Raw genomic sequence first — 55849 nt, forward strand, 5'->3', positions numbered from 1 at the left:
CAACCCGCCTGGCTCGAGACGCAGACCGTGTTGCGCCGGCCGTGGTGCTGCATCAGGACCGTCTCGATCGAGAGGTCGTCGTGCAGCTTCAGGAGGGCCTTGATGGTCTGGCCGTCCTCTGCCTCCTGGAGGGTGATCGCCTCGAGCGGCGAAAAGGGGTCCGGGGCGGCGTCGCGGGTCAGGGCGCGGTACAGCTCGCGTCCCTGGTGCGGGCGCATGCCGTGCACCTCGAGGAGCGCCTCGGCCCGGTTGAGCCCGGCGCGGCGCGCCTTGTCGTGGAGGTAGCGGAGCCATGGTGCTTCAGCGCTCATCATTCGCCCATTCTAGCAACATTCCGGCAAAAGGGACGCCCCCCGACACAGGTCGGGGGGCGTCTCTACCAGGGAGATGCGAACTACTACTTGATCGCGATCTTCGCGCCGGCGGCCTCGAGCTTGGCCTTGAGGGCGTCGGCCTCTTCCTTCTTGACCTTCTCCTTGACGGCCTTGGGGGCGCCGTCGACGAGATCCTTGGCTTCCTTGAGGCCGAGGCCGGTGGCCTCGCGGACGACCTTGAGGACTTCGATCTTCTTGTCGCCAGCCGACTCGAGGATGACGTCGAACTCGGTCTTCTCCTCGGCAGCGGCGGCAGCGCCGGCGCCGGGGGCCATCATCATCATGCCGCCCATCGCGGGGGCAGCCGACACGCCGAAGGTGTCCTCGATCATCTTGACGAGGTCGGCAACTTCGAGGAGCGACTTCTCCTTGATGGCGTCGACGATCTGTTCGTTGGTAAGAGTGGACATTTACGTGTTCTCCTTTAAATGCAGGCCGGACGTGCCGGCGCTAACAACTGAATCGTAGGATCGAGGCTTAGAGCACCTTACAAAACCAGGCATGTTACGGCCTCTGGCCGCCGTGGGCGGCTTGAAGGAACAGTTTTGTAATGCGCTCTTACGCGCTTTCCTTCTCGCGACGGACCGCATCGAGGGCGTACACGAGGTTGCGGGCACCGCCCGACAGCGCGGAGGCGAGCTTCTGAGCGGGGCTCTGGAGGCTGCCGAGCATGCGGCCGAGGAGGACTTCCTTGCTGGGCATGCTGGCGAGATCCTTGACCTCGGCGACCGAGAGGGCCTTGCCCTCCATGACGCCGCCGCGGACCTTGATCTCGACCTTGCGCTTCTCCTTGGCGAAGTCGCTGACGACCTTGGCCGCAGCCACGGCGTCGTCGAAACCGATCGCAAGCGCGGTGGGACCGGCGAGGAAAGGCTCCATGGCCTTCCAGCTGTCCATGTCGCGGGTGACCAGGTCGATGAGGGTGTTCTTCGAAACCGTCAGGTCGCCGCCGACCTTCTGGAGACGACGACGCAGGTCGGTGATCTCCTTGACGGTCAGGCCGCGGTAATCGGTGACGATGGCCACCTGGGCGCGGTCGAAGATGTCGCGCAGCTCGGAAACGGTCTGCTGCTTCTTCTCTTTCGTAGGCATTGTAGTATTCACCTCCTTCGGTGAGAGCTTCAATAATCGAGCCGGACTCCCGCCGCAAGGTGGCAGGAGTCCGGCGATCGGGGTCCCTTTCGGGAAACTTTCGCTCGAAGCTCTTCCGCTACCTCGGCAGGGGTAATTTAAATCGGCGGGGCCGATCCCTGCTGTCTCTGGCGTGGGGAACACGTCTCGATTCAATTGTTCAACCAGTATAGCGCAAGTTCCTGGTTAAGACAAGATGAAGGGGGCGAGAAATTTTCTCGCCCCCTTCATCTCGTGATGGCTGACTTACGCCTTGGGGGCGAGGTCGTTCATCTTGGCGGTGTCGACCTTGAGGCCGGGGCCCATCGACGAGGTCAGGTAGATGCTCTTGACGTAGGTGCCCTTCGCCGCGGCGGGCTTGACCTTGTTGATCGCATCGACCAGGGCGGCGTAGTTCTTGCCGAGGTCCTCGGCGCTGAACGAGGCCTTGCCCACGGGGACGTGGACGATACCCTGCTTGTCGGCACGGAACTCGACCTTACCGGCCTTGAACTCCTTGACCGCCTTGCCGATCTCGAAGGTGACCGTGCCGGCCTTGGGCGAGGGCATCAGGCCGCGGGGGCCGAGCACCTTACCGACGCGACCGAGCGCACCCATGATGTCCGGGGTGGCGATCAGGAGGTCGAACTCCATCCAGCCGTCCTGGATCTTGGGGATCAGCTCTTCGCCGCCGACCACGTCGGCGCCGGCCGCTTCGGCTTCCTTGACCTTGTCGCCCTTGGCGATGACCGCCACGCGGACGGTCTTGCCGGTGCCGGCGGGAAGGACGACCGTCGAGCGGACCTGCTGGTCGGCGTGCTTGACGTTGATGCCGAGGCGCAGGTGCGCTTCGACCGTCTCGTCGAACTTCGCGGTCGCGAACTTCTTGGTCAGCTCGATCGCTTCAAGGGGCCCGTAGGTCTTGGCGAGGTCGAGTCCTTCGTAGATCGCCTTCTGGCGCTTGCTAAGCTTGGCCATTTTTTCCTCCTGTGGTCAGACGGGGGGCGCGGGGCCCCCCTCCCACATGACTAGTAGGGGGTTACTCCTGGACGGTGACGCCCATCGACACCGCAGTGCCGGCGACCATCTTCATGGCCGACTCGATGCTGGTGCAGTTGAGGTCGGGCATCTTGATCGTCGCGATCTCGCGGATCTGGTCCATCGTGATCGAGCCGACCTTCTCCTTGTTGGGGGTTCCGGAGCCCTTCGCGGCGCCGGCAGCCTTCATGACCAGCTGCGAGGTCGGAGGGGTCTTGAGGACGAACGTGTAGGAACGATCCTCGTAAACCGTGATCTCGACCGGGATGATCTGCCCGGCCTTGTCCGCGGTCTGCGCGTTGTAGTTCTTACAGAAGTCCATGATGTTGACGCCGTGCTGACCCAGCGCCGGACCCACGGGGGGAGCCGGATTGGCCTTGCCCGCGGGCAGCGCCAACTTGATCAGGGCGGTAACCTTCTTCGCCATTGTGTTTTCACCTCCTTGTAGGTGACCGGGGGAAGCCCCCGGCTACCGAACTAGACTTTTTGAACCTGAGCGAACTCGAGCTCGACCGGCGTGGGACGGCCGAAGATCGAGACCGACACCTTGATCTTGCCCTTCTCGGGGTTGACCTCGATGATGTCTCCCGAGAAGTCGGCGAAGGGACCGGCGATGACCTTGACGTGCTCGCCGATGTGAAGGTCGATCTGGATCTTGGCCTTGGTCGCGGCGCGCTTGAAGATCTTGCGCACCTCGCGGTCGGAAAGGGGGGTGGGCTTGGTGGTCGACCCCACGAACGAGGTGACGCCCGGGGTGTTGCGGACGACGTGCCAGGAGGCCTCGTCCATGTCCATCTCGACCAGCACGTAGCCGGGGAAGACCTTGCGGGGCTTCTCGACCCGCTTGCCTTCCTTGATCTCGACCACCGTCTCCTCGGGGACCTCGACGTGGAAGATTCGGTCGGTCATGCCCATCGATTCCGAGCGGCGCAGGATGTTCTCCCGGACCTTGTCCTCGTAACCCGAATAGGTGTTAACGACATACCACTTTCTACTCATGCGTCCTCGTCTATGTTGAGTGGTCCGGTCAGTCGGGATGCTCTTAGACCAGGAACCTGTTTGAAATGAGCGCGAAGATCCAATCGAACAAGGTGATGAGCGTGGTCAGGACCGCGACGAAGACCAGAACGATGATCGTCTCGTTGGTGACCATCCGGCGCGAGGGCCAGGAGATCTTCTTGAACTCGCCGCGGACCTCGCCGAGGTAGCTCTGGGCGCCCTTGGCCCAGCCGAAGGCCGGGACTCCCATTCCACCCTTGAGTGAAAGGGAGGCGTCACGCTCTTCGGCTTCGCTGGCTGCGTTCTCTTCTTGACCCCCCTCGAGGGAGGTCTTGTTCGTATCGGACAACGGATTACTCTCTTCCTTCGAAAAGCCCTGCGGGCTTCCGAAACCAGACGGTCCACCCCCGAGGTGCCCAGATCCCTGGGTGCCTGCCAGGCGTGGACCGTGCGGTCTTTGGTATCAGAAGCGAGGCGCGACCTGTAGGACTCGAACCCACGACATGCGGTTTTGGAGACCGCCGTTCTACCAACTGAACTAAGGTCGCACGGACCGCGCGCTACTTGGTCTCGCGGTGCGGGTGCACCGTGCGGCAGCGCTTGCAGTACTTCTTGAGCTCGACCCGATCCGGATCGTTCTTCTTGTTCTTCATCGTGGTGTAGTTGCGCTCCTTGCACTCGGTGCAAGCCAGCGTGATGATGACGCGCATTGTTCCAGGTCTCTCCTGTGAATGACGGCCGGTGGGTCGTCATTAAGGTTTCTTAAACTTGTCTTTAACGGTCCGAAACGGATTGCAGTTTGAAACTTACCACAACGAAGGGTTGGTGTCAAACGCCACGTGTTTCGCGATGTGAGGTGGATGAACCCCAGTGTAGCAGCAAATGCCCGAACTAGACAAGCATTCCCCTCTCGCTTGTGCCCAAATCCGCTCGCACGGTAGACTGGGACGGATTCCGGAGGGTTCATTCGATGTCGCATCCCTTGCTCAGCGTGGTGGTCACCACCTACAACCGCGTCGCGATCCTAGAGAAGGCGCTGCGCGCTCTTCTGGACCAGCGCACCGAACTCGCGTACGAGGTCCTGGTGGTGGATGACGGCTCCACCGACTCCACCCCGCAGCTCATCGAGGCCCTCGGGGTCGACCATCCGCGCCTGCGTGGCGTGGCCCAGCCCAACCAGGGCCGCGCCCACGCCCGCAACACCGGCATCCGCGAGGCCAGAGGCGAGCTGCTTTGCTACGTCGACTCGGACGTGGTGGTGGTCCCGACCTTCGTCCAGGCTCACGTGGACGCGCACCGCGCCGCGCGCGAGAAGCGTCCCGATCGCGAGGTCTTCGTCCAGGGCCACTCGGTCAACGTGGACGACTTCGAACGCCTCACTGAGGCCAGGGTGCCCCCCTTCGACCCCTCGCGGGCCTTCTTCGACACCAAGAACGTCTCCATCCGGCGCCGGGTCCTTGAGGAGGTCGGGGGCTTCGACACCGGCTTCGTCGAGTACGGCTGGGAGGACCTGGAGCTCGGGGTGCGCCTCAAGGCCAAGGGAGTCGGGATCATCCGCTCGAACCAGGCCCTCGGCTTCCACTACCATCCGGCCTTCACGGTGGGCGACTTGCCGAAGCTGCGCCGGATCGAGGAGGAGCGCGGGCGCATGGCGGCGCGCTTCCTGGCGATGCACCCCACCCTGGACGTGCGCCTGATGACCCAGGACACCTGGTTTCACGCGGGCCTCGACGCCGTTTTGACCTGGGGGGGGCTCCTGAACGAGCGCTCCCTTCGTCCGGTGTTCGAGCGGCTCGAGCGCTCGGGCCACGCGGCCTTCGCGGCGCAGCTGGCCCAGATCGTCCTGAACCAGTACAACATCCGGGCGCTGCGCCAGGCCCTGCGCAACAATCCTTAAAGGCAGGGCGACGCAAGTTGCCCCGCACGCGGGCGATAGAGAGGAGCGGGTGAACTTTCGCCCTCCGCACCTTGTCAACCGAGTGACACCTCGAGGCCCGCGGGTCGGTGCGCTGCGACACTGATTTTTGCGGGTACACATTTCTTTAGTTCATCTTCGGGTGCCACTTTCGACCGAGGCGCTTGCCTCAAGTCAAACTGTGGTAGTATTTTCGCCTTGCGCGGTCCCCTGCCGACACCGGTCCTGCCGGGATTGACAGAGGGCCTTTAAACTTGTTTTAATAAACGCTCTCGCTGGCGCCCTGCGCCCGGCGAGATCCCGGCGACGACGTCGTCACGGGCTGTCGGGTCTCCTTCGAGCCTGGTGCCCGGCCCGCGTCGCCTTACCGCTGCGACGGACCTTGCCTCAAGGGTGGGGCCGCCGTTTTCTTGGCCGCAGGTCGATTCGGACGTGGCGGTAGTCCGGATGACCACCCGATTTAGGAGGGCTGCTTGAATTGGAACGTACTGCTCGCGGAGTCTATGGCCCGCACCTGACGCTCGACGCCTACGGATGCGACCCGGAAAAGCTCGCCAACTTTAGCCTCGTGTACGCCTGGCTGAAGGAGCTCCCCGCTAAGCTCGGTATGGAAGTGTTGTTTCCCCCTTACTGCCACGACTACGTCAACGAGAATCCGCTCGAGAGCGGCGTGACGGGTCTGGTCGGTCTCACGACCAGCCACTGCAGTATCCACACCTATCCTTACATGCACTGCCAGGACGACCCGAGCTTGGTCGGTATCGCATTCGTGGACGTGTTCAGTTGCTTGCCCTTCGACACGGATCTCGTGGTCGAGGACTTCAAGGCGACCTTCGGCGGAACCGACTTCCGCGTGAACATCGTCGAGCGCGGGGATCGCTTCCCGATCAACCGCGAGCACAAGGCCACCATCGTTCGCCAGCCGGCTTTGGTGTAACCAGGTCCGATTCAAGCAGGGTCCCGCTTCGGCGGGGCCCTGTTTGCTTGTTTTCACGAGGGACGCTCGCCACCTCCGTCGCCGGAAGCTCGTTCAATCGAGCCGTGGGATCCCCTGACTGCCGCAGGTATTCTGGGCACGACCCTCGGCCGTTCATGAGACACGTTCGGCCTCACGGAGGACCCCCATGCTGCGCACGGAACGCCTGGGCTTCCGGCTCGCAGTCCTGCTGGCGTGCACGATGCTGGCCGGCTGCGATGCCCTCGGCAACATCATCCCTGGCATGAGCTCCTACAAGTCGGCGCCCTCGGGTGGCAAGACCACTCTCTTGACCTTCGAGACTCCCTCGATGCCCTTCGAGAACGCGGCCAAGGGCGAGGCCACGGGCTTCGCCGCGGGGGCCTGGGCCGTGGTGGACGGAAAGCTCCAGCAGACCCAGGGGGCCACCGACAACCTCGCCAATCACCTCAAGTACACGGGCGACGCCTTCGGGGACCAGGGCGGGCGCGCCGGGCGCGCCTACCGCGTCTCGGTGGATTGCTCGGTGGCCAAGGAGGCCGACTCGCCTGCGGTTCACGGCTACCCGGTGGGCGTGCTGGCCCTGATGCCCTACTACAAGGACCCCACCCACTACGTGATGCTGGTGGCGGACAAGCAGAACCTCTCGTGCTGGGTGGTCAACGGCCAGCGCCCCGCGGGCGCCGAGTGGCCGGCTGATGCCATGATCTGGGACGAGTGGCTTGCCGAGCCCATGGACGCGAGCGCGTCGGTGCGCTGGGGCGCCGAGGTGGACGTGGACTCGCACGCCCTGACGATCTACGTCAACGACCAGAAGAAGGCCACCCGCACCGTGCCCATGATCAGCCGCGATCCCCACTGGGTCGCCCTGGGGGCCAACGGCAACTACGCCCAGTTCGACAATTTCAAGATTGTCTGGACCAAGTAGGAGGATCTTCATGAAGGCGCGAGTCCTCTGGCCGTCGCTGGTCGTCACCGCGGCGATCGCCGTCGCGTGCTCCAAGGGGGGCGACGGCGCAAACGGCCCCATCAGCCCCAACCGCACCGCTCCGGATGGCCCCCCCAAGGAGTTCGTTGGCGAGCCCCAGGAGTTCCCCGCTGGCCCCGCGCTCGACGGGGCGACGCTGGTCGAGAAGGTGGACTTCCAGACGCCTGCCGTGCCGTTTCGCGACGCGGTGTCCCAGGCGGCCCTGGCCTCGGGCAGCTTCGCCCCGGGCAAGTGGTCGAGCGGAAACGGCGTCTACGTCCAGCAGGAGCCCGGCGCCAACACCCGGCTGTCGATCCGGAGCTACACGGGCAACGTGGGCACCCGCTACCGGGCCGAGGTGACGGGCTGGGTCTACCGGGCCTTCGTCGCCGATCCGGCCAAGGATCAGGGCGTGGTGATCCTGATGCCCTTCTACAGGGACGAGACCCACTACGTCATCTGCTCGGCGAGCCCCAACGTCGCCGAGGCCTGGGTCTGCAACGGGCAGCTGCCCGGGGGATCCTGGCCAACCAGCAACAAGCTGTGGGGCCAGATGATCGCGCCCGCCCGGACGGTGGGCAGTGCCTTCACCTGGACCTGCGACGTGGACACCGTGGCCAACTCCATGACCCTCTACCTCAACGGCGACAAGAAGGCCACCGTCACCTCGCCCTTGATCGACGGGGCGGGCACCGTCGCCCTGGCATCCAACGGGGCCCAGGTCAAGTACGCGGGCTTCAAGCTCTACAGCCTGACGGGCGGCACGGCGACGGGCCCTTCGCCGGATCCCAGCGTCCGGACCGTCCCCTCGCCGCCTCCCAGCGTCCGGACTCCGGCGAGCCCGCGTCCGGTGGCACCCGTCCCCCGCGCCACGCAGGCCCCCGCCGAGGAGCCGTAGCTCCGCTCGCGGGGCCGGTCACTGCCCCCTGTCGGGTGTGGTATCATGGCCAGAGGATGGCCCGGAAGTCGCGTGAGGCGGCGGCCGGGCCATCGCTGGCAGTCGCGGCCTTCCGATGAAGAGAGGCCTGGAGAGGATCGATGGAGCAGCAATTCGAGAGCCTGGTCTCGCGGTACCGCTCGGGCGAGTGGACCTCGCGGAGCAACAGCCTGAGAGCGATCGTCGAGCCGCCCTCGCCGGGGGACATCCAGCGCCTGCCCGAGCGGGGCGACGCCGAGTACCGGGCCCTCGAGGCGCTCGGCCGCGAGGCCATCGAGGCCGGAGCGGTCGGCGCGCTGATCCTCGCGGGCGGCATGGCGACCCGCTTCAACTGGGACCACCCCAAGGGGATCTACCCGATCCTCGACGGGGCGAGCTTCCTGGAGCTCAAGATCCGCTGGATCCGCGAGCACTCGGCCACCATGCCGATCTTCATCATGACGAGCTTCCACACCCACGAGGCGATCAAGGCTCACCTGGAGGAGCACGGCCACTTCGGGGCGGACCCGTCCGGGATCCATCTCTTCCAGCAGTACCGCTTCCGCCGGCTGTCGCCGGACGGCGCTTATTTCTCTTCGCCGGACGGCAGCGAGGACCACGCCGCCCCCGGCCACGGGGATTTCGTCGCGGTCCTCAACCAGACGGGCCTCCTCCAGCGCTTCATGGCCGAGGGCGGGCGCTACCTGCTTTTCTCCAACGTGGACAACCTGGGGGCCTCCATCGAGCCCGCGATCATCGGGTGCCACATCAAGTCGGGCCGCCAGATGACTGTCGAGGTCGCCGCCAAGCTTCCCGGCGACAAGGGCGGGGCGCCGGCCAGGGTGGACGGCCGCATGCAGCTGGTCGAGGGCTTCGCCTTCCCGGCGGACTTCGACCAGGACCGGATCCCGGTCTTCAACACGGCCACCTACGTCTTCACCGCCGAGGCTCTCCGGGGGCCGATCGAGCTGCCCTGGTACGTGGTCGAGAAGAGGGTCAACGGCCAGCCGGTGATCCAGTTCGAGCACCTGGCAGGGGATCTGACCTGCCAGCTCAAGACGGGCTTCGTCGAGATCGATCGTGACGAGCGTTTCATCCCGGTCAAGAGCCAGGGCGAGGTGCCGGCGGCCCAGGAGCTGATCCGCCGCAAACGGAGCGTACCCGCGTAGTCTCGCAGCCGAGCTCTTCGCTAGAATTCACCGATTCTCACTGATGGCATTGCCCCCCGATTCGCCTGGTCGGGGGGCAATGCTGCGTGATCGATGCGATCAAGGTCCGAGGCTTTCAATGAAATTGTGCGAGGGAGGGGTTGAGGGTACGCTTTTGGATCGCCTCAGAACGAGAATGTACGTTTAGTTTTTTAAAGATACGCTTGATGTGAGTACGAAGTGTTTCATCGCCGATGCTGAGCCTCGTCATTATCTCAGGTGTCGGTAGGTGTAGCGAATTAAGCACGCGTTGTTCAGCAGGGGTCAGAAAATTTTGAGGGGGAGCCTCGAAGAGGGCATCGAGCTTGGCAGATAGGCTTGCCAAAACGAGTTCAAGAAAGGCGGCATCGGAGAAAGACCACTCGGAAGGCGAGCGCGAACCGACAAGTTCGAGTTGGCCGCTTGGATATTTTGATAGAGGAATAACGCAAGTCTGGCGGAACCTGCCGTTCAATGAACCACCTGAACATGAGAGTCGAACAGGGCTTGAGTGACATTGCTGAGGAAGCTCGATTTGAACGCTGTCAAGACGGAGCAAATGAAACAACAGCTCTGCTACAAATGTGAGAAGTTGATTTGCTGATGATTTTTCGTTAATTGGCAGAACGATCTGATTTGCAAGCTTTAGCGAACCTGCAATGGAAAGTGATTCAGGGGTTCTCGGTCCAATCATTCCATGTCACCCAAACATCACCATTGAAGAGTTAGATGGTATTTTTCTATTATAGTATAATCAATCGATTATGTTCAAGATTGATAATTTGTTTACTTCATTGTTATTTTGACCGGAGGATTCACTTGAAGAGAAGCAAGATCTTGACAGTTGTCTGTCTCTCGAGCCTCGCTTCGTATTCGCTTGCGACAAAAGCGAATGCCCAGGTGCTTATGGCATTGAAGACGGATGGAACCTCAACGTACCAAATGCGTGGGACTTTTGCCAAAGTGAGGACCACGGTCCCCGTTGGAAATGAACAAAGGACCCTTAATTGGCAAATGGGTCGGAACTATTACTTTATTCAGGTTGGTGGTGGCTCTGTTGGCTTTCAGATGGGCCTGACCGAAGGAATAAACTGGGGATAGTATTTCCGAGAGTACTATTATTCCCAGGTCAATGCTAACCCTGGATATGGCGAATACAAGGTGATTACGGGGACGCCCGGTTCCGGAACCCCTATTGGGTTGCAGATTACCCATGTGGGTGGCGGAAACTGGGTTGGTACGAGCCCCGGTTTTTGTCAATCGCCTGCGATTAATGTCGCGGTTACAGAATTCGATAGAGCGGGCGTATATACCAAGACCGCCGGATCTAAGACAACGGTTGACGATACCTCATACAAAATTTTCGAAGGCTTCTCTTACAACGACTTAATCAAGAGAAATGATCTACCTGCGCCTAATCAGAATCCTGAAAGTAATAACTATGGAAAGGCGAAATACTTTGGAAGCTTGACTGGGAAAGGTCGTTTCGGTCTATTTGTGAATGAGTTTTAGTTGAGGAAGAATTCAATGCACATGAGAAATATCGCTGCTTTAGCTTGTGTTGTTGCGCTTAGTGCTTGCCAGGTGCAAATTGGGACAAATACGACCTAAACTATCAAGCCAGATACGGTTTCTGCGGTAGACCACGTCAGAAAAGTGACCGATTTGTTCGGTGATTCAAGAGTTGAGAATATCAATGTGGTTGATATACTTAATTCTACTGCTGTAGCAAGAACGATTCAGAGCATTGATGCTGAAGATGGAGACAAGGATATTCTCGTCTCACTAAGCGGAGATCTTGAGTGGCCATTCCCCCCTGACGAAGCAAGCGGGAAGGTGACGGGTCGACATGCGGTCGTATTGATCGACAAGGACACTGGATCTATTAAATACGTTAATATGTCGCGAGAGCAACTATAGAGTTGGAAGAGGCCTGGATTCTGGGCCTCTTTGTTGTAAAGAGATGAAGATGAATAGATTATTACTGCTGTTCGTGTTACTCATTTCCGCGTGTGCTTCAGGCAATTCAGACTTGTTTGAAACCTATTTCTACGCGTATGAACTCTCTCCAGAGAATAGAAAAATAGGAACTGATTGCGAGATTAAGTTAAATAACCTGAAAATGGGCAAGTATGAGGCCTATGTCCTGGTCTCTAAGAACGACGCTCAGCAGTTGCATGGAGATAGAAAATTGAACTCCATAAAACTGGATGAATTTTCAATCACTCAGAGTGGCGAAGGAAAGACGATAACGATAAAACTTGGAGGGGAATTTAAGAACGTTGAAGGTTCACCCGTCAAGATCGAGGAAGGTGATGGGGTCGCTCTCCGTCTCTTGTTCCTGGATCAAAAAAAGAAGGGTCTTGATATCATCCTGCTTGGTGATTAAGTAAGTAGGGTCCCAAAAGAGCGCAGGCATTAATAAAATAATACTTCCTACGCTCTGCGTTTTATTATTATCTTGCTGATTAAAAAGTTTACGCCATCTGCAGCGGGACGATCGACTTGACGATCTCGCCGCGCAGGGTGAAGGGCCGCGCCTCGGTCACCTGGACCTTGACGATCTGGCCTTCGAGCGAGGCATCACCCGGGAAGTAGCAGATCTTGTTGCCGCGGGTGCGGCCCTGGAAGACCTCGGGGTTCTTGGAGCTGGGGCCCTCGACCAGGACCTCCTGGACGGTGCCCACCATCCGGCGGTTGCGGCGGTAGGCGACCTCGGCGACCTTCTCGTTGAGGCGCTGCAGGCGATCGGCCTTCACCTCCTCGCCGAGCTGGTCGTCGCGCTTGCCGGCGGGGGTCCACTGGCGGACCGAGTAGCTCGCGGTGTTGTTGGAGTCGAACTCGACCCTGTCCACCACCTCGAGGGTCCCCTGGAAGTCCTCCTCGGTCTCGCCGGGGAAGCCCACGATGAGGTCGCCCGAGATGACGGCGTCGGGGATGTGCTTGCGGATGAGCGCAACTTTTTCAAGGTACTCGGCGACGGTGTAGCCGCGCTTCATCTCGGCGAGCACCCGGTCCGAGCCCGCCTGGATCGGGAAGTGGAAGTACTCCATCACGTTGGGAAGCGCGGCGACGGTCTCGACCAGCTCCTCGGTCATGTCGAGGGGGTGGGAGGTCAGGAAGCGGATGCGCTCGACCCCGGGCACTGCCGAGAGGCGGCGCAAAAGGCCGCCGAGGGTCGTCTTCTCGTCGCCTTGAAGCTCCATGCCGTAGCGATCGACCGTCTGCCCGAGGAGGGTGAACTCCTTGAAGCCCTCGTCAACCAGCTCGCGGACCTCTTTCTCGATGGCCTCGGGCTTGCGGCTCTGGTAGGGGCCGCGGGTGTAGGGCACGATGCAGTAGGTGCAGAAGTAGCTGCAGCCGTGGATGATGGGCACCCAGGCGTGGAACTTGCCCTCGCGCACGGTGGGCAGGTCGTCCGGGATGGGGGCCTTGAGGTTGCCGATCCGGGTGATGGGGCCCTTGATCCGGGCCTCCTCGAGCAGCTCGGGCAGCTCGTGGTAGTTGTGGGTGCCGACCACCACGTCCACCAGGGGCACGCGCTCGCGGATCCGGTCCTTCTCCTGCTGGGCGACGCAGCCCATGACGGCGATCTGGACGTCGGGGTTGGCCTTCTTGCGGTCCTTCCAGACGCCGAGGAGGCTGAAGAGCTTGTCCTCGGCCTTCTCGCGGATCGAGCAGGTGTTGACGACGAGCAGGTCCGCCTCGGTCTCCTCGTCGGTCAGCCGGTAGCCCTCGGCGGCGAGCATGCCGATCACCTTCTCGGAGTCGGACATGTTCATCTGGCAGCCGTGGGTCTTGATGTAGACGCGCTTGGTCGCGGTCGTTTCCTGGGCGTCGGCGGGGGTCATGGCGGCGCTATCCTCTCGAAGCTTGGGTCTGCGCTTCTGATTGTAGCATGGTCGCCACCGACCCCCATTTCAGCATCAGGCCTCGGCTTCGACACCCATGAGGCGCGCGATGGCACCCTGGTAGGGGGGCCTCAGGATGCCGCGCTCGGTGATGATCCCGCGGATCAAGGAGCCCGGGGTGACGTCGAAGCTGGGGTTTTCGACCTTCACCCCCTCGGGGGCGATGCGGTGGCCGTCGATCTCGGTGACCTCGCGCGGGTCGCGGTCCTCGATGGGGATCTGCTCGCCGGTGGCGGTCGAGGGGTCGATGGTCGAGGTGGGGGCCGCGATGTAGAAGGGGATGCCGTGGGCATGGGCGAGCACCGCGAGGCCGTAGGTGCCGATCTTGTTGGCGGTGTCGCCGTTGGCGGCGATGCGGTCGGCGCCGGTGATGACGAGATCCACTCTCCCGCGCTGCATGAAGTGGGCCGCCATGTTGTCGGTGATGAGGGTGAAGGGGATCCCGAGCCGCGAAAGCTCCCAGGCGTTGAGCCGGGCGCCCTGGAGGCGCGGCCGCGTCTCGTCGACCCAGACGTGCAGTTGCTTGCCCGCTTCGTGGGCGGTGCGGATCACCCCGAGCGCCGTCCCGTAGTCGACCGTGGCCAGGGCACCGGTCGAGCAGTGGGTCAGCACGTTCATGCCGTCGTGGATGAGCTCGGCGCCGTGCTGGCCGATGGCCTGGTTGATCGCCTCGTCCTCCCGGGCCATCACCTGGGCCTCGAGCACCAGGTAGTTGACGAGGTCGTTGACCCCGATGTGGAGCTTCTCCTCGGCGGCAAGGAGCATCCGATCGAGCGCCCAGCCGAGATTGACCGCGGTGGGGCGGGTGGCGCGCAGCTCGCGTGCTGCTCCCTGGATCGCGGCGAGGAGGGCCGTGGTGTCCGGGGCCTTGGCGGCCTGGGCCGCCAGCGCGATCCCCATGGCGGCGGCCACCCCGATGGCGGGGGCTCCGCGGACCTGCATGGAGGTGATCGCGTGCGCCACGTCCTGGTAGGTCTTGCAGGTGACGATCGCGGTCTGGGCGGGCAGGCGGGTCTGGTCGATCAGCTCGACGGCACCACGGTTCCACTGGACGGTCTTCACGGGGGGCTCCTCTCGAAGGGGACAACCATCCTATCTTACACGCCAAAAGGCCCCCCGGACGGATCCGGGGGGCCAAGGGATATTGCTCTTTAGGGGTAGAGGCCCCGCAGGTCGAGGGCGGCGGCGACGCGGCCGACGCCGATCGAGTAGGCGCCCATGCGGAAGGTGAGGTCGCGGGTCTGGACCAGGTTCGCGACCTGGCCGAAGGCGCGGACCATGATCTCCTTGAGCTTGGCGTTGACCTCGTCCTCGGTCCAGAAGAGCATGCTCATGCCCTGGACCCACTCGAAGTAGCTCACGACCACGCCGCCGGCGTTGGCCAGGATGTCGGGGACGACCGTGATGCCCTTCTTCTCGAGGATGGCATCCGCCGCGGGGGTGATGGGGCCGTTGGCGGCCTCGACGATGAACTCGGCCTTGACCTTCTCGGCGTTCTTCTCGGTGATGACCGCCTCGAGCGCCGCCGGGATCAGCACGTTCACGTCGAGCAGGAGCAGTTCGTCGTTGCTGATGGGCTGGGCATCGGGGTAGCCGCCGAGGTTGCCGTTGACCTTGACGTACTTCATCATCGCGGGGATGTCGAGGCCGGCGGGGTTGTAGTAGCCGCCGGTGACGTCCGAGACCGCGAGGACCTTGGCGCCCTGCTGGTCGGCGAGCATGGCCGCGATCGAGCCGACGTTGCCGAAGCCCTGGACGGCGATGGTGGTGCCCTTGAGGGTGCGGCCCTTGAGGCGCAGCAGCTCGTTGGTGATGGTGATGACGCCGCGGCCGGTGGCCTCGAAGCGGCCAAGGCTACCGCCGATGGCGATGGGCTTGCCCGTCACGACCCCGGGGGCCGCATAGCCCTTGTTGACGCTCCAGGTGTCCATGATCCAGGCCATCTCGCGGGGGCTGGTGTTGACGTCGGGAGCGGGGATGTCCTTCTGGGGATCGAAGACCAGCACCATGTCGGCCGCGAAGCGGCGGGTCAGGCGCTCGAGCTCGCCCAGCGAGAGCGACTTGGGGTCCACCGTCACGCCGCCCTTGGCGCCGCCGTAGGGCAGGCCGACCAGCGAGCACTTCCAGCTCATGAGCATCGCCAGCGCGGTGACCTCGTCGATGTCGACCGAGGGATGGAAGCGCAGGCCGCCCTTGTAGGGCCCGAGCGCGTTGTTGTGCTGGACGCGGTAGCCGGCGAACATCTTGGTGGAGCCGTCGTCCATGCGCACGGGGCTGTTGACCTGGACGACCCGGTCCGGGTAGGCCAGCCGTTCGTGCAGGCCCGCATCGAGCCCGAGGATGTCGATGCACTTGGTGAGCTGCATCCGCGCCGAGGTGAGCGGCGACGTGTGGGTGGGTTCAGTCACGATCATCGTTGAACGTCCTATGAAAGCGCGGGCGAGCCCAGCGCGGGGGAACGGTCTAGGGGAAGAGGGTGGCGCGGGGCGTGACGCGGTCTCCGGGCCAAAGTTGCCGCCATTCTAAACAATGCCTTCTTGACTGTCAATTGAGGTGGTAGCGGGCTTCTCAGCCGCGTACGAGGGGCCGGTCGAGAGGAAGCGCCCGGAGCGCACGTCCTCGGCATAAGCGGCGATCGCCCGGGTGAGCGACTCGTGCAGGTTGGCGTAGCGGCGAGCGTGCTTGGGCAGGTGATCCACGTGGAGGCCGACCAGGTCGTGCAGCACCTGGATCTGGCCATCGCACCCCTCGCCCGCGCCGATCCCGATGGTCGGGATGGAGAGGGCTTCGGTGACCCGGCGCGCCACCTCGTCGGGCACCAGCTCCAGGACCAGCATGGACGCGCCGGCCGCCTCCACCGCGAGGGCCTGGGCCATGAGCGCCTCGGCGGCCTCGGGGGTCTTGCCCTGGATCTTGAAACCGCCGAGCTGGTGAAGGTGCTGGGGGGTGAAGCCCAGGTGAGCGACCACCGGGACGCCGTGAGCGACCAGCGAGCGGATGGCCTCGAGCTGGGGAGGGTGCCCGCCCTCGAGCTTGATCGCCTGGACCATTGCCTCTTTGAGGAAGCGGCCGCCGTTGCGGACGGCCTCATCGAGGCTGGCGTCCGCCATGAAGGGCATGTCGGCCACGACGAAGGCGCGGTGCGTGCCCCTGGCCACCGCGCGCGCGTGGTGGATCATCTCGTCCATGGTGACCGAGAGGGTGTTGGGATGGCCCAGCACGACCGGGCCGAGGCTGTCGCCGACCAGGATGAGGTCCACTCCCGACTGGTCCACGGCCATGGCCATGGCGTAGTCGTAGGCCGTCAGGGCGACGATGGGCTCGCGCTGGTCCTTCTTGCGGCGCAGGGATGCGATCGTGTGACGCTTGATGAGCAAGGGGATGTCCTCCGAGCAGGCCCAGTGCCGCTCTGATTCTCGCCCCATTCTACCACGCGGCAAAGCGTCTGGCGCTCTAGCCCCGCTGGATGGCGAGCAGCTGGACGCGGCCGTTTCCGCGATCGGTGACGTAGAGGGTGTCGTCGGGGCCGATGGCCAGGCCCTCGGGGCCGTTGAACTCGCCGGGGCCCGTCCCCTTGTTGCCGAAGGAGAGGACGAACTGGCCCTCGGGGTCGAAGACCTGGATCCGGTGGTTGAGGGTGTCGGCGACGTACCAGTTGCCGAAGCGATCGAGGGTGATCTCGCGCGGGATGGAGAACTCGCCCGGGCCGTTGCCGCGCCGGCCGACCGTCTTGACCAGCTCGCCGCGCGAGCCGAAGACCTGGATGCAGGAGGTGCCGAAGTCGAGGACCAGGATGTTGCCGCGGTGGTCGAGGGCGAGGCCCCCGGGCGACTGCAGGCCGCGCTCGCGGCCCAACACGCCGATCTGCTTCTCGTTGGCGTCGAACACCAGCACCCGGTGGTTGTTGGGCTCGGAGAGGAGCAGGTGGCCGTTGGGGGCGATGAACAGGCGACCCGGAACCGAGGGGCTCTCCTCGCTGGTTCGCTCGCGCTTCCAGACGTTGAGCTGCCGGCCGGCGGAGTCGAGCTTGTAGATCCGGTAGTCCATGTCGTCGGTGACGTAGAGGATCCCCTGCGGGCTGAGGGCGAGCGCGCGGGGGAAGCGGAAGGTCTCCTGCATCTGCTGGGGCCGGATCGCCCGGAGGAAGCGTCGCTCCTCGTCGAAGACCTGGATGCGGCCGTTGTCGGTGTCGGCGACCAGGAGGTGCCGGGAGGCGTCGAACACTATCCCGCGCGGCTGCTGGAACTCGCCCTGCCCCACGCCGGGCTTGCCGATCGCGCCCTTCACCGAGAGGCCGGTCACGTGGCGAAGCAGCGGCGAGGCCATGCGATCCGGGGCGTTCACGGGCCTGGCGACGGGGCGTGGCTCGGTGCCGGGGAGGGGCCCCGCGAGCGTGGTCTGCGGGAGGGCGCCGGTGCCGCGCGCGGGCATCACGGGGATGCCCGGGCGAACCCCGCCGGCGGCCGGCGGCATGGCGGGGATCCCGCGCGCCGGGGCGCTCTCCTGGGGGGCGGCAGGCTCCGGAGGGCGGCTCGCGGCGCCCGGGATGGAGTAGGTCAAGGGGGCGGTACCCGCGCGGCCGCAGTTGGCGCACACCCTCGCCCCGCCCGTCATCGGGGCCTGGCAGTGGCGGCAGCTGGGGGGGGCGAAGGCGGTCGGTTCCGCGGCTTGCTCGATGATCCTGGGGGGGGCGGGCTTCTCGGCCTCGCGCAGGGCGGCCGAGAGGGCATGCCCCATCTCGGCCGCGCGGTTGTAGCGCTCCTCGGGGGTCTTCTTGAGGGCGCGCAGCACGACGGCCTCGAGCTTGGGGGGGACCTGGGCGTTGATCTCGCTCGGCGGGGTGGGCGCCGCGTTCATGATGTTGAGGATCGTCCCGCCAAGGTTGCCCGCGTCGAAGGGGGTCTTGAAGGTGAGCATCTCGTAGATGAGCGCCCCCAGCGAGAACAGGTCGCTGCGGCCGTCCACCAGGCGCGAGTCGCAGAGCTGCTCCGGCGAGATGTAGGCGATGGTGCCCAGGGTGGTGCCGGTGGTGGTCATTGAGGGCAGGTCGCTCTTGACCCGCGCCACGCCGAAGTCCGTGAGCTTCACCGCCCCGGTGTCGGCGAGCATGATGTTGTCGGGCTTGATGTCTCGGTGGACCACGCCCGCCTGGTGGGCGTAGTCGAGGGCCGCGCAGATCTGGACCGAGATGTCCACCACCTGCTTGATCGAGAAGCTCTTCTTCTGCTCCAGGAAGTCGCCGAGGCTCTTTCCCTCGAGCAGCTCCATGGCCATGTAGTGGCGATCGCCGTCCTGGCCGTAGTCGTAGACCGTGACGATGTTGGGGTGGCTCATGCGGGCGGCGGCCATCGCCTCTCGCCTGAAGCGCTCGACCGTGTCCAGCCGCTCGACCTCGGGCAGGGCGTTGGAGAGCAGCAGCTCCTTGACGGCGACCGTGCGCCCGAGCCGGGTGTCGGTCGCCTTGTAGACGACGCCCATCCCCCCCCGGCCGAGTTCGGAGAGGATTTCGTAGTTGCCGAGCCGATCCGACATGACGGTTGATTCGCGGTCGAGCCGGCGCTAGCCGGCGTTGCGGAGCAGGATGACGGTGATGTTGTCGTGCCCGCCTCGCTCGTTGGCCAGGGCTACCAGCCGCTCGCAGGCGACCTGCAGGTCCGGGGCGTCGTTGGCGATGGCGAGCATCTCCTCGTCGGCGACCAGGCCCGAGAGGCCGTCGCTGCACAGCAAGAGGCGGTCGCCCGGGTTCCAGTCGACGACCAGGGTGTCGGCCTCGATCTCCATCTGCATGCCCAGGCACTTGGTGATGACGTTCCGGTAGGGGTGGCGCTGGGCCTCCTGCGGGGTGATGGCGCGGGCCCGCAGCAGCTGGGCGACGACCGAGTGGTCCTCGGTGATCTGGGCGATGGCGTCCCGGGTCAGGAGGTAGGCGCGGCTGTCGCCGATGTGGCCCAGGTAGACTGCGGCTTCGCAGGTGACGGCGACGACGGCGGTGGTGCCCATCCCGCGCATCGAGGCGTCCTGGAGCGAGGCGTTGACGATGACGCGGTTGGCCTCCTGGATGGCGGCCTGGATCACCCGGGGCAGGTCGCCGTCGGGGGCCTGGTCGATGGCCTCGCCGGTGAGAAGGGTGCTGAGGGTCTCGACGGCACACAAGGAGGCCTTCTCGCCCGCCAGGTGGCCGCCCATCCCGTCCGCCACCACGTACAGGCCGCGCGCCGGGTCCGCCGTCAGGCAATCCTGGTTGATCTCGCGGACCTTCCCCACGTCGGTGAGCGAGCCGGCAACGAGGCCGGTGGCCCGCTGGTAGCTGGCGGGCTTGGGGTCACGGGGCGCCGTGGTTTCTTCGTTTGTCGTCGTCACGAATCTCGCCTTTAGCCGTAGTGGGGACGGGCACGCAGGGCGTTCAGCACCTGATCCTGGGTGGCGAAGCCCCCTTCGAGCAACACCTGGACGAGCGGCACCTGCTGCTCGTATTGGGCCTGGACGGCCTGGGTCAGCTGCTCTTCGGTCAGGACCCCTGCTTCCACCAGTAACATTCCCAGCGGCGGCTGGTTGCTAACCGGCTGCGGAGCGAGCAGCTCCTGAGGGACCTCGAAGCCGTAGCTGGTCTGGAACGGGTCGAAGCTGAAGGCGTTGAAGTCGTCGCTCAAGCTCTACTCCTCCTCGGTGCCATCGACGTCGCCCTCGGCCTCGGCGACCACCAGGGCGGCGCCCACCACCCGGTCGTTCTCGTCCATGCGCTGGAGGCGGACCCCCTGGGTCATGCGACCCAGGCGCGGGACGGTGGCGACCTTCTGGCGGATGACGATGCCGTGGGTCGTGACGATGACGATCTCCTGGTCCTCGTCGGCGAGCATGATGCTCGCGACCTTGCCGTTGCGGTTGGCGTTGAGCTTCATGTTGATGATGCCCAGGCCCCCGCGGCCCTGCTGGCGGTACTCGGCAAGCGACGTGCGCTTGCCGTACCCGTCGGTGGTGACCGAGAGCAGGTCGCCGACGGCCTTGCCGAGGGTCATGCCGATGACCGCGTCTCCCTCGCGCATGGTGATGGCGCGCACGCCACGGGCGGTGCGGCCCAGGGGCCGCAGCTCCTCGTTCTCGGCGAAGTGGATGGCCATGCCCTCCCGGGTGCCGATGATGATCGACTGGTCGCCGTCGGTGCGGCAGACCCAGCCGAGGCTGTCGCCGTCGTCCAGGGCGATGGCGATGATGCCCGAGCGGCGGATGCTCGAGAAGGCGGTGAGGTCCGTCTTCTTGATGACGCCGCCCCGGGTCAGCATGACCAGGTAGTCGCCCTCGGTGAACTCGGGGACGGGCACCACCGCGGTGATCGTCTCCTCGGGGCCCAGGGGCAGGAGGTTGACGATGTTGGTGCCCTTGGCCTGGCGACTGGCCTCGGGGATCTCGTAGGCCTTGAGGCTGTAGGCGATGCCCCGGTTGGAGAAGAAGACCACGTTGGCGTGGGCGTTGGTGACGAAGAAGTGGCGGATGAAGTCGTCCTCGCGGGTCTGCATGCCCGCGATGCCGCGGCCGCCGCGACGCTGCTTCTCGAAGGTGTCGGTGGACAGGCGCTTGATGTAGCCCTGGTCGGTGATGAAGATGGCCATGGGCTCGTCGGGGATCAGATCCTCCTGGCGGATCTCGCCGGGATCGTGCATGAGCTTGCTGCGGCGATCGTCGCCGTAGCGGTCCTTGACCGCCAGAAGCTCGGTCTTGATGATCGCCATGACCTTGGCGCGGTCGGCCAGGATCCCGAACAGCTCCTCGAGGTGGGCGCGCAGGTCCCGGTCCTCGTTCTCGAGCTTGTTGGACTCGAGAGCGGTCAGGCGGCGCAGCTGCATCTCGAGGATGGCGTTGGCCTGGATCTCGCTGAGCGCGAAGGTGGTCATCAGGCCGGTGCGGGCGGCCTCGGTGTTGTCGGCGCCGCGGATCAGGGTCACGATGGCGTCGATGTTGCGCTGGGCGACGAGCAGGCCCTCCACGATGTGGAGGCGCGCCTGGGCCTTCTTCTTCTGGTACTCGGTGCGGCGGATGACGACCTCGGCCCGGTGGTCGAGGTAGTGACCGAGGATCTCGTGAAGGCGCAGGACCTTGGGCTGGCCGTTGACCAGGGCGAGCATGATGACGCCGAAGGTGGTCTGGAGCTGGGTCTGCTTGTAGAGGTGGTTGAGCACCACCTGGGGGTTGGCGTCGCGCTTGAGCTCGATCACGACCCGGATGCCGCGGCGATCGCTCTCGTTGCGCAGATCCGAGATGCCGTCGAGCTTCTTGTCCTTGATCAGGTCGGCGATCTTCTCGATCAGGGGATCGGGGCCGACCTGGTAGGGCAGCTCGGTGATGATGATCGCGTTCTTGTTGTTCTTGATGGGCTCGATGTCGGTGACCGCGCGCAGGGTGATCGAGCCGCGGCCGGTGGTGTAGGCCTCGTGGATGCCCTTCTCGCCCAGGATGATGGCGCCGGTCGGGAAGTCGGGGCCCTTGACGTACTGGATCAGGTCGCCCGAGGTGAGGCTCGGCTCGTCGATCATGGCGATCAGGCCGTTGACGACCTCGCCCAGGTTGTGGGGGGGGATGTTGGTGGCCATGCCGACCGCGATGCCGGCCGAGCCGTTGACCAGCAGGTTCGGGATGCGCGAGGGGAGGACGACGGGCTCCTCGGTGGTGCCGTCGTAGTTGGGGTTGAAGTTGACCGTCTCGGAGTCGATGTCGGCGAGCATCTCGCTCGAGATGCGGCTGAGGCGGGCCTCGGTGTAGCGGTAGGCCGCCGCGGGGTCGCCGTCGACCGAGCCGAAGTTGCCGTGGCCGTCGATCAGCATGTAGCGCAGCGAGAAGTCCTGCGCCAGGCGCACCATCGCGTCGTAGACCGAGGCGTCGCCGTGGGGGTGGTACTTGCCGAGCACGTCGCCGACCACGGTCGCCGACTTGCGGTGCTTGCGCTCGGCGGTGAGGTTGTTCTCGTGCATGGAGAACAGGATGCGGCGGTGCACCGGCTTGAGGCCGTCGCGGACGTCCGGGAGCGCGCGCCCGACGATGACGCTCATGGCGTAGTCGAGGTAGGACTCCTTCATCTCGTCGCGCAGCGAGCGCGGAAGGATCCGTTCGGGGGTTTGCGGGGTATCGGACACGGAGGCCTCCATCCAGGGACGATCGAAATATGGCCGGAAAGACCTTGATTGTACCATGGATGGGGGGCGATAGGGGCGCGGTACGGGCCCGAGCGCCCTCGGGCGGCCGCGATCGCGGCCCCGCCTCGCTGCGGGCGTTCTATTTTTTGCTTAACCTGTTGACAATGGTGTCTCGTCTCTGGTATTAATTGTTTCACGGACGGCGCGGTGCGCTGCCGACACGTACCCGGTTCGTTCAATGGTAGGACAGCAGTTTCTGGCACTGCTTATCGAGGTTCGAATCCTTGACCGGGTGCCTACACCGCCCCTCTGGCCGATGGCCCGGGGGGCGGTTTCTCGTTATGGGGAGGCAGTCATGGAGAACCTGATCCTGCTCGGCTTCATGGGGGCGGGCAAGTCCACGGTCGGTGCGATCATCGCCGATCGCCTGGGCTGGGACTTCGTGGACCTGGACGAGGCGATTTCGCGCGAGGCGGGGCGCTCCGTCGCCGAGCTCTTCGAGACCGAGGGAGAGCACGGCTTTCGCGCCCGCGAGAAGGAAGCCCTCGCCCGGGCCTGCGCGCGATCGCACCAGGTGATCGCCCCGGGAGGCGGAGCGGTGCTCGATCCCGACAACGTGCGCCTGATGGCGGCCGCCGGCACCGTCGTGGTGCTGCACGCCCCCCCCGAGAAGCTGTGGCGCCGGGTGCAGGGAACCGACCGGCCGCTCGCGCAGGACCGCGAGGGCTTCTTGCGGCGCTACCGGGAGCGCGAGGCGCGCTACGCCGCCTTCCCGATCCGCATCTCCACCTCGTTCGGCCATCCGGGCCTTGCGGCCGACGCCATCCTCTCGCGCTGCTTCGGGCCCTCGCGCACGGTAAGGGTTGCGCTCGGCGCGCGCTCTTACGAGGTCTCGATCGAACCCAACGCCCTGGCGAGCCTCGGGGAGCGGATGGGGCGCGTCCTCAAGCCGGGCCCCTGCATGGTGGTGACCAACCCGACGGTTCAGCGCCTCTACGGTGAGGCCGCCAAGCGCGCCCTGGAGGCCGCCGGCTGGGAGCCCGTCTTCGGGGTGGTGCCCGACTCGGAGGGGGCCAAGTCTCTGAAGGAGGCCGAGCGCCTCTACGACCTGGCCGTCGAGCGCCGCCTCGAGCGCCAGAGCCCCGTGGTGGCGCTGGGCGGAGGGGTGGTGGGGGATCTCGCCGGCTTCGTGGCGGCCACCTACCAGCGCGGGGTGCCCCTGGTCCAGGTGCCCACGACCCTGCTCTCCCAGATCGACTCGTCGGTGGGCGGCAAGGTCGCCGTCAACCACCCCCGGGGCAAGAACCTCATCGGGGCCTTCCACCAGCCCGCCCTGGTGGTGGCGGATCCCCTGGTCCTTCACAGCCTGAGCGACCGCGAGTGGCGCGCCGGGCTCGCCGAGCTCGTCAAGTACGGGGTCATCCTCGACGCGCCCTTCTTCGACCGGCTCGCGGCCGACCTGCCGCTGTTGCAGGAGCGGACCCTCTCGGCCTTGGTGCCCGCGATCGCCAGGGCCTGCGAGCTCAAGGCGCAGGTGGTGGCCGAGGACGAGCGCGAGGGCGGCCTGCGGGCCATCCTCAACTTCGGCCACACCGTGGGGCATGCGATCGAGGCCGTCACGCGCTACCGCAGCTTTTTACACGGCGAGGCGGTGGCCATCGGCATGGTCGCGGCCGGGGCCATCGCCCGTGAGCTCGGCATGTGGGCCGCCTCCGAGCACGAACGCCTCGTCGCGTGGCTGAAGGAGGCGGGCCTTCCGGTGGAGATCAGGAACCTTCCCGTTCGCGCCCTGATGGAGGCCATGGCCCACGACAAGAAGGTCCAGGACGGGCGCCTGCATTTCGTGCTGAGCGAGGCCATCGGGCGCGTCACGCTGCGCTCGGACGTGCCCGGCGGGGTGGTCGAGAAGGTGCTGCGCGACCTGGGAGCGAACTGATTTTGAGGCTTCAGGCCGACGCCCCCGGTTCCTCACGGAAGCGGGGGCGTCGGCACGTGACCGGGCCTACTCCTGGACATCCTTGGCGCCCCGGCTGCGGCGCCCGATGGTGGAGTAGTAGTCCACCCCGCGGGTCTGCTTGAGGGTCTGGCCTCCCTTGCGACCGATCTCGGCGTAGTGCGCCTCGCCGTGCCGCTGGTAGGTGGAGGATCCACCCTTGCGGCCGATCTGGGCGAAGAACTCGCTGCCGCGCTCGGCCTTGACGGCCAGGCCGCCGCGACGTCCGGCTTCGACCTGACGGGGATCGCCCTTCTTGGGGCCTGGTTTCTTGCCTGCCATTGGTGTACCTCCTTCGAACGGGTTGGTCGGTCTTGCGCGTAAGGCGCTTACACTCTATTGACAGCCAGCTTAGCCGAAATGTTCCAGGCAAGTTGGCCTTTTTCCTTTTGTTCAAGTTACGACGATGTGTCGCTTGCGGATCCCGAGGGGCCTCCTTGTGGCGTTCGCGGCGCGAGGCTACCATGGAGGGCGCACGCGCGACGCGAGGAGGACGGAATGGACGAGTTGACGCACTTCGACGCCCAGGGCCGCGCCAGGATGGTGGACGTGGGGGACAAGGCCCCGACCGAGCGGGTGGCGCTGGCCGCCGGCACGGTCCGCATGCGGGACGAGACGCTCGATCGCATTGTCCAGGGCACCGTGGCCAAGGGGGACGTGCTCGCCGTCGCGCGGGTGGCGGCCATCATGGGCACCAAGCGCACGGCGGAAATCATCCCCATGTGTCACCCGCTCTCGATCTCGGGGGTGGAGGTCGATCTGGAGCCCGCGCGCGATCCCGCCCGGGTGGAGATCCGGGTGAAGGTCAGGGTCGAGGGGCGAACCGGGGTCGAGATGGAGGCCCTGACCGGGGTGATGGCCGCCGCCCTGACCCTCTACGACATGGCCAAGGCCATCGACCGCGACATGACGATCGATCGGGTGCGCCTGCTCTCCAAGGCGGGCGGCCGCAGCGGCGACTGGAGCCGGAGCTAGTCCGAAAGCAAGAGGGCCTCGAACGCCTCGCCCGCTTGCGCGCCGTCTCGCTCGGCCGGGATGACGAGCAGGGCGTTCGCCCGGGCCATGGAGGTCATCATCCCCGAGCTCTGGGACCCGGTCAGCCGCGCGCGATAGCCGTCGGGGCCGCTTTCGATCACGGCGCGCAGGAAGGCGGTCTTGCCCGCGGGCTTGCGGATGGCCTCGTCGAGCTTCGCACGCACCCGCCGCCCCTCCAGGTCGCGGTGCCCCATCATCTTGCGCAAGGCCGGCCGCACGTAGCAGGTGAAACAAACGAGGGCCGAGGCAGGGTTGCCCGGCAGCCCGAAGACCGGCTTGCCCGCCAGGGTGGCGAAGGTGAAGGGCTTTCCGGGTTGCTGGGCCACCCGGTCGAAGTGCACGGTGCCCATGGCGGCGAGGACCTCCGAGACGTGATCGAAGCGCCCCATGGAGACTCCCCCCGAGGTGATCAGGGCGTCGCAGGCGAGCGCCTCCTCGACCATGCGGCGGGTCTCTTCCCGGTCGTCGCGCGCCACCCCCACGGGGACCGGCACCGCTCCGGCCTCCATGACCATCCCCGCGAGGGAAATGGCGTTGCTCGCGTAGATCTGGCCGGGGCCGAGCGGCTCGCCGGGCTGCACCAGCTCGTCGCCGGTGGTGAGGATGGCGACCCGCGGGGCGCGGTGGGTCGGCACGTGGGATCGCCCGACTCCCGCGAGGAGTCCAAGGCGCGCGGCGTTCAGCGCGGTGCCCGCCTCGAGAACCAGGGCGCCTGGGGCGAGGTCCTCGCCGGCGCGGCGCACGCTCTGGCCCGGCCGGCACGGCCTGGCGAACCTGACTTGGCCATTCTCCTCGCGGGTTTCCTCGACCATGACCACCGCGTCGGCGCCGGGCGGCAGGATCGCTCCTGTCATGATGCGGCAGGCCTCGCCGGGGCCCACCGTCGGGGGCTCGCCGCACCCCGCCGCCACCTCGCCGACGACCGGCAGCCAGACGGGGTTGGCTTCCGAGGCGGGGGCAAGATCCGCCGCGCGGACCGCGTAGCCGTCCATCGAGGAGTTGTCGAAGGGCGGGTGCGCCGTCGCGGCGCGGACGTCCTCGGCGAGGGCCCGCCCCAGGGCCGCGAGCAGCGGGGTCGGCTCGGTCGGGGTCGGCCCGACGGCCTCGAGGATCAAGCTGCGTGCTGCTTCGACCGGGATCATGGGGCCTCCTTCGCTGTGCCTTACTGGGTGTATGATAGAGCATCCGCCGTTTCCGGGGTATCCGCCGCCCGACGTTCGAGGAGTCGTCTCATCCGTGCATCACTCTGAAGTCGACGGGGCCTTGAGCCGCGAGGAGCAGGAGCGCTACAGCCGCCACCTGGCGCTGGGCGAGGTCGGCGTGCGCGGGCAGGAACTGCTCAAAGAGGCCAAGGTCGCCGTGATCGGGGCAGGCGGGCTGGGCTCGCCCATCGCCGCCTACCTGGCCGCTGCGGGGGTGGGCACCATCGGGCTGGTGGACTTCGACGAGGTCTCGCTCTCCAACCTGCAGCGCCAGATCCTCTACGACACGGCCGGGGTGGGACGCCCCAAGGTCCACCAGGCCAAGGCCCGGCTACAGGCCATGAACCCGCACGTCCGCGTGGTCCCGCACGAGACGGCCCTGAGTGGTGAGAACGCCATGGAGCTGCTGGCAGGCTACGACTGGGTGGCGGATGCCACCGACGACTTCGGGACGCGCTACCTGCTCAACGACGCCTGCCGCCTGCTCGGCAAGCCCCTGGTCCACGCGAGCCTCCACCGGTTCGAGGGGCAGGTGACGGTCTTTGCCCCGGGCGGGCCGTGTTACCGCTGCCTGTACCCCGTCCCGCCGGCGGTCGCCATGCGCTGCTCGGATGCCGGGGTGCTCGGTGCGTTGCCGGGGATCCTGGGCGCGATCCAGGCCGGCGAGATCCTCAAGCTCATCCTCGGCATCGGCGTGCCCCTCGTCGGGCGCCTGCTGCTGGTGGACGGGCTCGGGACGCGCTTCGACGAGGTGGCGCTCGAGGCCGATCCCGGCTGCGCCCTGTGCGGCGAGCGCCCCACCCTCAGCGCCGTGAGCGACACCGAGGAGCGACGCTTCCCCGAGTGGGAGATCTCCCCGCGGGAGGTGGACGAGGTCCTGGGGCGGGCCCTGGTCATCGACGTCCGGGAGAGCCTCGCGGCGCTGCCCATGCTGCCGGGAGCGCGGCATGTGCCCTTCGCCAGGCTCGGCGAGGCGCTTCCTGAGGTGCCGAGCGATCGCCCGGTGGTGGTGTGCTGCACGAGCGGCGAGCTGAGCCTGAAGGCGGTGGCCCTGCTGCGGGGCGCCGGATGCGAGCAGGCGGTGAGCCTCGAAGGAGGGCTGCTGGCCTACTTCCGCCAAAGGGCCTAGGGGGTGCCGAGCAGCGCGAGGGCCTGGGCGTAGTCCTCGGGGTGGTTGAGGTTCCAGAAGCTGCGCAGCTCGGGATCGTGCGCCCGGAGGGCCTCGGGCGGGATCTCCCGGTACCTGACGTCGTCGATCAGGCCGCAGACGCGGCAGTCGCCGGCCCCCAGGCGCTCGCGCAGCACCGGCAGCAGGCGCCGCGAGTAGATCGCAAGCAGCGGCTCGCGGCCGCGCGGGGTACACGGCGCGATCACGTCGGCGTCGTCCGGCTCGGAGGCCAGGGCGCGAAGCAGCGCGGGTTCGAGGAAAGGCATGTCGCAGGCCACCAAGAGGACGCGATCCGCCTCGATGGCCTCGAAGGCGCTCGCCAGGCCCTCGAGCGGGCCGTTACCCGGGTGGCGATCGCCGATGCAGAAGGCTCCGGCAACGGGAAAGTCCGGCTGATTGGTGACGACCACGACCCGGGGGAAGACGCGACCCAGGGTGTTGTAAACCCGCGCGGCGAGGGGCTCGTCCCCGAAGGGCAGGCGCGACTTGTCCCGGCCCATTCGCTGGCTCTTCCCCCCCGCGAGCAACACGGCGACTTCGATCATGCGCATCTCCTGACTGTGCGAACCCTTAGCGATCCTTGACCATGGTAAGCGCCTCGGGGCAAAAGGCAAGCCGCTTCGACATTGTAAAACGCCGCGACCACGCGCTATGATGCTGGGCAAGGAGGGGGTCGTGCGCTTCAAAATCAGGCTCTTTGCCATGTTGAGGGAGGCCCAGGGGGCCGAACACGTCGCCCTGGACCTCGAGGAAGGGGCGACCATCGGGGCCGTGCGCCGGGCGATTGCGGAGGGCTTCCCCGCCCTGGCCGTGCACCTTCCGAGCGCGCGCTTTTCCGCTTCCTGTCGCTTCGTGGGCGACGACCACGTGCCGGCCGAAGGCGAGGAGCTTGCCCTCATCCCGCCGGTCAGCGGGGGGTGAGCCCATGCTCCTCGTGACGCCGGAAGCCATCGACCCCGCGGCGCTGGAGCGCCTGCTTTCCCATCCGGCCGCCGGCGGGGTGGTCACCTTCTCGGGGGTGGTCCGCGACCACAACGAGGGCCGGGAGGTCCTCTTCCTCGAGTACGAGGCCTATCCCGAGATGGCCACCTCGCAGCTCCAGGACATCCACCGGCGACTCGCCGAGCGCTGGCGGGTCGAGCGGGTCGTCATGGTTCACCGCACGGGCCGCCTGGCCATCGGCGAGGTGGCCGTGTTCGTGGGGGTCGCCGCCGCGCACCGGGCCGAGGCCTTCGACGCCTGCCGTTTCGGGATCGACACCATCAAGCGCGAGCTGCCGATCTGGAAGAAAGAGCACTTCGTCGGCGGCGAGGTCTGGGTCGAGGGCTGCTGCGGTTGAAACGGGCGCTTCCGCTTCTTTTGCTAGCCCTGCTGGCCCCGCCCGCTTCGGCCGCGGACCTCACGGTCGCCGCCGCCCCCAGCTCGCGCGAGGCGCTTCTGGACCTGGCCGGGCGCTTCCGGCAGCAGACGGGGCACCGGGTGAGGTTCGTCGTTGCCTCGTCCGGCAAGCTCTTCGTCCAGCTTCGAAACGGCTCGCCCTGCGCTCTCTTCTTCTCGGCCGACGACGTCTACCCCGCGCGCCTTCACGCCCTGGGCCTCGCCGAGGCGCCGCGCCCCTACGCGGCAGGGCGGCTGGTCCTCTGGGCGAGCAGGGCCTCGGGCCTTTCGGTCGCGCGGGGCCTCGCCGCTCTCGGCGACTTGCAAGGGGGAAAGGTGGCGATCGCAAACCCCGAGCTCGCCCCGTACGGTCGCGCCGCCGAGGAGGCCCTGCGGGCGGCCGGAGTCTACCCGGCGGTCTCCGCACGGCTGGTGCTCGGCGAGAACGTCGCCCAGGCGGCCCACTTCGCGGCGGTCGGAGCGGCGGATGCCGGCGTGCTTCCTCTTTCCCTCGCCCTTTCCCCGGAGCTCGAGAAGCGCGGCCGGTACGCCCTCGTCCCTGACGCCATGCACGCCCCCATCACCGCGTCGGCCGCCGTCGTGGGCGCCGGGCCCGACCGGGCCCTCGCGCGCCGTTTTTTGGCCTTCTGCACCTCCGAGGGCGCCAAGAGCGTCTGGCGGCGCCACGGGCTCGAACCCAGGTGATGCAGGAGCTCGCCCTCACGCTCAAGCTGGCGGCTGTCACGACCGTCGCCCTGATGGTCGTGGGGGTGCCCATCGCCTACGCGCTGGCTTTCGCCAGGGGCCGCTGGAAGCCGCTGCTCGAGGCGACGGTCCTGTTGCCCCTGGTGATGCCGCCGACGGTGCTCGGCTTCTACCTCCTGCTGGCCATGGCGAAGCTCGGCCCCTGGTGGGAGGGCCTCTTCCGCCAGCGCCTGGCCTTCACCTTCACGGGCCTGGTCTTCGCGTCAGTCTGCTTCAGCCTGCCCTTCGCCGTGCAGCCCGTTCAGGCCGCGTTTCGCGGGATCGACCCGCGCCTGATCGAGGCCTCGCGCACCCTCGGCGCCTCGCGGTGGCGCACTTTTTGGCGGGTGGTCCTGCCCGCCAGTCGTGCGGGGCTCGCCTCCGCGGCCCTGCTGACCTTCGCCCACACCGTCGGGGAGTTCGGGGTGGCCCTGATGGTGGGGGGCAACATCCCCGGCCAGACCCGCACCGTCGCCATCGCGCTGTACGACATGGTGGAGGCCATGGAGTACGACCGGGCGGGCCGCACGGCGCTCCTGCTAGTCGCCTTCTCCTACGCGGTGCTCTTCCTGCTCGCCAGGCTCAATCGAAGGGGGAGGGCCGGATGGAGCCCCTCCTGAGGGCCGCCTTCACCATGCGCCATCCCGGTTTCGAGCTGGCGTTCGAGCTGGGGCTCTCGGCTGGGATCACGGCGCTGATGGGCCCCTCGGGCTCGGGCAAGACCACGGCTATCCGGTGCCTGGCCGGCCTCGCGCGTCCCGAGGCGGGGGCCATCCGGTGGGGCGATGAGGTGTGGCTGGACGCGGCGCGCGGGGTGTTCGTCCCGGTCGAGAAGCGACGGATCGGCTTCGTCTTCAAGGACTTCGCCCTTTTCCCCCACATGACCGTCTGGGAAAACATTCGCTACGGCGCCCGGGGCCGTGGCCGGGGGCGCGACCTGCTCGAGATGCTCAGGATTTCGCACCTGGCCGATCGCCGACCCGCCGAGCTCTCGGCGGGCCAGCAGCAGCGGGTCGCGATCGCGCGGGCCATCGCGAGCGAGCCGCGCCTGCTGTTGATGGACGAGCCCTTCTCGTCGCTCGATCCCCCCCTGAAGCGCCACCTGCTCGCGGAGGTCTCGGAGCTGGTGCGTCGCACCGGTATCCCGACCCTGGTGGTCACCCATGACCTGGAAGAGGCGAGCGCCCTGGCCGATGAAATCGCCGTCCTGGCCGGGGGGCGGATCCTTCAGGTGGGCCCGGTGCGGACGGTCATGACCGCGCCGCAAAGCCCCGAGGTCGCGCGCCTGGTGGGCATCCGCAACTGCTTCGAGGGGGGGGACGGAGAACCGGACTGGTGCGTGCGCTCGGATCGCCTGGTCCTGAGCGCGCCCGGCGACGAGGGGGCCGATCGCGTCCTGCTGACGGTGCAGGAGGTGGTCCTCGAGGCGGGGGGGATCCGCATCCAGGGCCGGGCCGCGGGCTTCGACCGGCTCGAGGTGAGGGTGCCCCTCTCCGCGATCGAGGGGCCCGGGCCCGCGATCGGCGATACCCTTGGCCTGCGCATCCCCCCGGAGGCCATCCATCGCTTCGCGCGTTGCCGGGATTGACGCTGCGGGGTCCGATCCGATTGAATGGTCCAATCGCCTCGCCCCGGAAAAAGGAGTACTGATGGAGCGGCTCGTCGACTCGTACCAGCGGACGATCACCTACCTGAGGCTCTCGCTGACCGACCGGTGCAACCTGCGGTGCCTTTACTGCATGCCCGCCGAGGGTCTGGACTGGATCCCTTCGGCCGCCGTGATGCAGGACGACGAGATCGTGACGCTCCTGCGCGACGTCTTTCTCCCCTTGGGCGTGACCAAGGTTCGGCTGACCGGGGGCGAGCCCACCCTGCGCAAGGGCCTTCCTGCGCTGGTCGAGCGTCTCGCGGCCCTGCCGGGCCTCTCGGACCTCTCCATGACGACCAACGGCATCTTCCTCTCGAAGCTCGCGGCGCCTTTGGCGAGCGCGGGGCTGAAGCGCATCAACGTGAGCGTGGACAGCCTGAAGCCCCATCGCTTTTCCGCCATCACCCGCGGGGGCGACCTTTCGAAGGTGCTCGCCGGGGTCGACGCGGCGATCGCGGCGGGGATCCATCCGGTCAAGCTCAACGTCGTGCTGATCCCGGGCACCAACGACGACGAGGTCCTGGACTTCGCGGCGCTCACCTTCGAGCGGCCGGTCCATGTGCGGTTCATCGAGATGATGCAGGTGGGCGACAAGGCCTTCTTCGATGAGAAGGGCTACGTGCCGATCCAGGAGATGATCGACCTGATCGCAGAGCGCCACGGGATCGCGCCGTCCGACGAGGCGATCGCGGGCAACGGCCCGGCCAGGGTGATGCGCCTGGCCGGCGCGGTGGGGACGCTGGGGTTCATCAGCCCCATGAGCCAGAACTTCTGCCATACGTGCAACCGCCTGCGCCTGACGGCCGATGGCCAGATCAAGGCATGCCTGATGCGCCCCGAGGAGCAGGATCTGCTCGGCCAGCTCCGCGCCGGGACCGACCCGGGCGTGCTGCGCGAGACCGTCCGTGCGGCGCTCGGGATCAAGCCCCTCCACCACGAGTGGGGCGCCGACGCGCCGATCGTGCGCACCATGTCCCGCATCGGGGGATAGCTTGCCCTCCTCGGAGGTCGCCGGCTCATGCCTCGTTTGACAGGCCTTGCGCACCTCCGATACCTTAGGATCGGTGGGGTGTGGCCATGCGGACCCTGGGTTCACGGTCGCTCCCCTTGCGGTGACACTTGACGAGGGTGGTGCATGTTCTACCAACCAAAGACGCTCGAGGAAGCGCTCGCGCTCAAGGCTGAGTTCGGCCTCGGCGCGCGCTTCCTGGCAGGCGGGACCGACGTGGTGGTCCAGATGAAGAAGGGTCGCCTCGCGCTGGAGCGCGTGATCGACCTGAGCCGCCTGCGCGATCTGGCCGAGGCGCGCCTCGAGGACGACGTGTGCTACGTCGGCGCCCTCTGCACCCATCGCGCCCTCGAAGCGTGGCCCATCCCGGTTCTCGCCGCCGCGGCCCGCCAGGTGGGCGGCCCCCAGATCCGCAACCGCGGCACCGTGGGCGGCAACGTCGGCACGGCGAGCCCCGCGGGCGACGTGTCGGTCGCCCTCTTGGCCCTGGACGCCACGGTCGATCTGGCCGGCGTGGGCGGCACCCGGGCGATGCCCTTGCGCGACTTCTTCGTCGGGGTGGGCAAGACCGCCATCGCCCCCGACGAGCTCATCACGGGCTTCCGCTTCCGGCGCCCGGCCAAGAGCGGCTTCTACAAGAACGGCAAGCGCCACTCGGTGGCGATCTCGGTCGTCAGCGCCGGGGCCTGCGTCTGGGAGGACGGCTCGGTGGCCCTCGCCCTGGGCTCGGTGGCCGCCACCCCCCTGAGGCTGACGGGCACCGAGGCCTTCCTGCGCGAGCGCGGGCTGGGGGCTGAGGCCATTGCCGAGGCCGGCCGCCTCGCCACCGAGGAGGTCCGCCCCATCACCGACCACCGGGCCTCGGCCGACTATCGCCGTGCCGTCTCGGGCGTCGCCGTCAGTCGCCTGCTTTCGCAGCTCCAGGGAGGTAAGCATGACGCTCTCGTCTAACCCGTTCGTTCCCTTGCCCCTGGTCGACGACCAGGCGACGTACCGCCTAAGCTGCACGCTCAACGGCAAGCCCGTCGAGGCGACGGTCCATCCCCTCTCGACCCTGCTGGAGGTGCTGCGCGAGGATCTGCGCTACACCGGCACCAAGGGCGCCTGTCACGAGGGCGAGTGCGGATCCTGCACGGTGCTGGTCGACGGGGTGCCCATGAACTCCTGCCTCATCCTGGCGCCCCAGGCCCAGGGGGCCGAGATCGTCACGGTCGAGGGTCTCGCCGACGGCCAGACGCTCGATCGGGTCCAGGAGGCCTTCCTCGCCTGCGGAGCGGTGCAGTGCGGCTACTGCACGCCGGGCCTGGTCATCTCGGCCAAGGCCCTGCTCGAGAAGATTCCCGACCCCACCCCCGAGGAGATCCGCAAGGGGATGGAGGGGAACATCTGCCGCTGCACCGGCTACGTGAAGGTCGTGGATGCGGTCGTGCAGGCCGCCAAGGCGAGCGCAGGAGGTTGCCATGCTGAGTAACACCTCGGGGCCGGTGGGAACGCCCGTCCGCCGCAACGACGCCCGGGCCAAGGTGAAGGGCGACACCAAGTACGGCGGGGACCTGGCGGGTGCCGATGCCCTGCACGTGGCGGTCCTGCGCAGCGCGCACGCCCACGCCGAGATCCTGGGCATCGACAAGCGCGAGGCCGAGGCCCTTCCCGGGGTGGTCGCCGTCTACACCGCCGAGGACGTGCCCGGCACCAACACCCACGGCCTGATCAGCCGCGACCAGGAGCTGATCGCAAGCCGCTTCGTCCGCTACACCGGCGACGCGGTGGCGGTGGTGGTCGCCGAGACCGCCAAGATCGCCCACCGCGCCCTCAAGGCGATCAAGGTCGATTACCGCCCGCTGCCCGGCGTCTTCTCCATCGACGAGGCCCTGGCCGAGGGCGCTCCGTCGGTCCACCCGAACGGCAACGTGTTCGGCAACCAGCCCATCCGGCGAGGCGACGCCGCGGCCGCCATGGCCGGCGCCTTCGTCACGGTCGAGGCCACCTACGAGACCCAGGCCGTCGATCACGCGTTCCTCGACCTGGAGGCCGGCATGGCCTACATGGACGGCGACGTCCTCACCATCGAGGCCTCCGGCCAGTGGGTCCACGAGGAGCAGCGCCTGCTTGCGATCGCGCTCGGCCTGCCGCTCGAGAAGGTGCGCTGCATCCAGCCCGCGACCGGCGGCGCCTTCGGCGGGCGCGAGGACCTGGGCATCCAGCTCTATCTCGGGCTTGCGGCCCTCAAGACCGGCCGCCTGGTGCGCCAGGACTACGACCGCGCCGAGTCCATGACCGCGCGCCACAAGCGCCACCCCCTGCGCATCCACTACAAGCTCGGCGCTGACCGAGAGGGCAACCTGGTCGCGGCCGAGGTCAAGGCCTACACCGAGAAGGGGGCCTACGCCTCGACCGGCATCGCCGTCATGCGCAAGTCCGCAAGCCACGCCACCGGTCCCTACCGCGTCCCCAACATCCACGTGGACGTGATCGGCGTCTACACCAACCACAACCCCAACGGCGCCATGCGCGGCTTCGGCGCGGCCCAGATGGCGGTGGCCTACGAGGGGACCATGGACCTGCTTGCCGACAAGCTCGGCATGGACCGCCTGGAGCTCCGGCGCAAGAACGTCATCCGCCAGGGCGAGATGGTGACGACCACCCAGATCGTGCCGGTGGCGACCGCGGCCGAGTGCCTCGAGGAGGCCCAGCGCCGCATCGGGTGGGACGCCAGGAACTACGAGACCGATAAGCCTCACCTCAGGCGCGGCTACGGCCTCTCGAGCTTCTGCTTCGGCCTCGGCTACGGGGGGGGCTTCCCCGACGCCTCGCGCGCGCGGGTGCGCTTCGCCGAGGACGGTGCGCTGGAGCTGTACACCGGCGCGGTCGAGGTCGGCCAGGGCCTTACCACGGCCATGGCGCAGATCGCAGCCCAGGAGTGCGGCGTTCCGGCCGAGTCGGTCCGGGTGATCTGGGCCGACAGCGCCAGGACCCCCGAGGCCGGTTCGAGCTCTGCGAGCCGCCAGACCTACTTCACGGGCTCGGCGGTTCGCCTTGCGGCCTCTGAGCTCAAACAGCAGCTCCTCGACATCGCCGCGGCCATGGTCGGCGTCCACTGGGACGACCTGACGCTGAGCGAGGGCCACGTGGTCGGGCACCAGATCCCGGCCGGCCACTGCCCGATTTCCGACGTGGTCGCCGAGGGCCGCAAGCGCGGCTACTCGCTGGAGGCGACCTCCCTGTTCAAGCCGCCCACCGTGCCCGAGGGCAAGGACGGCCTGTCGCCCCTCTCCTTCGTCACCTACCTCTTCGGCAGCCACGCCTGCTCGGTCCTGGTGGACGTCGAGACGGGCGAGGTCCAAGTGGAGAGGATCGTGGCGGTCCACGACGTGGGCAAGGCCATCAACCCGCAGCTCGTGAGCGGCCAGATCGAGGGCGGCGTCGCCCAGGGGCTCGGCATGGCCCTGATGGAGGAGGTCGTGCGCCGCGAGGGCAAGATCCTCAACCCGGGCTTCACCGACTACATCCTGCCCACCATGGTGGACGTGCCCCAGATCGAGGCGGTGGGCCTCGAGCACCCCGACCTGGGCGGCCCTTACGGGGCGCGCGGCATCGGCGAGCCCCCGCTGATCGGTACTCCGCCCGCGATCCTCTCGGCGATCGCGGACGCCATCGGCACCCAGGTGACGCAGCTGCCCGCGACCCCCGAGCGCGTTTGGCGCGCCATCCAGCAGAAGGCCAAGCCTTGACCACCAGCCGCGAAACGCTCGAGCACCTGATCCCCTTCCTGAGGGGAGACCAGCCGGTCGCGCTGGTGACCATCGTGGGGTCGAGCGGCTCGATCCCCAACGCGGTCGGGGCCAAGATGGTCGTCGCCGCCGACGGGACCCGGCTCGCCGGGACCGTCGGCGGAGGCGAGATCGAGCTGGAGGCTCTGCGCCTTGGCGCCGAGGCCGTCGCCACCGGCAAGAGCAAGATGGGCTCCTACCACCTCACGGAGAAGCACGCCCACGGGATCGGGATGATGTGCGGGGGGACGGTTCAGCTGTTCATGGAAGTCTACGCCCCGCCCACGCGCCTGGTCCTGGTGGGGGCCGGCCACGTGAACATCGAGGTGGCTCGCTTCGCGCGTCACCTCGGGATCGCGGTGACGGTCATCGACGAGCGCCCCGAGTGGGCCAGCGTCGAGAACTACCCCGACACCGAGATCATCCCCTACCGCGCCGCCGAGGGGATGAAGCGGCGGGAGTGGAAGGCCGGCGATTACCTGATCATCGCGACGGCCGACGCCGACACCGAGTCGCTACGCACGGCCATCCACTTGCCCTGCCGGTACGTGGGGCTGGTCGCGAGCAAGCGCAAGACGGTGCAGATCCTCAAGAACCTGGAAGCCGAGGGGCAAGACCTCTCGGGCCTGAAGCCCCGGCTGCGATCGCCGGTGGGCCTCGATCTCGGGGGCAAGTCCCCGGCCGAGCTCGCCCTGTCGATCGTGGCCGAGATCCAGGCCGATCGCAACGGTCGCGACGCGCGCCCCCTGTCCTTCGTCGATCGGATCCCCGCCTCCAAGGAGAAGGCCGCGACGTGATCGCGCGCGAGCGCGTCGCGGCCGTCGTGACCGCCGCGGGCTTCTCGTCGCGGATGGGCAGCCCCAAGGCGCTGCTCGACTGGCACGGCAAGCCCCTCTTGCAGCACCAGATGGATGGCCTCGCCGGCTTCGGCGAGGTCATCGTCGTGCTCGGGCACGAGGCCGAGCGCATCCGCTCGGAGCTGAGATTGGGGGCGAACTGTCGCGTGGTCGTCAACCCCAGCTACCCGCAAGGGAGGGCCTCCTCGCTGCGCGCGGGGTTCGAGGCGCTCGCCACGGCGCCGCAGGCCGTGCTGGTCGTCGGAGTGGACCAGCCCTTTTCAGCCGAGAGCCTCGACTTGCTCTTGGCCGCGATGGAGCCCGAGACCCCGATCGCACTTCCGGTCGCAGCGGGGCGTCGCGGTCATCCCGCGCTGTTCGCCGGCAGATTGCTCGACGAGCTGCGCCGGGTCACCGAGGAAGGCGAGGGACTCCGCGCGGTGGTACGAAGCCACCCTGTGCGCGAAGTCCCCGTGTCGGGGCCCTTCCTGGACTTGAACCGGCCTCAGGATTACGCAGAGGCCATCGTCGCCTCGCGCTGACGCGCTCAGGCCAGACTCGTCGCGGCCGCCTTGTCGACCAGCTTCTTGGCCAGCCGGTTGTGCTTGCGTACCGCCTCCTCGAGGTCGAGGGTGGTGAGGCGGCCATCCCGGACGATGGCCCGGCCGTTGACGAAGACGTGGCGGGGCTTGGTGGTCTGGCAGAGGGAGAGCGCCGCCACCGGGTCGTGGATCCCCGCCCCGGCGTAGGCCACGTCCGATAGGTCGAAGATGGCGAGGTCCGCCATCTGGCCGGGGGCGATGGAACCGATCTCGTGACGGCCGAGCACCTCCGCGCCGCCGCGGGTGGCGAGGCGAAGGGCTTCGTGGGCCGAGTACTTCATGCCGTAGCGCATGCGCCCCAGCAGGAGCGCCTGGCGGGCCTCGGCGAGCATGGAGCCGCCGTCGTTGCTCGACGAACCGTCCACCGCGAGTCCCACCCGCGCACCGGCCTCGACCAGCTCGAGGACCCGGGCGATGCCGGACCCCAGGCGCATGTTGGAGCTCGGGCAATGGGCGATGCCCGTCCGGGTCCGCCCCAAGAGGGCGACTTCCTCGTCAGTGAAGTGGATGCCGTGGGCCAGGTACACGTCCGGACCCAGCCAGTCCAGCTCCTCGAGCAGACCGAGCGGGCGCACGCCCATGGTCTCGAGGCAGAAGCGCTCCTCGTCGAGCGTCTCGGCCAGGTGGGTGTGGAGCAGAAGGCCGTGCTTGCGCGCGAAGTCGCGCGTCTCGGCCATGATGGCCTTGGTCACCGAGAAGGGCGAGCATGGCATCAGGTCGATGCGGGTCATCGCCCCGTCGCCTCGATCGTGGTACTTGGCGACCAAGCGCTCGACGTCCGCCATGATGGCGTCCGAGTCCTGCACGACCGAGTCGGGGGGCAGCCCCCCGGCGCTCTTGCCGAGCGACATGGAGCCGCGGCCGGCGTGCATGCGGATGCCAACGTCCTTGGCCGCCCGGATCACCGCGTCGAGGGTCACGTCCGAGCCCTTGGGGAAGACGTAGAACATGTCGCTTGCCGTGGTGCAGCCCGACAGGGCGAGCTCGGAGAGGCCGCACACCGCGCTCCAGTAGACCATCTCGGCGTCGAGCCCGGCCCAGATGGGGTACTGGGTCGTTAGCCACTCGAAGAGCTCGGCATTCTGCGCCGCGGGAAGGCCGCGGGTCAGGGTCTGGTAGAGGTGGTGGTGGGTGTTGACCAGCCCCGGGATCGCGAGGTGACCGCGCAGGTCGAGGATCTCGTCCGGGATCGCGTCGCTGGTCGCTGCATCGGCCAGGCGATCGCCCTCGATCAGCAGGTCCATCGTGACGCACTCGCCGGCGTTCGCCGTCATGGGCGCGACCTGGAGGTTTCTCAGCAGGATGGTGGACATGGGCCCTCCCGTCAGCCTAAGGGGACAGGCGTTATCTTACCCCGGACGAGAGCAAGGAGCCAGCAGCGCCGACCCGCTTCAGGACGCGATCCAGGGCCTGGGGGACCTCGGCCAGGACGGCGGCCTCGTCGAAGGTGAGCAGCTGCGAGTCCCGGTAGACCATGCGCCCGTCGACCATGGTCATCCGAACGTCCGTCGTGCGGGCCGCGTAGACGAGCTGCGAGTAGACGTTCTCCTCGGTGCTCGGCACCACGTGCGAGCCGGTGAGGGCGACGGCGACCACGTCCGCGCGCTTGCCCACCTCGAGGCTGCCCAGCTCGTGCTCCTGGCCGATGGCCCGCGCCCCGCCGAGGGTGGCGAGCGCGAAGACCTGGGGGGCCGGCATGCTGGTTGGGCCGTGGATCGGCTTCTGGATGAGGGCCGCCATGCGCATCTCCTGGAAGCCGTCGAGGTTGTTGTTGCAGGGCGCGCCGTCCGCGCCGATCGACACGTGGATCCCGCGCGACAGCAGGTCGGGGACCTGTGCGATGCCCGAGCCCAGTTTCAGGTTGGAGGAAGGGCAGTGCAGCACCTTGGTGCCGGTTCGGGCCAGGATCTCCTTTTCGGCCTCGTCCAGCCAAATGCAGTGCGCCAAGAGCAGGTTGGGGCCGGCGAGGCCCAGGTGCTCGAAGTAGGCCACGTTGCGCTTTCCGCGCTCGTTCATGACCAGGGCGATCTCGTCCTGGTTCTCGGAGGCGTGGGTGTGGACCAGCACCCCGAAGTGGCGCGCCGCCTCCCCGACCTTGCGCAGCAGCTCCTCGGTGCACGAGACCGCGAAGCGCGGGGCGAAGGCGTAGCGGATGCGGCCTTCGTCGGCCCCATGCCATTTCTCGAGCAGTCGGATGCTCTCGCTCAGCGAGTCGTGGGTGCCCTCCATCAGGCTTTCAGGCACCCCGCCCCCCGCGTCCATCATGACCTTGCCCACGTGAGCGCGGATCCCCGAGCGCTCGATGGCGCGGATGGCGCGATCGGTGTGGTGAACGGTCTCCATGTCCACGATGGTCGTGGTGCCGCCCCGCAACAGCTCGGCGATTCCGAGGTAGGCGGAGGTCTCCAGGCTGTCGGGGTCGTGGCCGCCCTCGAAGGGCCAGATCCGGTCCTTGAGCCAGTCGAGCAGCAGCAGGTCATCGGCCAGGCCGCGGAAGAGGGTCTGGCAGAGGTGGATGTGCGTTTGGATGAGGCCCGGGATCAAGGTGAGACCCTGGCAATCGATCACCTCGGCGTCGGCCGGAGCCGCGAGCCCGGGGCCGATCCCGGCGATCCGGCCGTTCTCGACCAGGAGATCCGCGCGCAGCACGTCGCGCCGCGCGTTCATGGTGACCAGGCGTGCGTTCGTGAAAAGGGTGGTGGACCGTTGCATGGACGAACTCCTCAGAGGGTGGCCGCGCTCGGGGCGGATTCGCTGGCGACGGGGCGGCGCATCAGGTCCATGGCCATGCCGACGAAGACGATGGCGATCCCGACCCACTGGATCGGATCCGGGCGCTCGCCGAGCATGGCAAAGGAGCCCGCGAGCCCGAAGACGGGCACCAGGTAGGCGAAGGCCCCGGCCTTCGCGGCAGGCAACTTGCTGAAGCCCCAGTACCAGCCGGCGTAGCTGAAGGCCGTCGAGAAAAGGGCCAGCACCAGCATCGCCCCCCAGGTCGTCGGGGACAGGCCGGATGCAAGGGCCGACAGGCGCGGCATCGGCACTGCGGGCAGCATGGCGAGCGTGGCGATCCACATGGCCAGTGCGGTACTGAAGAGGGGCGGCAGCTGCTTGCTGATGAACTGGCTGAGCACGGAGGCGAGGGCCGTGCAGAGGGGGGCGATGAGGATGATGAGCACGGCGAGCGGCGAGCCGCCGCCGGCCAGGCCGGTGCTCGCCGTGACCAGGACGACGCCCGCGAACGAGATGAGCAGGCTGATCTTGCGGCGGGTCGGGACCCGCTCCTTGGACACGTACCGGGCGAGGATCGCGGTGAAGATGGGGCTGCTCGAGACGAGGACCCCGGTGATCCCGGCCGGCGTCCCCATGCCCTGGCCGATGGTCGCGAACAGGTTGAAGCCCGCCAGGCCAATCAGGCCGAGCAGGGCGACGAGGCCGAGGGTCTTGGCGGAGAGCCCCTTGAGGCTGCGGCGGTGAACGAAGAGGAACGGGGTGAGGGCGATGGCGGCGATGCCCAGGCGCAGGAGGATGGCCTCGAAGGGGGTGAGCTCCTGGAGGGCGATCTGGACGAGGGGGAAGCCTTGGCCCCAACCGATCGCCACCAGGACGAGAATGGCGATCGGCATGAGTTGAGGGTTCACGTTTGCTCCTTGAAGGGTTCGGAAAAACGCCCGGGGCAGGGAGGGGCGACCCTCCCTGCCCCGGGGCAGAGGTCTAGAGGCCGATGTTGCGGGCGATGACGATCCGCTGGATCTGGCTGGTGCCCTCGCCGATCTCGCACAGCTTGGAGTCGCGCATCATGCGCTCGACCGGGAAGTCCTTGGTGTAGCCGTAGCCGCCGAGGATCTGCACCGCGTTGTTGGTGACCCGGTTCGAGACCTCCGAGGTGAACAGCTTGGCCTGGGCGCCCTCGAGGGTGTGGGGAAGGCCGGCGTCCTTGAGGCGCGCCGCGTGGTAGACCATCATGCGCGCGGCGTGCAGCTCGGTGGCGGCGTCGGCGAGCATGGCCTGGACCATCTGGAACTTGCCGATGTTCTGGCCGAAGGCCACGCGCTCCTTGGCGTAGGCGAGGGCCGCCTCGTAGGCGCCGGTCGCGATGCCCAGGGCGAGGGCGGCGATCGAGATCCGGCCGCCGTCGAGGGTCTTCATTGCCTGTTTGAAGCCGGTGCCCTCCTCGCTGATCATCAGCTCGGCGGGGATGCGGCAGTTCTGGAACGAGAGGGCCGTGGTGGGCGACCCACGCATGCCCATCTTGCGCTCGTGCTTGTCGATGGCGAAGCCGGGGGTGTCGGTGGGCACGATGAAGCTCGAGATGCCCTTGTTGCCCTTGCTCTTGTCGGTCATCGCCATGACGATGACGTACTTGGCGTGGGTGGCGTTGGTGATGAAGTTCTTGGCGCCGTTGAGGACGAAGTGGTCGCCGTCGCGGACCGCGGTGGTCTGCTGGCGCGCCGAGTCGGAGCCCGCCTGGGGCTCGGTGAGGGCCCACGAGCCCATGTACTCGCCCGAGGTCACGAAGGGCAGCCAGTCCTGCTTCTGCTTCTCGGAGCCGAAGTAGACCAGGGGCATGGAGCCCAGGCTGATGTGCGCCGCGTAGGAGAGGCCGGTCGAGCCGCAGACCTTGGCGAGCTCCTCGACGGCCAGGACGTAGCTCATGGTGTCGGAGCCGGCGCCGCCGTAGGCCTCGGGGACGGGCACGCCCATCAGGCCGAGCTTGCCGAGCTTGTCGAAGGTCTCCTTGGCGAAGCGCTCGGTCTCGTCGATCTCGGCGGCGATGGGGGCGACCTCGCGCTTGGCGAACTCGCGAACCATCTCCTGGAGCTGCAGTTGCTCGTCGGTGAGCCCGTACAGGTTGGTGGCCGAGTAGGGGCTGTTGAGCATCGTGGTGGCCATGGTGATCCTCTCTGTGCGATCTGCCGCCGACGCATCGGGCGTGCAGCAGGGACTGGCGGTCGCCTCGGGCATGAAGCGGCACGGCGCGTCCATTATAGGCGCGCTGGCGGCGTTTTTCAACCGAGGGATTAACCCGGGGTTAACCCTCGCGCGGGGACCAGGGACCGGCAGGGCGCTCGGGCGCGCGGAGTTTCTCCGTTTTGGATCTGCGTCGGGGCCGCAGGGCACCGCTACGATCGGGATGCTCTGAAGGAGGGAGTTCACGATGGACCGAGACGCGCGCCTCAAGATGGCGCTGGAGCTGACCCGCCTGGTCTGGGATCTCAGGACTCCGCTGCCCGCCGAACAGGGGCGTGCCGAGCACATCCTGGACGTCTTCGCCTCCTGCTACGGGTGCGTCGAGGCGCTGGAGCACGTTGAGCAGCCGGTCGTTCCGGCGGACTGAGCGTTCCGGCGACGCCGTCCCTTCGATCCGCCAAATGGCCTACCTCGCGGGGGCCATCCGGCGGATCTCTTTGCGGGCGTCTTGTGCGATGATTCGAACAACCAAGCGGTCGCACTCGCGTCTTCAAGGAAAGGAAGCGGCGATGTTCAACAAGCGTTTCACCATGGTCCTGCTCGCGGCAACTGCCACGGTCTCGATGGCCGGCTGCGCGATGCTGCCCACCAGTCTCTTCGGAAAGCTCAGCCAGTCGGATCTCGCCGCGGCCCAGGCGATGATCAACGATTCGCTGGTCGCGCTCCAGACCGATGCCGACATGAGCATCGCGTCGGTGATCTCGGATGACGCCTCTTACGCCACCATGGGCCTCGGCGACGCGAAGGGCGCTCCTATGGATCGCTTCAAGGAGCGTGCCAAGCCCCGCCTCGAGAAGGCCCGCGGCGGCATCCGCCACGCCGAGCGCTCCGAGGATCCTAACGATCGCGGCGGCAAGACCGGAAAGGTCAAGATGGACGTCAACGGCCGCCACGGCAACGAAGTGCGGACGGTCGAGAAGGTCGTCGACGCCGACGGCAAGCTGGTCGAGGTCACGGTGCACTTCGAGCTCAGCCACAAGAACGGCATGACGCTGGTCAGCGATCGCCACCGCAAGCTCGGCGAGGACGGCGCCTGGACCTCCACCTTCAAGAGCGTCTTCACCCGTAAGGACGGCAAGACCAAGACCGTCGAGTGGAGCCGCGTCGAGGCCGCCGACGGCACCGAGTCGGGCCAGGGCACCATCACGCGCTTCGATGGCTCGGTCGTCACCATCGCGATCACCAAGAGCGCGGACGGCACCGTCGTCACCAAGGTCACCGATTCGCGCCAAAAGGTGGACGCCGAGCTCACCCAGGGCGACACCGCGACCGATGCGACGGTCGTCGTGACCGATGGCGAGAGCGGTCAGACCGAGAAATCGACCATCCCCGACACCGAGGCCGTCGAGCCCAGCGAGCAGTAATCAACGCTGCCCATCAGCCGGGGACCGGAGCCGTCAGGCTCCGGTCCCCGTGCCCTTGCGTGCCCCTCACCGTCTCGATCCGGTAGCGCCGCCCGTCGGTTCGCACCGTGACGGCCCCGTCCCGGTCGGTCCGGTAGACGGGGCCGCGCCGACTCAGGCGCGCGAGCGTCTCGCCGGACGGGTGCCGGAAGGTGTTGCGCGCGCCGACCGAGACGATGCTCGCGCTCGCGCCCACCGCGTCCAGGAACTCCGCGCTTGAGCCGTAGCGCGAGCCGTGGTGCGCCACCTTGAGCAGCGTCGCCGCAAGCCCGGCGCGCTGAGCCCGCACCAGGCGCCCTTCGGCCTCGTGCTCGATGTCGGCCGCGAAGAGCATCTTGAACGCGCCGTAGCGGAGCCTGACGACCACCGAGTTGTTGTTGGGGTCGGATCGCGTGCCGGCGAGCAGCGGCGCTTCGGGGGCGAGCACGTCCAGAAAGAGCCCCGGCTCGAGGCACAGCGTCTCTCCCCCCCGGGCCGATCGCCATGGCACCCTGCGCTGCAGCATGGCGGCGAAGAGGTCGCGATGCGCGGCCTCTTCGCTCGCCTGGCCGTTCTCCAGCACCTCCTCGCAGGGCAGCGCCGAGAGGATCGCGCCGGCGCCGCCCAGGTGGTCGAGGTGGGGGTGGGTCACGATGAGCCCCGCCAGGCGCGTGGCCCCCTGGCGCCGCAGGAAGGGCAGGATCGTGCGCTCGCCCGCATCTCCCCCCTCCCAGCAAGGGCCCGCGTCGATCAGGAACCACCGGGCGCGCGGGGTCTTGATCGCGATCGCATCTCCTTGTCCCACGCTCAGGACGGTGATTTCCAGCTCGCCGGCGCGAGGCAGGCCTCGCCCCAGCACCAGCGCGATCGAAAGCATCGCCGAGAGCAGAAGGCCCCCGTACCGCGCGTGCTTCGCGCAGCGCAGGCCCCAGAGGAGCAGGAGGTAAAGGGCGCCGCCGCCGAGCCGGCCGAGAGGGATCAGGTAGAGGCTCGAGCCGGGCAGGCCGTGGAGAAGCCCGACGCAGAGCCGGAAGGCCCGCAGCAGGAGACTCAGCAGCACGAAGGGCGGCTGGAGCCAGGCCCCGTCGATCCCGATCGCATGGGCCGTCGCCGTCAGCGGGACCACCACGGCGCCGGCGAGGGTAAGCGCCTCCACGAAGCCCATGGCCAAAAGGTTGGCTAGAAGCGCCCAGGCCGAGGCCTGCCCGAAGACCGAGAGCTGCAGGGGCGTGACCCAGATGAGTGCCGAGAGGGAGGTGGCGACGGCGCCGGCCAGCCAGCCCGGAAGGCGCTGCAGGCGTCCCTGGAGGAGCGGGGCGGTGTCGAGCAGGGCGTAGGTGGCCAGCGCGCTGAACAGGAAGCCGAGATCCAGGATCATGGAGGGGGTGTGCAGGAGCATGGCCCAGACCGCGATCATGAGCGGCCAGAGGCGGCGAGCGCGGCGCCGGGCGCCCCAGGCGAGGAGGTTGGCCTCGGCCATGATCACGGCCCGGGCGATCGAGGGGGGCATTCCCGTCATGAGGCCGTACACCAGGATCCCCGCGCCGGCGAGCGGGACCGCGAAGCGCCGCTTCATGCGAAGAGCGGCGCAGAGTCCCTTGAGGGCGCCGAGCACGATCAGCACCTGCGCGCCGGAGGCCGCGAGGACATGGGCCAGCCCCACGTCCCGGAAGCGACCGGCTTCCTCGGGGTCGAGAGGGGAGGCGCCGCTGCCGAGCAGCAGGCTCCCGAGAAGCGCGGCCTCCTCGGGGGGCAGGTGCGCGCCCAGGGCGACCATGGCGCTCTCCTTGAGCGCGATCGCCATCCCGGCGAGACTCCAGGGGGCCGCCTCGATCCGCTCCCAGCGGCGCGCGCTCAGCACCGCGAACAGGCCGCGCCGCGCCAGGGCGTCGCGGTACGACCCCTCGCCCGGGTTCGCGGGGGCTTCCGGGCGATAGAGGCCGCCCTCGAGGCTGATCCGATCGCCGAGCCGTGGCCTTTCTGAGCCCGCGAGCCTGACCAGCACCCGGCCGCCCAGGCGGCCTGGATAGGGGGCGCTCATGCGTTCCGGCTCGAGCTCGAAGCGCGCGCCGCCTTGGGTGGCGACGGGATCCGTCCGGACCCGCCCGCTCACGACCAGCCAGCGCATGGGGGCGAGCCTCGCCGCGTCGTCGTGGGCCTCGCGCGCCGAGCGCAGCTGGCTCCAGCCCATGGAAAGGACCAGCAGGCTCGTGGCCAGCACGCCTTGCCAAAGCCAGGGCCTCAGGTGCCGGCGCCCGAGCCCCCAGAGCCCGAGGCCCGCGAGCGCCAGCGCGAGCGCCGGCCACGGCGCCTGGAGCGGCGCGAGGATCCCCAGGCACCAGCTCGCCAGAGCCAGGATCGCCGTTCGCACGTCACAGCCTGAGGAAGGGCCGCAAGCGGCTCAGCTTGCGCTCGCCGATGCCCGGTACCTCGCGGAGCTCGTCGAGGCTGCGGAAGCCCCCCTGCTTTTTGCGGTAGGCGATGATGTCGCCCGCGATGGCCGGGCCGATCCCCGGCAACGCGTCAAGCTCCAAGAGGGTCGCGGTGTTGAGGGCGACGGGGCGCGAAGCCCCGCCGGGAGTCGAGGCCGCGCCGCCTCGGCGTGCGCGCCGAGCCTCGCGCGCCGGCGAGTCGAGAGTGCCCGCGCTCGCCCCGTGCCTTGGCACCCAGAGCGACTCGCCGTCGGCGAGGGCTGCGGCCAGGTTGAGGCCCGCGAGCTCGGCTCCGGGCAACAGGCCGCCTGCCGCCTGGACGGCGTCCGCGCCGCGCGCGCCCTGGCGCAGCTGGTAGACCCCCGGTTGCTTCACCAGCCCCTTGACCTGGACGTGGATGCCGCCCTCGAGCAGCAGGGGCTCCGAGCGGGCGCTCGGAGCGAGGCAGCCGAGCAGAAGGCAAGCGATCGAGAGGGCCTTGCGCATCGCGGATCTCCTTTTTCGATCAATATACTACTGATATTAATTATATCAAAATCATGACCGCCGATCGCCGCCTTTGCTTCCCTTCCCTTGTGGGGGCGCAGGCTTCCGGGATTCCGTGGTAGACTTCTATAAAATTCGACTAAATCCGGATTAATGACGCCCCTTCAAGACAGAGAGGATCATCGCATCATGGCCGAATCGCTCAACCTTCGTCGCCAGGTCATCATCAAGGCGATCGTCACCGACACCTTCAAGCAGCAGGCCTCGGCCGAGCTCCAGGCCGCCCTGCAGAACGTCGACATGAACCTCCAGCAGCTGGAGTTCCAGGGCAAGCGCGCGATCGCCGACCTCGAGAAGAAGAACATCACCCCCGCCGGCCCCATGGTCCAGCAGCAGATCGAGGGCATCAAGCAGCAGATCGAGGGCGAGCGCGGCCAGCTGATGGCGGCCAAGAACGACATGCTCCAGAAGCTCAACATGATCGGCCAGCTCGACATCGGCTCCGAGTTCGTCCAGGCCCAGGTCGACAACTTCGTCGACGTGGCGATCGGCGACAACCTGTACCTCAAGCTCTCCTCGCCCGAGGTCATCGTCAAGGACGGCGTGGTCGTCGAGATCCGCACCCCCGAGATGATGGCGTAATGAGCGAGACTGCCGAACGCTACATATCGGTCGGCCGGATCCTCAAGCCCCACGGCGTTCGCGGCGAGGTCAAGGTCGATCCGATGACCGACGACCCCGCCCGCTTCAAGAAGCTCGGGCGCATCTTTTGCCTGCGCCCGAGCGGCGAGCGCGTCACCCTGCACATCGAGGCGGCGCGCCTCGCCGGGGCCGAGACCGTGCTGGTCAAGTTCCGCGAGTACGCCACCCCCGAGGCGGTCGATGCCCTGCGCGACTCCTTGATCCAGATCCCGCGCAGCGAGGCCCCGCCCCTTCCCAAGGGCAAGGTCTACTACGCGGACGTGATCGGCATGGCCGCGCGCGTCCAGGAGACCGGCGAGGTCCTCGGGACCATCACCGCCATCATCTCGGGGGGCAACGAGCTGCTCGAGATCGCGCGGCCGGACGGCAAGGAGCTGTTGATCCCCTGGGTCGACGCCTTCGTCTCGAAGGTGGACGCCGAGGCGCGCGAGGTCTGGATCACCCCCGTCCCCGGCCTGCTGGAGTCCTGAAGCTTGCGGATCGACATCCTGACCCTGTTCCCCGGCATGTTCACGGGGCCCATGACCGAGAGCATGATCAAGCGCGCCCAGGAGGCGGGCCATCTCGACCTCGGCATCCACGACATGCGCGAGCATTCGACCGACAAGCACCGCATGGCCGATGATCGTCCCTTCGGCGGCGGCGCCGGCATGGTGATCAAGCCGGACATGGTCTTCGCAGCGGTCGAGAGCCTGCCTCGCACCGAGCGCACCCGCATCATCATGACCTGCCCGCAGGGCAAGCGCTTCGAGCAGGCGGACGCGAACGCCCTGGCCACCGAGGAGCACCTCATGTTCCTCTGCGGTCACTACGAGGGCTTCGACGAGCGCGTGCGCGAGCACCTGGTCACCGACGAGTACTCCATCGGCGACTACGTCCTGACCAACGGCGAGCTGCCCGCCATGGTCATGCTCGACGCCATCGTTCGCCTGATCCCCGGGGTGGTGGGCAAGGAGGAATCCACGCGCGAGGATTCGTTCTACACCGGCATCCTCGACTACCCGCACTACACGCGCCCGGTGGATTTCCGGGGGTGGCAGGTCCCCGAGATCCTGCGGGGGGGGAACCACGGGGCTATCCAGCGCTGGCGGCGCGATCAGGCCCTGCTGCGAACCTTCCAGCGGCGCCCCGAGCTGCTGGCCTCGGCGCCCCTGGACCGCAAGGACCTCAAGTTCCTCAAGGAGCAGTGCGGCTGGGAGCCGTAGGGCGTCCGGCAAAACTGTTCCTTCGAGCCGCCCACGGCGGCCAACAGTCGTAACATGCCTGGTTTTGCTGGATGTCCTCGAGTTAGCCAAGCGACTTGGACGGGTAAGATCGGAGTGGTCCGCCCGTCCCCACACGAGCCAGAGGTGCATCTTGTCCCAACTCAACCGCATCCTGACGAACTTCGTCGTCACCGAAGAGGGGATCGCCAAGATCCAGCACTTGCTTGCTGACCTGGTCAAGGACGTGGACGCCGACGCGGCGATGCTGGTCGAGAAGAGCGGCCAGATGATCGCCACCGACGGGGACGTGCAGGGGCTCGACACCACCGCGATCGCGAGCCTGGTGGCCGGCGCCTTCGCCTCGACCCGCGCGGTCGCGCGCCTGATCGGCGAGACCGAGTTCCAGGCCATGTTCCAGCAGGGCGAGAAGGCCTCGATCTTCATGTCCGCCCTGGGCACCAACGACATCCTGGTCGTGATCTTCAACGACGTGAGCAAGACCGGCCTGGTCAAGGTCCAGGCTCAGCAGGCGGCCGTCGCCCTGTCGGCTCAGCTCAGCCAGATGCAGACCGGCAAGTAGCCTTCCTCCTCGGATCCTTCGATTCGATCGTTGCTTGGCCGGAAGTGGTGCTATACTGGGGGCGCCACTGCTGGTTTTGGACCGTTCGTAGGAAGCGAGGACTTGGTTGCGCCCTGGTTTGCCGCCTGAAATTGCCCCCTTGGCATCGGCGCCGCACGACCTTGCGCCCTGGACGCTCGGTACGCGCACCTTCGCGTGGGGCGATCGCACTTACGTGATGGGCATCCTCAACGTGACTCCCGACTCCTTTTCCGACGGCGGCACGCACGGCACCGTGGAGGCGGCACTTTCTCACGCCCGGCGCATGCTCGCCGACGGGGCCGACCTGATCGACGTGGGCGGCGAGTCCACCCGCCCGGGCTCGCTCGCGGTGTCGGCCGAGGAGGAGCGCGAGCGGGTCGTGCCCGTGATCCGCGCGCTTCGCGCCGAGACCGATGCGGCCATCTCGATCGACACCTGCAAGGCCGAGGTGGCGGACGCCGCCCTTTCGGCCGGTGCGCACCTGGTCAACGACATCTCGGGCCTGGAGCAGCCTGCCATGCGTCGTGCGATCGCGCGGCACAAGGCGGCGGGCGTGGCCATGCACATGCAGGGCACCCCCCGGACCATGCAGCAGGCCCCGCGCTACGACGACGTGGTCGCCGAGGTGCGCGCCTACCTCGGAGCCAGGCTGGCTCAGGCTCGGTCCGAGGGCCTGGACCGCGTCGCGGTCGATCCCGGGATCGGCTTCGGCAAGACCCTCGACCAAAATCTCGCCCTGCTGCGTCACCTGCCGGTCTTCCGGATGCTCGGCGCGCCCGTGCTGCTTGGAACCTCTCGCAAGGGGTTCATCGGTCACCTGCTCGACTTGCCCGTTGATCAGCGGGTCGAGGGCACCATGGCCACCGTGGCGCTCGCCGTCCGGGACGGGGTGGACATCGTCCGCGTCCACGACGTTCGCGAGGCCGTGCGGACCGTGCGGGTCGCGGACGCCGTGGTGCGCGGCGCGAAGGGGGGAACCCTTGGATAAGGTCCGGATCAGGGGGATCGAGGCCTACGGCTATCACGGCGTCTACGCGGAGGAGCGCGCCCTCGGGCAGACGCTCGTCGTGGACGTGGAGGTCGGGTGCGAACTGCGCCAGGCGGGTCTCTCCGACGACATTCACGACAGCATCAGCTACGTGGATCTGGTGAAGATGGTCAAGGAGGTCGTCTCCGAGACCCAGTTTCAACTGCTCGAGGCGATCGCCGAGACGATCGCCGCGCGCGTGCTGGACGTCCCGCGCGCCCAGAACGTCGTCGTGCGGGTGGAGAAGCCCCGCGCGCCGATTCCCCATCTGACGGGGACGGTTTCGATCGAAATCGTGCGACAGAAAGGATAAGGACATGGCCACGGTCTACCTCGGGCTCGGATCCAACGTCGGCGATCGCGTCGACTACGTCAAGCGAGCGATTGAACTCCTCGAGAAGCACCCGCTGATCGAGGTGACGAAAGTGTCATCCCTGTACGAGACCGAGCCGCTGGAGTATCCCGACCAGCAGTGGTTCGTCAACGCGGTCGCCGAGATCCAGACCGCGCTGCGCCCCATGCCCCTGCTGGACGCCCTGCAGGGGATCGAGAAGCAGCTCCAGCGCCAGCGCATCATGCGCTGGGGGCCGCGCACCATCGACCTGGACATCCTGCTGTACGGCGACGAGCTGCTCGCCGAGGCGCGGCTCCAGATCCCCCACATCCGCATGCACGATCGGGCCTTCGTCCTGGTTCCCCTGGCCGAGATTGCCCCGGACGCCGTCCATCCGATCCTCGGGCTCGAGATTGCCGAGCTCGCCGAGGGCGTGGACCGGAAGACCGAGGTCCGCGAGCTGGAGATGCAGCAGCAGTAAGCCGAACCCGCCAGAACGCCAGTCGGCCCCGGTGACAATCACCGGGGCCGACTGGCGTTCTGGGCTGAACTCAGGCGAGCGCGTGGCGCTGGGGGTCCGGGAGGAAGGTCTTGACCGTCTCGACCAGCTCGCGTCGGTTGAAGGGCTTGGACAGGTAGCCGTTGCAGCCGGCCTGGAGGGCCTCGCGGCGATCGCTCTCGAAGGCGAGGGCCGTCAGGGCGACGACGGGGATCTCGGAACCGTTCGGATGTTCCTTGATGCGGCGGGTGGCCTCGTGGCCGTTCATGATGGGCATCAGCATGTCCATCAGGATGAGATCCGGCCGCTCGTGCAACGCGACCTCGACGGCGTGCAGGCCGTTTTCCGCGAAGAGCAGGGAGTAACCGTGAGACATGAGCATGAGCTCGACGATCTTGCGCGAGTTCGGATCGTCGTCGACCACAAGAATGCGCTTCATGGCCATGTCCCTTTCTCCACGCGCGGAGGCGGGTCTCGCCTCCCTCGCCGTCCGGTCAGGTCGTCGGGTGAGATACCCCTGCCTGACCCTTTCACGAAAATCATAAGAATTATGAATAATTTTGTCAATAACTTCGCAAACTTTTGTGCAAAGCCACCCTAGCGCACCGTGTTGACTTGATGCTTGCGACCTATGACAACAAGGCTCCACGTCGCGCTGTCATCCTCCTGAGGGCGTCGAACGGCAGCGACGGCCGGGCTTATGGTCGTGTACCCGGTCGTATACAATTGTTAACAAACTAGCGAGGGTTTTTGTGAAGCTTCGTGATGGCGATCACGTGCTCAGGCCTCGGTGGGCACCTCGAACCGGCTGCCCACCTTGATCTCCCGCCAGCCGCGAGCGGCCTCGTCGGCGCTCTGCGCCTTCTTGTTGGGGAGCTGGACCTGCTCGATGCGCAGGACGCCTGAGCCGCAGGCGATCTCCCAGCCCGCGGGGCCGATCGAAAGGACCGTTCCGGGCAGGGCGCCCGCGGGATCGCGATCGCTCACGCTGGCCTTCAGGATCTTCACGATCGCTTCGCCGAGCACGGTCGAGGTGCCGGGCCACGGATGCAGCGCCCGGATCCGCTGGTGAAGGGCCGGGGCTCCCTGGCGCCAGTCCAGCTCGGCCATGGCCTTGGTGAGCATGGGGGCGTAGGTGGCCTGGGCGTTGTCCTGCGGGGTGGGCTTCAGGGTTCCCTCGAACCACGCAGGGAGGGTCTCGACGAGGGTCCGGGCCCCGATCTCCGAGAGGCGCTGGGACAGGGCGTCGGCCGTCTCCTCGGGGGCGATCGGGGTTTGCGCGGTGAGGATCATGGGGCCGGTGTCCAGGCCCTTCTCCATCTGCATGGTGGCGACCCCGGTCTCGGTGTCCCCGTTCAGGATGGCCCACTGGATGGGGGCGGCGCCTCGATAGCGCGGCAAGAGAGAGGCATGCACGTTGATGCAGCCGAAAGGCGGCAGTTCGAGGATCGACTCCGGCAGGATCTGGCCGTAGGCGACCACCACGATCAGGTCGGGGGCAAGGTCCCTGAGCGTGGCGAAGGCCTCCTCGTTTCCGCGCAGGCGCTGCGGCTGGTGGACCGGGATGCCTGCTTCGAGGGCAGCCGCCTTGACCGGCGGCATGGCGATCTGCTTGCCGCGGCCCACGGGGCGGTCGGGCTGGGTGAAGACGGCCTTGACGTCGTAACCGGCCGAGAGGAGGGCCTCGAGCGAGGGGACTGCGAACGCGGGGGTTCCCATGAAGACGATGGACTTGGGCAAGGGGGTGCTCCGTGCGTGGGGGGGGAACGTGGAAAGGCCTTCCGCCGATGACGGAAGGCCGAAAAGTGCTGGGGTCGACCTACTTGCGGGAAGAGATGCCCTTGAGCAGCGAGCGCACCTTGTCGAGGGGGCTCTGACCCGTGTCCTCGCCGGTTTCCGGCTCGCTGTCGGTTTCCCGGGAGCTCTGGTAGCGGCGGTCCAGGATGTCGTCGATCTTCAGGGAGAGGTCTGCGGTGGGGCTCTTGACGAAGGCTTCGCGGCTGTAAGTCGTCTTCATGCTACACCGACACTTCGACTTGTAAGGCGTGGGTCTCCTCGGCGGCGATCTCGACGTGGCGCTTGTAAGCGACGAGCAGGCCCTTGCGCTGGGCGTCGGCTTCGTCTTCGATCACGGTCTCGAGGTGTTGAACGTACTGCATCAGGCTCATCTGGAGCTCCTCTCGGGCAAGTTGCGATTGAGTCCCCTCGCGGAGTCTATCGCCCCGGCCTTCCGGGGACTTGCCTGATTTTCACATTAGTTAAAACAAGCGGCGAGTCGGCCAGGCCCCGGTCTAGCCGAACCGGCGCTTGTAGCCGCGCGCGTAACCCACGTAGGCCTCGGCGGTCATCTCGATGCCCTTGCGCTGGTCGGGGGTGATCTCCTTGATCACCTTGGCCGGCACGCCGACCACCAGCGAGTTGGGCGGGACGATCATGTTCTCGGGCACGACGCACCCGGCGCCCACGATCGAGCCCTTGCCGACGACCGCCCCGTTGAGCACGGTGGCGCGCATGGCGATGAGGCAGTCCTCCTCGATGGTCGCCCCGTGCACGATGGCCCCGTGGCCGAGGCTGACGCGATCGCCGATGGTGCAGGGGTGCTTGGCCCCCACGTGGAGGATGCAGCCATCCTGGACGTTGGCGCCCTTGCCGATGCGGATCGGGGCGATGTCGCCGCGGATGACGCAGTTGAACCAGACGCTCGCGTCTTCCTCGATCTTGACGTCGCCGACCACGGTCGCGTTGGGCGCGATCCAGGCGGTGGCGGCGACCTTGAGGTCGTCGACGAGCTGGAAGTTGCGGGAAATCTCGAGGTCTTCAGTCATGCGACTGATTCTACAACTCGAAGAGGTCGTTGGAAAGGGCCGGGTTGAGCGTCAACGCCGGTACCTGGGCGCGGAACACCACCGAGCCGCCCTCGAAACCCTCGACCTGGCTTGGCATGCGGCTCTGCCTGTCCACCGCGATCCGCACCACGGCGAGATCGGGCAAGAGCGAGCGCTCGCCGGTGGCCTCGATCAGGTCCGCCGCTCGGCCGTTGATCGTCGCGGTGCCCACGTGGCGAAGCGTGGCGCCGGGATCGAGCAGGCCGTTGACCAGGGCGACGAGATCCGTCTGGTCGATCCGGTAGCCGCGCAGCGAGAGCACCTGGGGGTCGTCATAGGCCATGGTCTTCTTGATGAAGCCGACCTTGACCGTGATCTTGCGATCGCCCAGGTACACCATCTTGGCGCCGCGCTTGAGCATGGAGTCGGCCTCGGTGACGTTGGCGCGCAGCTTGCCGGGGCGGCTCCAGTAGAAGTCGGCCTTGCTCCTGCTCTGCTCGCTCCCCTTCTTCTCCCAGAAGGAGACGGCGCCCGAGACGGTGTTGAGGCCGGTCCAGGCGCGCTTGACCTCGGCGACGACCGCGTCGGCCTGGGCGTCGGCCTGGGCGCGGACCCGGGTCGGGCTCTCGAGGTTCAGGCCGGGGACGAGGCCGCAGCCCGTGGTGAAGGTGGCGGCGACCAGGGTCGCGACGGCGATCAGGCGATGAAGCGAGCGCATGGGACCTCCTGCGGGTGAATCGACTTGCAATTTGATTTTAATGGATGCTTAATCTTTCGTAAATCTGCCCCCGCCGCCCCTGGGGCCGATCGCCAGATGAAAGGCGCTCAGGGCGGGTATAAGCAGCCAGTAGCGATCCGCAGGAAGGAGCACCGCCTTGGGGGGACGTCCCGACTTCATGCAGCAGGCCATGCCCAAGACCCCCTTGCCCGGTCTGGCCTGGGAGGCGCTCGCCCCCTTGGGGGTCAAGTCGCTCTACGAGCCCTTCGCGGGCCTCGGGGCGAACCTCTACGCCTTCAAGCGCAACGGGGTCCGGGTCCTCGGCAGCGAGCTGCTCGAGAGCACCACGGGCGCGAGCCGCGCCCTCAACGCGAACAACGCCACGCGCCTGAGCCCCGAGGCGATCGCGCGCTTCTCGGCCGCCACTCCCCCCACCCTCGCCGCCTACCCGCGCTTTTCGCCCTGGGTCGAGCGCCACTTCTTCGACGAGGCCCAGGCCGCCCATCTCGGCTACTGGCGCGAGCAGCTGGAGGCGCTCTCGGGCTACGAGCGCGACCTGGCGCTGGTGGCGGTGGCCTGGATGATCGACAACTGGATCAAGCGCCTCGAGCAGCCGGGCACCCCGAGCGCCAGCCCGAGCGCCCTCTCCCTCTACCTGAAGCGCGCCAACCAGTGGGTCTGGGACAACGGCGCCTCGAACGACGTGCGCCGCGGGGCGCCGATCGCCGTGGCGCCGAGCGTCCAGGCGGATGCCTGCTATCTCTACCTGGAGCCGCCCCTGGTCGC

At 67.3% G+C, this 55849-nt stretch carries 62 protein-coding genes and 2 tRNA genes (1 of these 64 cut by a window edge); 31 read left to right on the plus strand and 33 right to left on the minus strand.

Annotation, left to right across the window (positions count from 1 at the left end; genetic code table 11):
- The 9 genes from V6D00_04835 to rpmG all read right to left on the minus strand — a co-directional run.
- The coding region (locus V6D00_04835; protein ID HEY9898488.1) for a hypothetical protein at positions 1-311 on the minus strand (311 nt) is incomplete at its 3' end.
- A gap of 86 nt (positions 312-397) precedes the next feature.
- Positions 398-784, minus strand: a complete 387-nt coding sequence (rplL, locus tag V6D00_04840) for a 50S ribosomal protein L7/L12 (GenBank protein HEY9898489.1) — start codon at positions 782-784, stop codon at positions 398-400.
- Positions 785-932: 148 nt separating this feature from the next.
- Positions 933-1466, minus strand: coding sequence for a 50S ribosomal protein L10 (gene rplJ / locus V6D00_04845; GenBank protein ID HEY9898490.1), 534 nt, complete (start codon positions 1464-1466; stop codon positions 933-935).
- 285 nt (positions 1467-1751) lie between these two features.
- The gene (gene rplA / locus V6D00_04850) at positions 1752-2462 is read right to left on the minus strand and encodes a 50S ribosomal protein L1 (GenBank protein ID HEY9898491.1); all 711 of its coding nucleotides are present in this window, start codon (positions 2460-2462) and stop codon (positions 1752-1754) included.
- Positions 2463-2523: 61 nt separating this feature from the next.
- Positions 2524-2949, minus strand: coding sequence for a 50S ribosomal protein L11 (gene rplK, locus V6D00_04855; GenBank protein HEY9898492.1), 426 nt, complete (start codon positions 2947-2949; stop codon positions 2524-2526).
- A 50-nt stretch (positions 2950-2999) separates the two neighbouring features.
- A complete protein-coding gene (nusG, locus tag V6D00_04860; protein HEY9898493.1) occupies positions 3000-3521 on the minus strand; it encodes a transcription termination/antitermination protein NusG in 522 nt (173 codons plus the stop codon).
- 43 nt (positions 3522-3564) lie between these two features.
- Positions 3565-3870 carry a preprotein translocase subunit SecE gene (secE, locus tag V6D00_04865; GenBank protein HEY9898494.1) on the minus strand — a complete coding sequence of 102 codons (306 nt, stop codon included), beginning with the start codon at positions 3868-3870 and terminating at the stop codon, positions 3565-3567.
- Positions 3871-3996: 126 nt separating this feature from the next.
- Positions 3997-4069 (minus strand) — tRNA-Trp (locus V6D00_04870).
- Between the two features lie 12 nt (positions 4070-4081).
- On the minus strand, positions 4082-4231 hold the full coding sequence (gene rpmG, locus V6D00_04875; GenBank protein HEY9898495.1) for a 50S ribosomal protein L33: 150 nt from the start codon (positions 4229-4231) through the stop codon (positions 4082-4084).
- A 260-nt stretch (positions 4232-4491) separates the two neighbouring features.
- Between rpmG and V6D00_04880 the strand changes: the two genes are divergently transcribed.
- The 5 genes from V6D00_04880 to V6D00_04900 all read left to right on the plus strand — a co-directional run bounded on the left by V6D00_04880 (position 4492) and on the right by V6D00_04900 (position 9443).
- A complete protein-coding gene (locus V6D00_04880; GenBank protein HEY9898496.1) occupies positions 4492-5418 on the plus strand; it encodes a glycosyltransferase in 927 nt (308 codons plus the stop codon).
- A gap of 496 nt (positions 5419-5914) precedes the next feature.
- A complete protein-coding gene (locus V6D00_04885; GenBank protein HEY9898497.1) occupies positions 5915-6373 on the plus strand; it encodes an S-adenosylmethionine decarboxylase in 459 nt (152 codons plus the stop codon).
- A 187-nt stretch (positions 6374-6560) separates the two neighbouring features.
- Entirely contained in the window at positions 6561-7319 is a 759-nt protein-coding gene (locus V6D00_04890; GenBank protein ID HEY9898498.1) for a hypothetical protein, read from the plus strand.
- A gap of 10 nt (positions 7320-7329) precedes the next feature.
- The gene (locus tag V6D00_04895; GenBank protein ID HEY9898499.1) at positions 7330-8256 is read left to right on the plus strand and encodes a hypothetical protein; all 927 of its coding nucleotides are present in this window, start codon (positions 7330-7332) and stop codon (positions 8254-8256) included.
- Positions 8257-8396: 140 nt separating this feature from the next.
- A complete protein-coding gene (locus tag V6D00_04900) occupies positions 8397-9443 on the plus strand; it encodes a UTP--glucose-1-phosphate uridylyltransferase (protein HEY9898500.1) in 1047 nt (348 codons plus the stop codon).
- A 115-nt stretch (positions 9444-9558) separates the two neighbouring features.
- Here V6D00_04900 and V6D00_04905 read toward each other — a convergent pair whose 3' ends face one another.
- On the minus strand, positions 9559-10155 hold the full coding sequence (locus V6D00_04905) for a helix-turn-helix transcriptional regulator (GenBank protein HEY9898501.1): 597 nt from the start codon (positions 10153-10155) through the stop codon (positions 9559-9561).
- Positions 10156-11493: 1338 nt separating this feature from the next.
- On the opposite strand from V6D00_04905, the gene V6D00_04910 reads away from it, so the two are divergent.
- Positions 11494-11850 (plus strand): hypothetical protein, encoded by a 357-nt coding sequence (locus tag V6D00_04910; protein HEY9898502.1) that lies wholly within the window; start codon positions 11494-11496, stop codon positions 11848-11850.
- Positions 11851-11938: 88 nt separating this feature from the next.
- Here the strand turns inward: V6D00_04910 and miaB are convergent, their stop codons facing one another.
- The 8 genes from miaB to gyrA all read right to left on the minus strand — a co-directional run bounded on the left by miaB (position 11939) and on the right by gyrA (position 22497).
- Positions 11939-13312, minus strand: a complete 1374-nt coding sequence (gene miaB / locus V6D00_04915; GenBank protein ID HEY9898503.1) for a tRNA (N6-isopentenyl adenosine(37)-C2)-methylthiotransferase MiaB — start codon at positions 13310-13312, stop codon at positions 11939-11941.
- Between the two features lie 75 nt (positions 13313-13387).
- Positions 13388-14434 carry an S-methyl-5-thioribose-1-phosphate isomerase gene (gene mtnA, locus V6D00_04920; GenBank protein HEY9898504.1) on the minus strand — a complete coding sequence of 349 codons (1047 nt, stop codon included), beginning with the start codon at positions 14432-14434 and terminating at the stop codon, positions 13388-13390.
- A gap of 89 nt (positions 14435-14523) precedes the next feature.
- Positions 14524-15786 (minus strand): Glu/Leu/Phe/Val dehydrogenase, encoded by a 1263-nt coding sequence (locus tag V6D00_04925; protein HEY9898505.1) that lies wholly within the window; start codon positions 15784-15786, stop codon positions 14524-14526.
- 108 nt (positions 15787-15894) lie between these two features.
- Complete coding sequence (gene panB / locus V6D00_04930) at positions 15895-16749, minus strand: 3-methyl-2-oxobutanoate hydroxymethyltransferase (GenBank protein HEY9898506.1); 855 nt, start codon at positions 16747-16749, stop codon at positions 15895-15897.
- 76 nt (positions 16750-16825) lie between these two features.
- Entirely contained in the window at positions 16826-18904 is a 2079-nt protein-coding gene (locus tag V6D00_04935) for a protein kinase (GenBank protein HEY9898507.1), read from the minus strand.
- Between the two features lie 27 nt (positions 18905-18931).
- Positions 18932-19732: a Stp1/IreP family PP2C-type Ser/Thr phosphatase gene (locus V6D00_04940; GenBank protein ID HEY9898508.1), complete on the minus strand. Its 801-nt coding sequence runs from the start codon at positions 19730-19732 to the stop codon at positions 18932-18934.
- Positions 19733-19743: 11 nt separating this feature from the next.
- Positions 19744-20022 carry a hypothetical protein gene (locus V6D00_04945; GenBank protein ID HEY9898509.1) on the minus strand — a complete coding sequence of 93 codons (279 nt, stop codon included), beginning with the start codon at positions 20020-20022 and terminating at the stop codon, positions 19744-19746.
- Positions 20023-20025: 3 nt separating this feature from the next.
- Positions 20026-22497: a DNA gyrase subunit A gene (gene gyrA / locus V6D00_04950; GenBank protein ID HEY9898510.1), complete on the minus strand. Its 2472-nt coding sequence runs from the start codon at positions 22495-22497 to the stop codon at positions 20026-20028.
- A 224-nt stretch (positions 22498-22721) separates the two neighbouring features.
- On the opposite strand from gyrA, the gene V6D00_04955 reads away from it, so the two are divergent.
- Both V6D00_04955 and aroB read left to right on the plus strand, forming a co-directional pair.
- Positions 22722-22792: transfer RNA gene (locus tag V6D00_04955), tRNA-Gln, on the plus strand.
- Positions 22793-22852: 60 nt separating this feature from the next.
- On the plus strand, positions 22853-24433 hold the full coding sequence (gene aroB, locus V6D00_04960) for a 3-dehydroquinate synthase (protein HEY9898511.1): 1581 nt from the start codon (positions 22853-22855) through the stop codon (positions 24431-24433).
- A gap of 66 nt (positions 24434-24499) precedes the next feature.
- On the opposite strand, the gene V6D00_04965 is transcribed toward aroB, so the two are convergent.
- Entirely contained in the window at positions 24500-24772 is a 273-nt protein-coding gene (locus V6D00_04965) for a hypothetical protein (GenBank protein ID HEY9898512.1), read from the minus strand.
- 216 nt (positions 24773-24988) lie between these two features.
- Here V6D00_04965 and moaC point away from each other — a divergent pair, with 216 nt between their 5' ends.
- Positions 24989-25465 (plus strand): cyclic pyranopterin monophosphate synthase MoaC, encoded by a 477-nt coding sequence (gene moaC / locus V6D00_04970; GenBank protein HEY9898513.1) that lies wholly within the window; start codon positions 24989-24991, stop codon positions 25463-25465.
- On the opposite strand, the gene glp is transcribed toward moaC, so the two are convergent.
- Positions 25462-26667, minus strand: a complete 1206-nt coding sequence (gene glp, locus V6D00_04975) for a gephyrin-like molybdotransferase Glp (protein HEY9898514.1) — start codon at positions 26665-26667, stop codon at positions 25462-25464. The two genes, moaC and glp, sit on opposite strands and share 4 nt — an antisense overlap.
- 94 nt (positions 26668-26761) lie before the next feature.
- Here glp and moeB point away from each other — a divergent pair, with 94 nt between their 5' ends.
- Entirely contained in the window at positions 26762-27856 is a 1095-nt protein-coding gene (moeB, locus tag V6D00_04980; GenBank protein ID HEY9898515.1) for a molybdopterin-synthase adenylyltransferase MoeB, read from the plus strand.
- On the opposite strand, the gene V6D00_04985 is transcribed toward moeB, so the two are convergent.
- A complete protein-coding gene (locus V6D00_04985) occupies positions 27853-28440 on the minus strand; it encodes a molybdenum cofactor guanylyltransferase (protein ID HEY9898516.1) in 588 nt (195 codons plus the stop codon). The genes moeB and V6D00_04985 overlap by 4 nt on opposite strands.
- Before the next feature lie 130 nt (positions 28441-28570).
- Here V6D00_04985 and V6D00_04990 point away from each other — a divergent pair, with 130 nt between their 5' ends.
- The 11 genes from V6D00_04990 (at position 28571) to V6D00_05040 (ending at position 37821) form a co-directional block, all read left to right on the plus strand.
- A complete protein-coding gene (locus tag V6D00_04990; protein HEY9898517.1) occupies positions 28571-28816 on the plus strand; it encodes a MoaD/ThiS family protein in 246 nt (81 codons plus the stop codon).
- Between the two features lie 4 nt (positions 28817-28820).
- A complete protein-coding gene (locus V6D00_04995; GenBank protein ID HEY9898518.1) occupies positions 28821-29234 on the plus strand; it encodes a molybdenum cofactor biosynthesis protein MoaE in 414 nt (137 codons plus the stop codon).
- Between the two features lie 20 nt (positions 29235-29254).
- Complete coding sequence (gene modA / locus V6D00_05000) at positions 29255-29977, plus strand: molybdate ABC transporter substrate-binding protein (GenBank protein ID HEY9898519.1); 723 nt, start codon at positions 29255-29257, stop codon at positions 29975-29977.
- Positions 29977-30636: a molybdate ABC transporter permease subunit gene (gene modB, locus V6D00_05005; protein ID HEY9898520.1), complete on the plus strand. Its 660-nt coding sequence runs from the start codon at positions 29977-29979 to the stop codon at positions 30634-30636. Before modA ends, modB begins: the two co-directional genes overlap by 1 nt.
- Positions 30621-31604, plus strand: coding sequence for an ABC transporter ATP-binding protein (locus V6D00_05010; protein ID HEY9898521.1), 984 nt, complete (start codon positions 30621-30623; stop codon positions 31602-31604). The genes modB and V6D00_05010 overlap by 16 nt, the downstream gene beginning before the upstream one ends.
- A 61-nt stretch (positions 31605-31665) precedes the next feature.
- Entirely contained in the window at positions 31666-32655 is a 990-nt protein-coding gene (gene moaA, locus V6D00_05015) for a GTP 3',8-cyclase MoaA (GenBank protein HEY9898522.1), read from the plus strand.
- 144 nt (positions 32656-32799) lie between these two features.
- Complete coding sequence (locus V6D00_05020; protein HEY9898523.1) at positions 32800-33624, plus strand: xanthine dehydrogenase family protein subunit M; 825 nt, start codon at positions 32800-32802, stop codon at positions 33622-33624.
- On the plus strand, positions 33608-34144 hold the full coding sequence (locus V6D00_05025) for a (2Fe-2S)-binding protein (protein HEY9898524.1): 537 nt from the start codon (positions 33608-33610) through the stop codon (positions 34142-34144). The genes V6D00_05020 and V6D00_05025 overlap by 17 nt, the downstream gene beginning before the upstream one ends.
- Complete coding sequence (locus tag V6D00_05030) at positions 34134-36404, plus strand: xanthine dehydrogenase family protein molybdopterin-binding subunit (protein ID HEY9898525.1); 2271 nt, start codon at positions 34134-34136, stop codon at positions 36402-36404. Before V6D00_05025 ends, V6D00_05030 begins: the two co-directional genes overlap by 11 nt.
- A complete protein-coding gene (locus V6D00_05035; protein HEY9898526.1) occupies positions 36401-37240 on the plus strand; it encodes an XdhC family protein in 840 nt (279 codons plus the stop codon). Before V6D00_05030 ends, V6D00_05035 begins: the two co-directional genes overlap by 4 nt.
- The gene (locus tag V6D00_05040) at positions 37237-37821 is read left to right on the plus strand and encodes a nucleotidyltransferase family protein (GenBank protein ID HEY9898527.1); all 585 of its coding nucleotides are present in this window, start codon (positions 37237-37239) and stop codon (positions 37819-37821) included. Before V6D00_05035 ends, V6D00_05040 begins: the two co-directional genes overlap by 4 nt.
- 5 nt (positions 37822-37826) lie before the next feature.
- Here the strand turns inward: V6D00_05040 and V6D00_05045 are convergent, their stop codons facing one another.
- The 4 genes from V6D00_05045 to V6D00_05060 all read right to left on the minus strand — a co-directional run bounded on the left by V6D00_05045 (position 37827) and on the right by V6D00_05060 (position 42774).
- Entirely contained in the window at positions 37827-39194 is a 1368-nt protein-coding gene (locus V6D00_05045; GenBank protein ID HEY9898528.1) for an 8-oxoguanine deaminase, read from the minus strand.
- Between the two features lie 31 nt (positions 39195-39225).
- Positions 39226-40593, minus strand: coding sequence for a 5'-deoxyadenosine deaminase (locus V6D00_05050; protein ID HEY9898529.1), 1368 nt, complete (start codon positions 40591-40593; stop codon positions 39226-39228).
- 11 nt (positions 40594-40604) lie between these two features.
- Complete coding sequence (locus V6D00_05055; GenBank protein HEY9898530.1) at positions 40605-41522, minus strand: DMT family transporter; 918 nt, start codon at positions 41520-41522, stop codon at positions 40605-40607.
- Positions 41523-41595: 73 nt separating this feature from the next.
- Positions 41596-42774 carry an acyl-CoA dehydrogenase gene (locus V6D00_05060; GenBank protein ID HEY9898531.1) on the minus strand — a complete coding sequence of 393 codons (1179 nt, stop codon included), beginning with the start codon at positions 42772-42774 and terminating at the stop codon, positions 41596-41598.
- A 265-nt stretch (positions 42775-43039) separates the two neighbouring features.
- On the opposite strand from V6D00_05060, the gene V6D00_05065 reads away from it, so the two are divergent.
- Together V6D00_05065 and V6D00_05070 are read left to right on the plus strand one after the other, a co-directional pair.
- The gene (locus tag V6D00_05065) at positions 43040-43219 is read left to right on the plus strand and encodes a hypothetical protein (protein HEY9898532.1); all 180 of its coding nucleotides are present in this window, start codon (positions 43040-43042) and stop codon (positions 43217-43219) included.
- Between the two features lie 142 nt (positions 43220-43361).
- A complete protein-coding gene (locus V6D00_05070; protein HEY9898533.1) occupies positions 43362-44216 on the plus strand; it encodes a hypothetical protein in 855 nt (284 codons plus the stop codon).
- A gap of 13 nt (positions 44217-44229) precedes the next feature.
- Here V6D00_05070 and V6D00_05075 read toward each other — a convergent pair whose 3' ends face one another.
- Both V6D00_05075 and V6D00_05080 read right to left on the minus strand, forming a co-directional pair.
- A complete protein-coding gene (locus tag V6D00_05075) occupies positions 44230-46605 on the minus strand; it encodes a DNA internalization-related competence protein ComEC/Rec2 (protein ID HEY9898534.1) in 2376 nt (791 codons plus the stop codon).
- A gap of 1 nt (position 46606) precedes the next feature.
- Positions 46607-47152, minus strand: coding sequence for a ComEA family DNA-binding protein (locus tag V6D00_05080; protein HEY9898535.1), 546 nt, complete (start codon positions 47150-47152; stop codon positions 46607-46609).
- A gap of 189 nt (positions 47153-47341) precedes the next feature.
- Here V6D00_05080 and V6D00_05085 point away from each other — a divergent pair, with 189 nt between their 5' ends.
- From V6D00_05085 to folK, 7 genes are all read left to right on the plus strand, one after another.
- Positions 47342-47794, plus strand: coding sequence for a YlqD family protein (locus tag V6D00_05085; GenBank protein ID HEY9898536.1), 453 nt, complete (start codon positions 47342-47344; stop codon positions 47792-47794).
- Positions 47794-48324 (plus strand): ribosome maturation factor RimM, encoded by a 531-nt coding sequence (rimM, locus tag V6D00_05090; GenBank protein ID HEY9898537.1) that lies wholly within the window; start codon positions 47794-47796, stop codon positions 48322-48324. Before V6D00_05085 ends, rimM begins: the two co-directional genes overlap by 1 nt.
- 3 nt (positions 48325-48327) lie before the next feature.
- Entirely contained in the window at positions 48328-49059 is a 732-nt protein-coding gene (gene trmD, locus V6D00_05095; protein HEY9898538.1) for a tRNA (guanosine(37)-N1)-methyltransferase TrmD, read from the plus strand.
- Positions 49060-49210: 151 nt separating this feature from the next.
- Positions 49211-49639 (plus strand): roadblock/LC7 domain-containing protein, encoded by a 429-nt coding sequence (locus V6D00_05100; GenBank protein HEY9898539.1) that lies wholly within the window; start codon positions 49211-49213, stop codon positions 49637-49639.
- 139 nt (positions 49640-49778) lie between these two features.
- Entirely contained in the window at positions 49779-50648 is an 870-nt protein-coding gene (gene folP, locus V6D00_05105) for a dihydropteroate synthase (GenBank protein ID HEY9898540.1), read from the plus strand.
- The gene (folB, locus tag V6D00_05110) at positions 50641-51000 is read left to right on the plus strand and encodes a dihydroneopterin aldolase (protein HEY9898541.1); all 360 of its coding nucleotides are present in this window, start codon (positions 50641-50643) and stop codon (positions 50998-51000) included. Before folP ends, folB begins: the two co-directional genes overlap by 8 nt.
- A 4-nt stretch (positions 51001-51004) precedes the next feature.
- Positions 51005-51502 (plus strand): 2-amino-4-hydroxy-6-hydroxymethyldihydropteridine diphosphokinase, encoded by a 498-nt coding sequence (folK, locus tag V6D00_05115; GenBank protein HEY9898542.1) that lies wholly within the window; start codon positions 51005-51007, stop codon positions 51500-51502.
- 70 nt (positions 51503-51572) lie between these two features.
- Here folK and V6D00_05120 read toward each other — a convergent pair whose 3' ends face one another.
- The 6 genes from V6D00_05120 to V6D00_05145 form a co-directional block, all read right to left on the minus strand.
- Positions 51573-51959, minus strand: a complete 387-nt coding sequence (locus tag V6D00_05120) for a response regulator (GenBank protein ID HEY9898543.1) — start codon at positions 51957-51959, stop codon at positions 51573-51575.
- Between the two features lie 341 nt (positions 51960-52300).
- Positions 52301-53260, minus strand: a complete 960-nt coding sequence (gene fmt / locus V6D00_05125) for a methionyl-tRNA formyltransferase (protein ID HEY9898544.1) — start codon at positions 53258-53260, stop codon at positions 52301-52303.
- A gap of 79 nt (positions 53261-53339) precedes the next feature.
- Positions 53340-53537: a hypothetical protein gene (locus tag V6D00_05130; protein ID HEY9898545.1), complete on the minus strand. Its 198-nt coding sequence runs from the start codon at positions 53535-53537 to the stop codon at positions 53340-53342.
- Between the two features lies 1 nt (position 53538).
- Positions 53539-53688, minus strand: coding sequence for a hypothetical protein (locus V6D00_05135; GenBank protein HEY9898546.1), 150 nt, complete (start codon positions 53686-53688; stop codon positions 53539-53541).
- A 123-nt stretch (positions 53689-53811) separates the two neighbouring features.
- Complete coding sequence (locus V6D00_05140) at positions 53812-54345, minus strand: gamma carbonic anhydrase family protein (protein ID HEY9898547.1); 534 nt, start codon at positions 54343-54345, stop codon at positions 53812-53814.
- A gap of 10 nt (positions 54346-54355) precedes the next feature.
- Positions 54356-55063: a hypothetical protein gene (locus tag V6D00_05145; protein HEY9898548.1), complete on the minus strand. Its 708-nt coding sequence runs from the start codon at positions 55061-55063 to the stop codon at positions 54356-54358.
- 157 nt (positions 55064-55220) lie between these two features.
- Between V6D00_05145 and V6D00_05150 the strand changes: the two genes are divergently transcribed.
- Positions 55221-55849: the 5' portion of a hypothetical protein gene (locus V6D00_05150; protein ID HEY9898549.1), read on the plus strand. The gene runs 307 nt beyond the window's last position; 629 of the gene's 936 nt are visible here — the first part of the coding sequence; it begins with the start codon at positions 55221-55223; its stop codon lies beyond the right edge, outside the window.

It is taken from the genome of Pantanalinema sp. (assembly GCA_036704125.1).
In the GTDB taxonomy this organism is placed as follows: Bacteria; Cyanobacteriota; Sericytochromatia; order S15B-MN24; family UBA4093; genus JAGIBK01.

Coding starts and splice junctions, on each gene's coding strand:
- aroB (HEY9898511.1), top strand. CDS start 22,853: ATGGAGAACCTGATCCTGCTCGGCTTCATGGGGGCGGGCAAGTCCACG.
- V6D00_05140 (HEY9898547.1), bottom strand. CDS start 54,345: ATGACTGAAGACCTCGAGATTTCCCGCAACTTCCAGCTCGTCGACGAC.
- rplL (HEY9898489.1), bottom strand. CDS start 784: ATGTCCACTCTTACCAACGAACAGATCGTCGACGCCATCAAGGAGAAG.
- rplJ (HEY9898490.1), bottom strand. CDS start 1,466: ATGCCTACGAAAGAGAAGAAGCAGCAGACCGTTTCCGAGCTGCGCGAC.
- V6D00_05045 (HEY9898528.1), bottom strand. CDS start 39,194: ATGTCCACCATCCTGCTGAGAAACCTCCAGGTCGCGCCCATGACGGCG.
- V6D00_04985 (HEY9898516.1), bottom strand. CDS start 28,440: ATGATCGAAGTCGCCGTGTTGCTCGCGGGGGGGAAGAGCCAGCGAATG.
- V6D00_04890 (HEY9898498.1), top strand. CDS start 6,561: ATGCTGCGCACGGAACGCCTGGGCTTCCGGCTCGCAGTCCTGCTGGCG.
- V6D00_05145 (HEY9898548.1), bottom strand. CDS start 55,063: ATGCGCTCGCTTCATCGCCTGATCGCCGTCGCGACCCTGGTCGCCGCC.
- V6D00_05025 (HEY9898524.1), top strand. CDS start 33,608: ATGACGCTCTCGTCTAACCCGTTCGTTCCCTTGCCCCTGGTCGACGAC.
- nusG (HEY9898493.1), bottom strand. CDS start 3,521: ATGAGTAGAAAGTGGTATGTCGTTAACACCTATTCGGGTTACGAGGAC.
- V6D00_05130 (HEY9898545.1), bottom strand. CDS start 53,537: ATGAAGACGACTTACAGCCGCGAAGCCTTCGTCAAGAGCCCCACCGCA.
- V6D00_04880 (HEY9898496.1), top strand. CDS start 4,492: ATGTCGCATCCCTTGCTCAGCGTGGTGGTCACCACCTACAACCGCGTC.
- rplA (HEY9898491.1), bottom strand. CDS start 2,462: ATGGCCAAGCTTAGCAAGCGCCAGAAGGCGATCTACGAAGGACTCGAC.
- V6D00_05030 (HEY9898525.1), top strand. CDS start 34,134: ATGCTGAGTAACACCTCGGGGCCGGTGGGAACGCCCGTCCGCCGCAAC.
- V6D00_04905 (HEY9898501.1), bottom strand. CDS start 10,155: ATGATTGGACCGAGAACCCCTGAATCACTTTCCATTGCAGGTTCGCTA.
- V6D00_04925 (HEY9898505.1), bottom strand. CDS start 15,786: ATGATCGTGACTGAACCCACCCACACGTCGCCGCTCACCTCGGCGCGG.
- V6D00_05070 (HEY9898533.1), top strand. CDS start 43,362: ATGTTCAACAAGCGTTTCACCATGGTCCTGCTCGCGGCAACTGCCACG.
- modB (HEY9898520.1), top strand. CDS start 29,977: ATGCAGGAGCTCGCCCTCACGCTCAAGCTGGCGGCTGTCACGACCGTC.
- V6D00_05020 (HEY9898523.1), top strand. CDS start 32,800: ATGTTCTACCAACCAAAGACGCTCGAGGAAGCGCTCGCGCTCAAGGCT.
- V6D00_05050 (HEY9898529.1), bottom strand. CDS start 40,593: ATGCAACGGTCCACCACCCTTTTCACGAACGCACGCCTGGTCACCATG.
- rplK (HEY9898492.1), bottom strand. CDS start 2,949: ATGGCGAAGAAGGTTACCGCCCTGATCAAGTTGGCGCTGCCCGCGGGC.
- V6D00_04995 (HEY9898518.1), top strand. CDS start 28,821: ATGCTCCTCGTGACGCCGGAAGCCATCGACCCCGCGGCGCTGGAGCGC.
- V6D00_04895 (HEY9898499.1), top strand. CDS start 7,330: ATGAAGGCGCGAGTCCTCTGGCCGTCGCTGGTCGTCACCGCGGCGATC.
- V6D00_05060 (HEY9898531.1), bottom strand. CDS start 42,774: ATGGCCACCACGATGCTCAACAGCCCCTACTCGGCCACCAACCTGTAC.
- V6D00_05080 (HEY9898535.1), bottom strand. CDS start 47,152: ATGCGCAAGGCCCTCTCGATCGCTTGCCTTCTGCTCGGCTGCCTCGCT.
- miaB (HEY9898503.1), bottom strand. CDS start 13,312: ATGACCCCCGCCGACGCCCAGGAAACGACCGCGACCAAGCGCGTCTAC.
- V6D00_04900 (HEY9898500.1), top strand. CDS start 8,397: ATGGAGCAGCAATTCGAGAGCCTGGTCTCGCGGTACCGCTCGGGCGAG.
- moaC (HEY9898513.1), top strand. CDS start 24,989: ATGGACGAGTTGACGCACTTCGACGCCCAGGGCCGCGCCAGGATGGTG.
- V6D00_04965 (HEY9898512.1), bottom strand. CDS start 24,772: ATGGCAGGCAAGAAACCAGGCCCCAAGAAGGGCGATCCCCGTCAGGTC.
- moaA (HEY9898522.1), top strand. CDS start 31,666: ATGGAGCGGCTCGTCGACTCGTACCAGCGGACGATCACCTACCTGAGG.
- rimM (HEY9898537.1), top strand. CDS start 47,794: ATGAGCGAGACTGCCGAACGCTACATATCGGTCGGCCGGATCCTCAAG.
- V6D00_05010 (HEY9898521.1), top strand. CDS start 30,621: ATGGAGCCCCTCCTGAGGGCCGCCTTCACCATGCGCCATCCCGGTTTC.
- rpmG (HEY9898495.1), bottom strand. CDS start 4,231: ATGCGCGTCATCATCACGCTGGCTTGCACCGAGTGCAAGGAGCGCAAC.
- V6D00_05085 (HEY9898536.1), top strand. CDS start 47,342: ATGGCCGAATCGCTCAACCTTCGTCGCCAGGTCATCATCAAGGCGATC.
- glp (HEY9898514.1), bottom strand. CDS start 26,667: ATGATCCCGGTCGAAGCAGCACGCAGCTTGATCCTCGAGGCCGTCGGG.
- V6D00_05120 (HEY9898543.1), bottom strand. CDS start 51,959: ATGAAGCGCATTCTTGTGGTCGACGACGATCCGAACTCGCGCAAGATC.
- V6D00_05065 (HEY9898532.1), top strand. CDS start 43,040: ATGGACCGAGACGCGCGCCTCAAGATGGCGCTGGAGCTGACCCGCCTG.
- folK (HEY9898542.1), top strand. CDS start 51,005: ATGGCCACGGTCTACCTCGGGCTCGGATCCAACGTCGGCGATCGCGTC.
- V6D00_04935 (HEY9898507.1), bottom strand. CDS start 18,904: ATGTCGGATCGGCTCGGCAACTACGAAATCCTCTCCGAACTCGGCCGG.
- V6D00_05135 (HEY9898546.1), bottom strand. CDS start 53,688: ATGAGCCTGATGCAGTACGTTCAACACCTCGAGACCGTGATCGAAGAC.